This window comes from Mycobacterium sp. RTGN4, assembly GCF_033804635.1.
Taxonomy (GTDB): Bacteria; Actinomycetota; Actinomycetes; order Mycobacteriales; family Mycobacteriaceae; genus Mycobacterium.
Genome location: NZ_JAPZLB010000012.1, coordinates 115,344 through 171,239, shown reverse-complemented (window position 1 = coordinate 171,239; position 55,896 = coordinate 115,344). Strand labels below are relative to the sequence as shown.

Below are 55,896 nucleotides of genomic sequence, written 5' to 3'. Positions count from 1 at the left end.
GTAGCGACGTGTCCGTCATGCGCACGTCCCAGATCGGGTTGAAGAAGATGTCGTCCTGGACGCTCATGCTTGCGCTCCTTCGGATACTGACGCGCGTTCCTTCGCGATCTCCTCGCCGACCTTCGTCGCCGCGGCGGTCATGATGTCGAGATTTCCAGCGTAGGGCGGAAGGTAATCCCCCGCACCCTCCACCTCGACGAAGACCGTCACCAGCGCCTGGCCACCCGAGTGCATCGATGGCGGGTCGAACTGCGGTTCGTTGAGCAACCGGTAGCCCGGCACGTAGGTCTGCACCTCCGCGGCGACCTCCTTGATGGACTTGGAGATCGCGTCCTGGTCGGCGTCCTCGGGGATGGCGCAGAAGATGGTGTCGCGCATGATCATTGGCGGATCCGCCGGATTGAGGATGATGATGGCCTTGCCGCGCTGCGCGCCGCCGATGACCTCGATGCCTGCGCTGGTGGTCTTGGTGAACTCGTCGATGTTGGCCCGCGTCCCTGGCCCGGCAGACGCCGACGACACCGACGCCACGATCTCGGCGTACGGCACGTCGACGACACGAGAAACGGCGTAGACCATCGGGATGGTGGCCTGCCCACCGCAGGTGACCATGTTGACGTTGGGGGCATCCAGGTGCGCGCGCAGGTTGGCCGGCGGAATCACGCCAGGCCCGACCGCCGCCGGGGTCAGGTCGATGGCGCGGATGCCAGCTGCCTCGTACTTCGGCGCGGCGTCGCGGTGCACGTAGGCGCTGGTGGCCTCGAACACCAGGTCCGGCTTTTCGTCGAGCGCGAGCAACCAGTCCACCCCCTCGTGGGAGGTCTCCAGGCCCAGCTTGCGGGCGCGCGCCAAACCCTCGCTCTCAGGATCGATGCCGATCATCCAGCGCGGCTCGAGCCACTCCGACCGCAGCAGTTTGTACAGCAGGTCGGTGCTGATGTTCCCGGATCCGACGATCGCGACTGATGCCTTGTCAGGCATGTGAACTCTCCTTATTCAAAAGACAGATGGACGGAACCTAGCCCGTCGAACGTGGCTACGAAATCGTCGCCTGGACGTGCATCTATCGCACGCGTGCACGACCCGGGCAGGACGATGTCGCCGGCCTTCAACCGCACGCCGAACTGGTCGACCTTGCGGGCCAGCCACGCCACCGCGGTAACCGGATTGCCCAGCACCGCATCGCTTCTGCCCTCGGCGACGACCTCACCGTTGCACGTCAACACCGCGTCGATGTTGCAGATGTCGATGTCCTTGGGCGAGACCCGCTCCTTGCCGAGCACCCAGCCGGCCGACGAGGCGTTGTCGGCGATGGTGTCGCACAGTTTGATCTTCCAGTCGGTGATCCTGGTGTCGATCAATTCGATCGAGGGGGCGTACGCAGCCGTCGCGGCCAGCACGTCGTCCTCGGTGCAGCCTTCGCCGGGGAGGTCGTCGGCGAGGATGAAACCGACCTCGACCTCGACGCGCGGGTAGAGGAACCTGCCTGTCTTGACCGGCTGGTCCTCGAACACCTCCATCTCGTCGAGCAGATGGCCGTAGTCGGGTTCATCGACGTTCATCATCTTCTGCATCGCCTCGGACGAGAGCCCGACCTTGTGACCTATGACGCGAGCGCCCTCGGCAACCCGCTGCCGGATGTTGATCAGCTGAATCTCATAGGCGTCGACGACGTCGATGTCGGTTTCCCTGGTGGTCAGCGGGCTGATGGACACGCGGCTGCGCTCGGCTTGGGCCAAGTCGGCGGCCAACCAGTCGCGCACCTCGACGGAGAGCATTGGTGAAGTCCCCTCGTTTCTTCCACCGGCACAGTTGTGGGTCGGCCGGGCAATTCTATAACGTGTTCTATATGACTGAGCAGGAGTACGACGTCGTCGTGGTCGGCAGTGGCGCCGCCGGCATGGTCGCCGCCCTCACCGCTGCCCGCCAGGGACTCTCGACAGTAGTCGTTGAGAAGGCCCCGCACTACGGAGGTTCCACTGCGCGGTCAGGTGGTGGCGTGTGGATCCCAAACAACGAGATCCTCAAGCGCGACGGTGTCAAAGACAGCCCCGCCGCCGCCGCCGAATACCTGCACAGCATCATCGGCGACGTCGTTCCGGGCGAGAAGATCGACACCTACCTCGAGCGCGGGCCGGAGATGCTGTCGTTCGTGCTCAAGAACTCGCCCCTGAAGCTGTGCTGGGTGCCCGGATACTCCGACTACTACCCCGAGAGCCCGGGCGGTAAGCCGACGGGTCGGTCGGTCGAGCCAAAGCCGTTCAACGCCAAGAAACTTGGCGCCGACGAGAAGGGACTCGAACCGCCGTACGGCAAGGTCCCGCTGAACATGGTGGTGATGCAGCAGGACTACGTCCGGCTGAACCAACTCAAGCGCCACCCGCGTGGGCTGCTGCGCAGCCTCAAGGTGGGCGTGCGCTCGGTGTGGGCCAATGCCACCGGCAAGAACCTGGTCGGCATGGGTCGGGCGCTGATCGCGCCGCTGCGCATCGGGTTGCAAAAGGCTGGCGTCCCGGTGCTGCTCAACACCGCACTGACGGATCTCTACGTCTCCGACGGCACCGTACGCGGAGTCTACGTTCGGGACACGACCGGGCCGGAATCAGCTGAGCCGCAACTGATCAAGGCACGCCGCGGCGTGATCCTCGGCAGCGGCGGGTTCGAGCACAACGAGCAGATGCGGGTGAAGTACCAGCGCGCGCCGATCACCACCGAGTGGACCGTTGGCGCGGCTGCGAACACCGGCGACGGCATCTTGGCGGCCGAAAAGCTCGGCGCCGCTTTGGAGTTGATGGAGGACGCCTGGTGGGGTCCGACGGTGCCGTTGGTGGGCGCTCCGTGGTTCGCGCTGTCTGAGCGCAACTCCCCCGGAGCGATCATCGTCAACATGGCAGGCAAGCGGTTCATGAACGAATCGATGCCCTACGTCGAGGCCGGCCACAATATGTACGGCGGCCAGTACGGGCAAGGCGCGGGGCCCGGCGAGAACATTCCGGCCTGGCTGATCTTCGACCAGCAATACCGGGACCGGTTCATCTTCGCGGGTCTGCAACCGGGCCAACGGATTCCGAAGAAGTGGATGGAGTCCGGCGTGATCGTCAAGGCTGACACGCTCGAGGAGCTGGCCGGATCGACCGGGTTGTCCGCCGACGCGCTGAAGGCCACCGTCGAGCGCTTCAACGGGTTCGCCCGATCCGGTGTCGACGAGGACTTCAAGCGCGGCGAGAGTGCTTACGACCGCTACTACGGCGACCCGACGAACAAGCCCAACCCCAACCTCGGCGAGCTCAGCCACGCGCCGTACTACGCGGCCAAGATGGTGCCGGGCGACCTCGGCACCAAGGGCGGCGTGCGCACCGACGTGCACGGCCGTGCGCTACGCGACGACGACTCGATCATCGCTGGCCTCTACGCGGCGGGCAACGTCAGCTCGCCGGTGATGGGACACACCTACCCGGGGCCAGGCGGCACCATCGGACCCGCGATGACGTTCGGTTACCTCGCTGCCCTTCACCTCGCCGGCAAGGAGTAGCCGTGCCCATCGATGTCGACGTAGCACTGGGTGCGGATCTGCCCGCCGACGAATTCTCTTGGACCAGTAGCGATATCCAGCTTTATCACCTCGGGCTGGGTGCGGGTCGGGATCCGATGGACCCCCGTGAGTTGCGGTACCTCACCGACGACACCCCACAGGTGCTTCCGACGTTCGGCAACGTCGCGCAGACGTTCCATGACACCAAGGCGCCGACGGTGAAGTTCCCCGGCATCGACATCGAGCTCAGCAAGGTGCTGCACGCCAGTGAGGCCGTCATCGTGCCGGGCCCCATCCCACCCTCCGGCACCGGCATCGCGATCACCCGGTTCACCGACATCTGGGACAAGGGCAAAGCCGCCGTCATCTGGTCGGAGACAGAAGTGAAGGCCCCCGACGGCACGCTGCTGTGGACGCAGAAGCGGTCGATCTTCGCCCGCGGCGAGGGCGGATTCGGCGGCGACCGCGGACCGTCGACGTCGTCGGAGCCCCCACAAGGCGAGCCGGACTTCGAAATCGCCATCCCGGTTTCGCCGCAACAGGCGCTGCTGTATCGGATGTGCGGCGACCGCAACCCGTTGCACTCGGATCCCGAATTCGCTGCTGCCGCAGGCTTTCCCAGGCCGATCCTGCACGGGCTGTGCACCTACGGCATGACGGCGAAGGCCATGACCGACCTGCTACTCGACGGCGATGCGTCCCGGATCGGCAGCTACGGCGCCCGGTTCGCTGGCGTGGTGATTCCCGGCGAGACGCTCAAGGTCAGCATTTGGAAGGAAGGTGACGGCTTCCAAGCGATCGTCACCGCGCCCGAGCGTGACGACGCCGTCGCGTTGGCGGGTGTGGAGCTGATCCCGGCCTAGCCGATTCAGTGTTGCCGAGTCTTCATCAGTGGTGATTTCACATTGGTCCAGCATCAGCGCACGGCATCGAACCGACCATTCGATCAGCGTGCACTTTACTTTGCTGGCGCCGCCGATCCAGTTCGCCGCACGCGTCGCTTCGAACGAAACCATGCGCTACCGGTCCCCTCGCCTCGTCGCATCGGCGTTGCGCGCACTCACCTGCGAAGACGTTAATCGCGGCGCCACAACGGATCCGAGGTGCTCAACCTCACAGTGACCTGCTAGTTTCGTTTGAAGTCACCATCCCGTCGGGGGATGTCGTTAGTAGTCACTTTCAGGAGGGCACGACACGTGAAGTTCACCAACGCACTGGCTGCGGCCGCGGCCATCACCGCAGCGGGGTCCATCGGGATCGTCTTCGGCGCGCCGACTGCGGCCGCCGATGCGACCACCCAGACGCTCGGCTCGCAGGGCAAGCTCGTCGACGGCGCGGGCAACGTCGTCCAGGGCTGGACCATCAGCGGTCTCAAGCCGAGCAGCGACGTCATCCCCCATCAGCTGAACGGCACGCTGTGGGAGGCGACGGCCACCGACGAGGCAGTCCAGGGCGGCGCCACCCCGATCGTGTCGAACCTGAATGCGCGGGCCAGCGATGGCGAGACTTACCGCGTGCTGTTTGGCGCCGCCACCCCGCAGGGCATCAACCCGGCGACGCTCGGACAGGGCGAAAAGACCACCGGCAAGGTCTACTTCGACGTGACGGGTGCAGCGCCCGACAGCGTCGTCTACAACACCGGCGGCCAAGACGTCCTCGTGTGGGCGGGCTCGCCGGCGACCAGTCAGGGCGGGACAAGCTCGAAGCCTGCGCAGTCGGGCAGCGGAAGCGGTGCGAGTAGCTCCGCCGCTCCGGCCACGGCCGCGACGCCGGGCGCTGCGACGGGCGCGGTGCCTGCCACGCCTGCGGTCGACGGCACGGTGACGCCTGGCACGGCGGCCACCGGAGGTACTCCCGTGACCCCACTTTCCACCGGTAGCCAGGGCACCCCGCTTCCTGCGGGTAGCACGGGTACTCCAGTCCCCGCGGGCACGTCGGTCCCGGCAGGCACGTCGGCCCCGGCAGGCACGTCGGTCCCGGCAGGTAGCCAAGGCACCCCGCTACCTGCAGGCGAGGGTGCGCCCCAGCCCGCGAGCGTCGGCACGGCGCCGGTCAGCGGCGGCACGCCTGCAAGCGCCGGAACGCCTGCAACTGCTGGCACGCCTGCTGGTGTCGAGGCACCCGCAGCTGCTCCCGCACCCGAAGCAGCGGCGCCCGCAGCAGCACCCGCACCCGCGGGCAGCCAGGGCACGCCCGTCGCGCCGACCTCGACGCCGGTAGTGCCGCCGCCAGCCGGCTGACCGTCAGGAGTGGTTTGACCACCACGCGTACAACTGGTCGAGGGTCGGCCCTTCGGGGCCGGCCCTCACTGCGTTGAGCACCAGTTCGGCATCGTTGGTCCACATCACCTGGGGTTGCTCATGCGACAGCCCGCACACCAGCGTGCCTGCGATCTTCTGCGGGCTGGCGTTGCGCCGCCACGGCCCCGGCGACTGAATGCTGTTGGGGCAGTCGACGAGGTCGGCGTCCACGATGGCCGCACCCACTGCGGCGCTCAAGGCGGCGTCGTCCTTCATCAGTGCGTACGTCGCCGAGGGTGGTCCACCGGCGTCGGCGTTCTTCGTGCAATTGACCGCAGCGACAGCGCCTTTCGGTAGCTCGGCCGGCGCGCAGGCATCCGCCGCATAGCCCGCGGGCAGCAGCGCGCTCAGTCGTTTCTGCGCCACGCCGTCCACCGTCGAGGCCACGGCCGAGCCCGAGTCGCCGGACCGCCACAGCAGCGCACCCACAACCAGGACGAGCGCTGCTCCGGCCACCGCCGCCGCGACGACGACCGGCCGAGGCCCTTGCCGCTTGACCGTTCGCGCATCGAACGCCAACGTCGCGCTCACGCTTCCCGCGGCAATGTGCTCGACCGGTGGGGCCGGCCGGAAACTGTCCGGCCATCGACTTCCGTCGTCGTAGGTTGGCCGCGGATGGACGGACTCGATGATGACGGTCTGCTCGTCGTGCGCGGCGACCGGGTCCCGAGGCGGCCGGGACTCCAAACGTCGCCCAGGCGTCGTCATCCCTCACCCCCCGTATCGCTCACTGTCACTTCAAGACCCGTGGAGTGAGGATAACGGGCCGTCAGGAGTGGCTTGTCCACCACACATAGAGCTCGTCGAGATTCGGGGTGTCCTTGGCGCCCTCGACGGAGCTGAGCACCAGATTGGCGTCGTCGGTCCACACCACTATCGGAACGCTGCCCCGGAAGCCGCAGAACAGCGTGCCGCTGACTAACTGCGGCGTGGCATTTCGTCGCCACGGGCCCGGCGACTGGATGTTGCCGGGGCAGTTGACCATGGTGGAACTGGAGACGATTCCGTCGAACGCGCTCTTGAGCGCCGCCTTGTCACCGGCCAGCGTGTAGGTGGCCGCTGGCGGACCGCCCGCGTCGGAGTTCGCCGTACAACTCACCTTCGCCTGCACACCGTTGGGTGCTTCAGCCGGCTTGCACGACTCGGCGGGGTAGCCCGCGGGAAGCAGTCCCGACAGCCGGTTTTGCGCCGCGGAATCCACTGGCGTCGACGTGCTCGACGCCGTGCTTTCGGCTGACGAATCAGACCCACCGGACGGCCACAAGAGCCATGTCGCCAGCGCGACGATCAGCGCAGCGGCGAGCCCAACGAGAATCGGAAGAGCATGTGACCGTTCGCGCTTGACTTGCATCGCGCGTGGGTCGACCGAAAACGACGCGGTAACCCGATCAGCGATCGACGGTTCGACAGGCGCTGGGTGATACCACGGCGGCGGCGCGATGCCGGCCGGTGCGGTGTCCACCACGTCGGGTGCCACGTAGGGCGGCTGCGCGTGCATCGCGTCAACGCGTTCGGAGAAGGCACGGGCGAAGTCGGAACAGCGGGCGAACCGGTCCTCGGGCCGCTTGGCCAGTGCGACAGCCAGCACGGGGTCGAGGGCGGCGAGTTCCGGTCGCGTCGCCGCCAGCGCAGGAGGCGGGGTGTGCAATTGGTGGTCGATCACCACCTCCGGGTCGGTGTTCGAGAACAGCGGGGTGCCACTCAGCAGGCGGTACGCCGTAGCCGCAAGCGCGTACTGGTCGGCAGGGCCACCTACCTCCTCCCCACGCAGTTGTTCTGGGGCACAGTAGGCGACCGTTCCGACGGTCATGTTCGACGTCGTGGCTTCGCCGTTGTCATTGATGTCGTGGGCTATCCCGAAGTCGGTCAACAAGATTCGCTGATCGCCGTCATCGTCCAGATGTGTCAGCATGATATTGGCCGGCTTGACATCGCGGTGCAATAAGCCCCGTTTGTGGGCGCTGTCGAGTGCGTTGGCGACGGCGGTGACGATGCGGGCCACGTCCTCGGCGGGCATGCCCGCCGGATAGCGCTCGGCGGCCAGTCGTGCGGCGTCGAGTCCGTCGACGTAGTCCATGGAGATCCACAGCTGTCCGTCGTCCTCCCCGCGGTCGTGCACGCCGACGATGTTCGGATGCCACATCGTCGAAGCGAGGTCGGCTTCCCGATTGAAGCGGATCCGATATTCGTCGTCGGATGACCAACCCAACGGAAGCAATTTCAACGCGTCCAGCCGCGGAAGCCTCGGATGCTGCGCAAGGTAGACCTCGCCCATTCCGCCGGAGCCGAGCAATTGAACGATCTTGTAACCGGCGAAGATCTGACCGCTGGTCAGCCCTTCGCCCGGCTGGTACGGCTGTGGTGGCTGGTCATCGGGCGGCGGAGGCGAACTCATGTGCCTACCTCCGTGTCCCTCACGGCCAGCGGAGAATTCCCATGCATCACCTATGAGGGTAATCGGCGACGGCCAGTTGGCGCGCCCGTGTGTCCGATCGGCCGCGCGTCACCTCCTACACCACTACATCCGGCGCGAGAGGTCCTCGTCGCCGTGCCGCGTAGGCGCGGGCGGACCCACCGGTGCCGGGCCCGCATTGTGCTGGCGCTCACCGGGTCCCGCAGCCTCGGCCGGAGGCTGTTCGACGGGCGCCTCGTGCGCCTTGGCTTCGCGTTCGTGCTGCGGGGTCTGATCCTGACGGTTGTCTTGGCCCTCGCGCGACGGCTGTTGCTGCGCCCCTGGAGCCCCGCCGGCAGGACCCTGCCCGCCGCCCTGGCCGCCCGCACCCTGGCTCGCGGCCGGCTGCCCGGCCCCGGGTGATCCGGCTGGCGCCTGGTCCGCGGCTTGTGCATCCGCTCCTTGCGAGCCACCGTCTTTCGAGCCGCCGCTCTGGACGGCCTTCATCGCCTGCTCCATCAGCGACCCGAAGATGCTGGAGCCCCCTTCGCCCCCGCCTGCCTTGCCCGCCTGCTGCGCCATCTGGCCGACCTGGCCGAGCATCTGCCCGATCTGACCGATCCCCTGGTTGCCCTGGTCGTCGGCGTTCTGGTACGCCGACTTCGCGGAATCGACCTTGCCGGAGAACATCGTCTCCTTGGCCTGCAGCGCCGTCACGTTCGCGGCCAGCGGAGCGGACAGCGTCGGCATGACGGCGGCTATGGTCATGCTCAAGCCGTCCTCGCCGGGGGAAATGGTCGGCATCGGCGGCATGTCCACCGACGCGGGATCCCAGGAAGTGCCGTCCTGCATCCCAAGTGGGTCACCCATCAGCGCGAACCTCCTGACTCACCAGTCATCGTCAACCTCGTCGCCCAAGTCGTATTCGAGCGGAGCAGGGGGCGCCAGCGAAGCAGCGGTGCCACCACTCTCCCCGCGCTGACCCATCATGCCCATGCCGCCGCCCATGCCGCCCGACACCGGAGCAACCCCACCGATCGCCGCGGTGCCCGCACCCGCAGGACGCACCGCGACGTCATCCAGGGTGGTGCCAACCAGTTTCGCCATCATCGGGGTCTGCGGGGGCGAACCACCACCTCCTGGCAAGGACGCCGCCTTCACCAATCCGGCGCCACCACCCGCACCGGAGCCCCCGGCTAGCGGGTGGTTGGAGAACGCTGAGAAGGGGCTGATCCCCTTGCCCGCGCCTGCCCCCGAACCGCCCTTGCCGAACATCTGGGTGAGCTGCTGCAGCGGCTGCGTCACCTGCTGCATCATCTGCTGCGGGGCCTGCATGAGTTGTCCGGGCAGTTGGGCGGCCATGCCACCCAACTGACTCATCATCTTCATCATTTCCTGGCCGCCTTGCGCGGTGCCTGGCGGAGCGCCGGCGTTAGGCGTGCTCGGTGGGACCCCCATGCTGTTGGCGACCTCGGCCGACGCTTCGTTGACGTACGCGATGTTCTGCGACAGGCCCATCTTGATGCGGCTCTGGATCAACTCGTCGGTGTTGCTGACCAGGGCGGCGGCGGCCTGAAGCGCCATACATTCCTGCTGGACCTCTTCGGCCGTCGCGTTCGCCAGCCCCTTCGTCTTGACGACGCTGAGTTCCATGGCCTGTAGCTTGAGCGCGATGGCCGCCGCATGCGCGGCATTGGCCTCGTGACCTGCGATGATCGTGGTGGCCTCGCCTGCTGCGGCGACCGAACTGGCCCCGGTCCACTTGGCCGCCAGCGCCGTCAGCTGGCTCTGCTGCAACGGCACGACGGAACCCGTCAGCTTGGCCGCCCACGCCTGGTACTCGGCCGCAGCCGAAGCGAGCTGCTCCTCGTCGACGTTCGGCCAACCAGGACCCGTCACGGTCTGCGACCCATACGGGCTTTGGTCCTGTGGCACCCCCACGACACGGCTCCCCTCACACAGTGCGGCCAGCAATCAGGACTCGGCCAGCAATCAGAACTCAGATTACCGTCGCCGCGGGGGGTCGGGACGCACTAACTGAGGATGAGCCCCGAGGTCGGCACTCCGGTACCTGCCGTGACGAGCACGTGCTCGACGTCTGGCACGGGGTTGACCGACGTGCCACGGAGCTGTCGCACGCCCTCGGCGATGCCGTTCATTCCGTGGATGTAGGCCTCGCCAAGTTGACCGCCATGAGTGTTGATCGGCAACCGTCCACCGAGCTCGATCGCGCCATCGGCGATGTAGTCCTTGGCCTCGCCCCAGCCGCAGAACCCCAACTCCTCCAACTGAATCAGCGTGAACGGCGTGAAGTGGTCGTAGAGGATCGCCGTCTGGATGTCCGTCGGCTTCAGCCCGGACTGCGCCCACAGCTGCTTGCCGACCAGCCCCATCTCGGGAAGCCCGTCCAGTTCGGGTCGGTAGTAGCTCACCATGGAGTACTGATCCGGACTGGAGCCCTGCGCGGCGGCGTCGATGACGGCGGGCCGCTGCTTGAGATCCTTGGCCCGCTCCGCCGAGGTGATCACCAGCGCAACGCCGCCGTCGGTCTCCTGGCAGCAATCCAGCAGCCTCAGCGGTTCGGCGATCCACCGCGAGTTCTGGTGGTCTTCGATGGTGATGGGCTTCTCGTAGAAGTACGCCTTGGGGTTGTTCGCGGCGTGCTTGCGGTCGGCGACGGACACCGCGCCGAAGTCCTTGCTGGTGGCGCCAGAGAGGTGCATGTAGCGCTTGGCGATCATGGCGACCTGCGCGGCCGGAGTCGACAACCCGTGCGGGTAGGAGAACGAATTGTCCACACCCGTCGAGTCGGCGTTCTCCACCAGCCGCATCTGAACCTGACCGAAGCGCTGACCCGAGCGTTCGTTGAACGCGCGGTACGCCACGACGCAATCCGCGACGCCGGTGGCTACCGCGATGGCGGCCTGCTGGACGGTCGCGCACGCCGCGCCGCCTCCGTGGTGAATCTTGGAGAAGAACTTCAGGTCGCCGATGCCCGTGGCGCGCGCAATGGCGACCTCGGTATTGGAGTCCATCGTGAACGTCACCATGCCGTCGACGTCGGCCGGAGTCAGCCCGGCGTCATCGAGCGCGTCGAGCACCGCCTCCGAGGCCAGCCGAAGCTCGCTGCGGCCAGAGTTCTTGGAGAAGTCGGTGGCGCCGATGCCGACGATCGCGGCCTTGCCGGACAGTTCGCCGGGCATCAGGCACCCACCGTCAAGGTGGCGTTGGCGATCACGTGGTCGCCAAGGCTGTTGCTGCCCTTGATCTTCAGCGTGATCAATCCATCCTCCACAGCGGTCACTTCACCGGTGAACGTCACGGTGTCGTAGGCGTACCACGGCACGCCGAGGCGCAGTCCAATCGTCTTGATGACGGCCGACGGCCCCGCCCAGTCGGTGATGAAGCGCTGCACCAGACCGGTATCGGTGAGGATGTTGACGAAGATGTCCTTGGACCCCTTCGCCTGCGCCTTGTCGCGGTCGTGGTGCACGTCCTGGTAGTCGCGCGTCGCGATGGCGGTGGACACGATGAACGTCGGGTCGCCGTAGAGCTTGAGTTCGGGCAGCTTGGTGCCCACCTCTACCACCGGGGCGGTCATGCGTTCGGCTCCCATGCGTAGTTGGTCCAGGCCGGCCCGACGTCGTTGGCCGGAAAGTCGATATAGATTGCGCGGACTGGCATTCCGATCTCCACACTGGCGGGGTCGACGTTGCGGAGCTCACCGAGCATCCGCACGCCTTCTTCGAGTTCGACGAGTGCGATGACGAACGGCAACGTGCGGCCGGGGACCTTCGGGGCGTGGTGCACGACGAAGCTGAACACCGTGCCGTTACCCGATGCGACGACGTAATCGGTCGTCTGTTCCCGCTCCGCCCACAGCGCAGGCACCGGTGGATGCTGCAGGCTGCCGTCGGGTCGCTTCTGGATGCGCAGTTCGTGCGCGTTGACGCCGTCCCAGAAGAATTTGGTGTCCTTCGACGACGCCGGACGCATCGCCGAGTCGGCATCCAGGTCGTCGGGCACCGTGCTCGGAGCGGCCTCTGCTTTGTCGGCCGGGATGAACTTCATGATGCGCCACATCATTTCGGCGACGTCCTCATCGCCGACCGACCACGTGATGGTCTGTGTGATGAAGAAGGCCTCGCCAAGCGCGGTCCGCTTCGGGCCGACGACGTCCGTCAGTTCGGCGGCGACGCTGACCTCCTCGCCAGGACGCAGATAGCGGTGGTAGGTCTGCTCGCAGTTGGTCGCGACGACGCCGATGTACCCTGCCTCGTCGAACAAGTCGAGGATCTTGCTCAGCGGATCGTCGTCAGGGCGAACGCCGCCCAGCCCCATCATCGTCCACACCTGAATCATCGCGGGCGGGGCGACGAGGCCGGGATGGCCCGCCGCCGTCGCCGCGGACTCGTCGACGTAGATGGGATTCTTGTCGCCGATGGCGTCGAGCCAATGCTCGACCATCGGCTGGTTCACCGGGTGGCGACCAACCCGCGGCTTGCTCTTGCCCTCGGCCTTGACCCGCTCGGCCGCAGCCATAATTTCTTCGGACGCGCTCATCTGTGCCCTCTGTCCCCTGCACTTCGTGTGGGGCCCCACTTCGCGCAGGCGCTCATCGCGGAACCCTCGGAACCTTCAGTCCGGCAGCAGCGATCATCTCGCGCATCACCTCGTTCACGCCACCACCGAAGGTGATGACCAGATTTCGCTTGGTCTGGCTGTCGAGCCATTCCAGTAGCTCTGCGGTATCGGGGTCGGCCGGGTTTCCGTGCGCGCCGACGATCTCTTCGGCCAGCCGCCCGGCGTACTGAATGCGTTCGGTGCCAAACACTTTGGTGGCCGCGGCGTCCGCTACGTCGATGGTCTCGCCGCCGGCCGCCACCTGCCAGTTGAGCAACTCGTTGATGCGCCACAGCGCCTTGAGCTCGCCGAGCGAGCGCTTGACGTCGTCGTGGTCGAGCGGGATGTCGCCGTTGCTGCCGGGTTTGGACGCCCAGGCGTGCACTCGGTCGTACAGCGCAGCGACCCGGCCCGCCGGACCGAGCATCACCCGCTCGTTGTTGAGCTGCGTGGTGATCAGTCGCCAGCCGGCGTTCTCCTCACCGACGAGCATGTCGACGGGCACCCTGACATCGTTGTAATACGTGGCGTTGGTGTGGTGCGCGCCGTCGGACAGGATCATCGGCGTCCATGAGTAGCCGGGGTCGGTCGTGTCGACGATCAGGATCGAAATGCCTTTGTGTTTCACGGCTTCCGGGTCGGTACGGACGGCCAGCCAGATGTAGTCGGCATCGTGCCCACCGGTGGTGAACACCTTCTGGCCGTTCACGATGTACTCGTCGCCCTGCCGTACCGCGGTGGTGCGCAGCGAGGCCAGATCGGTACCTGCCTCCGGCTCGGTGTAGCCGATCGCGAAATGCACGTCGCCTGCGAGGATGCCCGGCAGGAACTTCTTCTTTTGGAGCTCGCTGCCGTACTGCTGCAGCGTCGGCCCGACGGTCTGCAGCGTCACTGCGGGCAGTGGCACGTCGGCCCGCTGCGCCTCGTTGACGAAGATGGACTGTTCGATGGGGCCAAAACCCAAGCCGCCGAACTCCTTCGGCCAGCCGACCCCAAGCTTGTTGTCGGAGCCCATCCGCTTGATGATGGCCCGATACGTGTCGTTGTGCCGGTTGGCCTCCATCGCCTTGGCCTCCTCTGGCGAGATCAGCGTCGAGAAGTACTGCCGGAGTTCGGCTTGCAGCTGACGCTGCTCGGGAGTCAGTTCGATGTACATAGCGCTCCCACCAGGTCGAGGCGATGCGACGGCCCGCCGAGAAGTCGGGTCAGGTCCTTGATCGTCGAGTAGTAGCGGTCCATCGGATAGGCGATGTCCATGCCCATGCCGCCGTGCAGGTGATGACACAGCTGCATGACTGGCGGCGCCTGCGACGTCAGCCAGTAGCCGAGCACGTCGAGGTCTTCGGCGGCGTCGCGCCCCTCAGAGAGCCGCCACACCACCGACGTCGACGCCAAGGTGATCGTGCGTGACGCGATGTAGATCTCGGCGAGTTGTGCGGCCACCGTCTGGAATGTCGACAGCGGCTTGCCGAACTGCTCGCGGTTCGCGACGTAGTCGGCGGTGAGTCGCAACGCGCCCGCCACCAGCCCGGCCGCGTAGGCGCCCGTCGCTGCGAGCACCAGCTGGTTGACCCGACTGACCGCATCCGCTCCGCCGAGTACATCAGCGTCTGTGACCGCGACGTCTGCGAAGGTCACGACGTACTCGTCGGAGTGATTGGCGGTCGACGTCTTCGTCAGCGTGACGCCGTCCGCCTTCGACGACACCACGACGACGCCACCATCGGTGGTGACGACGATCCAATCCGCTTGGCCCGCATGGGGAACACCAATCTTGGTGCCCGACAACTTGCCGCCGGCGAAACTGGTCACGGGCCGCTCCGGCAGCGCGTGTCCCGGCTCGTTGAGCGCCGCGGTGAGCACGCCGCCCTTAGCCGCGCCCGAGAGGAAGCGGTCCTGCTGGTCGTCGGAGGCAAGGTCGAGCAGCGGGATCAGCCCGAGGCCGAGTGTCGCGAAGGCAGCGGTGGTGTTGCCGTGCCTACCGATCTCGGTGAGCGCGGACGCGACCTCGGCAAGCCCGAGCCCGTCACCGCCAAGCCGCTCCGGCACGCCGAAGGCGATCACACCGCCGTCGACGAGCGCCTGCCAGCTGTTGTCCCGGCCGAGCGCGGAAGTTACCACGTCGGCGACCGCCTGCTGCCCTTCGTCTGGGCTGAAGTCCACCCGAATCCTCCTTGATTCCTGGGATTTTGAGCGCTAGCCGGACCTAGGCGCCGGTGCCGCTGTAGTCCACCTGCCAGTGCTTGATCCCGTTGAGCCATCCCGACCGTAACCGCTCGGGCTCGCCGATAGGCTTGAGGTCGGGCATGTGATCGGCCACCGCGTTGAAGATGAGGTTGATCGTCATCCTGGCGAGGTTGGCCCCGATGCAGAAATGGGCCCCCGTACCCCCGAACCCGACGTGCGGGTTCGGGTCGCGAAGGATATTGAAAGTCTGAGGTGCGTCGAAGACCTCTTCGTCGAAGTTGGCCGAGCGGTAGGAAATCACCACGCGCTGGCCCTTCTTGATCTGCACACCCGACAGCTCGGTGTCCTCGAGCGCGGTGCGCTGGAAGGCCGACACGGGAGTGGCCCACCGGACGATCTCGTCGGCGGCCGTCGACGGGCGTTCCTTCTTGTAGAGCTCCCACTGGTCCGGGTTGTTCGCCAGCGCGATCATGCCGTGGGTGATCGAGTTACGAGTGGTCTCATTGCCAGCCACTGCGAGCATCACCACGAAGAAACCGAACTCGTCGTCGGACAGCTTCTCGCCGTCGATATCGGCCTCGACCAGCCGTGTGACGATGTCGTCGGTGGGGTTCTTGACGCGTTCTTCGGCCATCTTCATCGCGTAGGTGATGAGCTCGAACGACGACATCGCCGGATCGACGTCGGCGTACTCCGGGTCCTCGCCTGCAGTCATCTCGTTGGACCAGCGGAACAGCTTGTCGCGGTCGTCCTGCGGCACGCCCAACAGGCCTGCAATGGCCTGCAGCGGCAGCTCGCACGACACCTGCTCGACGAAGTCACCACTGCCCTCGGCCGCGGCGGACTTGACGATGTTCTGGGCGCGCTGGCTGAGCTCCTCCTCGAGCCGCCCCACCACCCGCGGCGTGAACCCGCGCGAGATGATCTTGCGCAGCCTGGTGTGCTGCGGCGCATCCATGTTGAGCAGCACGGCCTTCTGCAGATCGATCGCCGAGCGTTCCATCCCCTGCGGCCAGGTCGGGATCGCGCCGTCCGGCGAGCTACCGAAGACGTCGTTGCGCTTCGACACTTCCTTGACATCGGCGTGCTTGGTGACCAGCCAGTAGCCCTTGTCCCCGAATCCGCCGGTGCCACCGGGTACGTCGACCCAGTGAATGGGTTCGGACTTGCGCAGTTCGGCAAGTTCCTCGACCGGCAGGCGCTCGAGGTTCAGCGCCGAGTCCAGGAAGTCGAAGTCAGCTGGAATGTTGAGGGGGGCCATAAAGGGTGCGCTCCTAATTGCAACGTGTTCTAGTGCCAGTAAAACACGGCTCCACCGCAGATCAAAGACGTGGCAGCATCGCAGCTTGTCAGACTAATGAAACGTGTTCTAGCCTGGCGGGATGGGTAACCCTGTCATCGTTGAAGCCACGCGCAGCCCCATCGGCAAGCGCAACGGATGGTTGTCTGGCCTGCACGCCACCGAGCTGCTGGGCGCCACGCAACGAGCACTGGTCGAGAAGGCCGGCATCGATGCCGGCCTCGTCGAGCAGGTCATCGGCGGCTGCGTCACACAGTATGGCGAGCAGTCGAACAACATCACCCGGGTGAGCTGGCTTGTGGCGGGGCTGCCCGACCACGTGGGCGCCATGACCGTGGACTGCCAGTGTGGCAGCAGCCAGCAGGCCAACGGATTGATCGCCGGCCTCATCGCCGCAGGCGCGATCGACGTCGGCATCGCCTGCGGTATCGAGGCGATGAGCCGCGTCGGCCTTGGCGCCAACGCGGGCCCCGACCGCAACATCCTGAGGCCCGAGTCATGGGACATCGACCTGCCCGACCAGTTCACCGCGGCCGAACGAATTGCCAAGCGCCGCGGCATCACCCGTGAGGACATCGACCAGTTCGGCTTCGACTCTCAGCGCAAGGCCAAGCAGGCGTGGGCCGAGGGCCGGTTCGATCGCGAGATCTCGGCCATCGTCGCTCCGGTGCTCGACGAGAACAAGCAGCCGACCTCGGAGCGCGCTCCGGTGACGCGCGATCAGGGCCTGCGCGACACCACGCTGGAAGGTCTGGCGCAGCTGAAGCCCGTCATCGAGGGCGCAATTCACACCGCGGGCACGTCATCGCAGATCTCCGACGGTGCCGCTGCGGTGCTGTGGATGGACGAGGACAAGGCGAAGGCCCTCGGCCTCAAGCCCCGCGCCCGCATCATCAGCCAGGCGCTCGTCGGTGCCGAGCCGTACTACCACCTCGACGGGCCAGTGCAGTCGACGGCCAAGGTGCTCGAAAAGGCCGGCATGAAGATGGGTGACATCGACATCACCGAGATCAACGAGGCCTTCGCGTCGGTCGTGTTGTCCTGGGCTCGGGTTCACGAGCCCGACATGGACACCGTCAACGTCAACGGTGGCGCGATCGCGCTTGGCCATCCGGTCGGCAGCACCGGCAGCCGACTGATCACCACCGCGCTGCACGAGTTGGAGCGCACCGACAAGAGCACGGCGCTCATCACGATGTGTGCGGGTGGCGCTTTGTCGACGGGCACCATCATCGAGCGCATCTGAGATGTCCGATACGGCAACCCGGGTCTTCACCGAAGCCGAACGCATCGCCGCCGCGCAGGCCTACATCGACGCGCTGGTGAGCCACGATGCGAGCGGGGTTCCGTTCGCCCCGGAGTGCACACGCGTCGAAGTGGGGTTGAAGACCGGTTTCTCGGGAAATCACCTGCGCCGCAGCCTGAATCGTGGTCCGCAGTATCTGGTGATTCGGTCGACGACGCAGCCCGAGTTCACGGTCGAGCGTGATCACGTCAGGGCCCGGTTCGACCTGGTGACCAAGCCGTCGGTCGCGGGGCGGCGGGTCGGTGCTCACATCGACGAGACCTTCCTGATCCCCGCCGGGGACGGGCTCATCCACCACATTCGGGCTGGTATCCGTCCGTTCGTCACGCGATAGAGTCACGTCATGGCCAATCCATCCCGCCCGCTGAAGCCCAAGCAGATCGAGGGCCTGAACTCGGCGAAGGTCGGCACCGCGATCAAGTGGATGTCGAAAGCCCAGACCTGGATCTTCAAGAAGTCAGGCGGGAAACTCGGCAACAAGTTCCTGAAGGGCACCGAGGTCGGAATCCTGACTACGGTCGGCCGCAAGTCGGGTGAGCCAAGGGACAGCCCGCTGCTGTTCCTACCGGAGGGCCAGCGCATCGTGCTCGTCGCCTCGCAGGGCGGCCGTGCCACCAACCCGATGTGGTACCTCAACCTGGTGGCCAACCCGCGCGTGACCTTCCGGACCAAGAGCGGCCTGCACGAGCTCACCGCCCGCGATGCCACCGACCCCGAGCGCGACGAGTACTGGCCCAAGCTCGACGCCATGTACCCCGACTTCGTCAACTACCGCTCCTACACCGACCGCAAGATCCCGATCGTCATCTGCGACCCGGCGTAGCCAGCATGCCGCCGGCGGCCACCATCGTCCTGGCGGTCGTGACGGTCGTTGCGGCGGCCTGCTCGTCGGAACCGAGTACCGCCCGCGAGGCCACCACGAGCCAGCCGTCCGGAGCGGCGGCCCTTCACGGCGTCTATCGGGCGGACTACGCAGGCGACGAGCAAGTCTGGAACGGCAAGCCCCGTCCTGACGAGATGTCGGCGCGGCAGTACACGATCCGGTCGGAGTGCACGGGCGACACGTGCGTGGCCACCGGCGTTCGACTTCGTGACGACGACGCCACCCACGTCTTCACCGAGGACGACGGCAAGGACGTCGAGCCGCTGACGATCGACCTCGTCGGCGACCAATGGCGGTGGGCCGAACGGTACGAGTACAGGTGCGACGCGGACGGCAGCACCGGTCACGAATTCGTCGCCTGGTCGGTCACCCCTCAGTCCGACGGAAAGCTCACTGGGACACGGGTCGACGCGCGGTTCGCTAGCCCCGCCTGTACCGGCGTCTTCGAAGTGCCGATCACGTTGTCACGCGTCAAGGACTCCGATGCCGAAGTATCGCTGCCCGACCCCGCCGCCCAGCCTGCGTGGACACACACCGCCCCGGCCGCCTTGACCGGAAACTACAACATCACCAACACGCCGCGCCAGCCCGGCGACCAATCTCCCACGCTCCCTGCGAAATTCACGTCGTTCTGCGTACGCAACACCGATACCTGCATCGCGCTCGAACGCTTCACCGGGTCGTCGGGCACCGAGTCTGTCAACGCGCTCGAATTCGCCGACGGCCGTTGGACCATGACGTACCTGGGCGGAGAGGTGACGTGCCCACTCGGCGGGAAGGCCGCCAGGACGACATACCTGGAGTTCGTCCTGCCCAACCCCGTCACCATTCCGATCGATGCCATGACCGGCTTGCAGCGCTCCACCTTCGGCGGCGACTGCACCGACGTCAACGAGTGGGACCTCGTCGCCAAACGCGTTCGCGACTGAGGCTCGACCGAGGTGATCAGGCGCCGAATACCGGGAGTGGCGTTCGAGATTCGGCCAGCAGTCCGGTAACGACGGGTCCAAGTTCGGCCGGATCCCAGCGGGCACCCTTGTCGGCCTCGGCGCCGCGCGCCCAGCCTTCGGCGACGCGGATAATGCCGCCCTCGACCTCGAAGACACGGCCGGTGACGTCGCGCGACTCCACACTGCCCAGCCACACCACCAGCGGCGAAACGTTCTCTGGCGCCATAGCGTCGAAGGCGGAGTCCTGGGTCGACATCATGTCGGCGAACACCGTCTCGGTCATCCGGGTGCGCGCCGAAGGCGCGATCGCGTTGACGCTCACGCCATAGCGGCCCATCTCGGCGGCGGCGACCAACGTCAGCGCGGCGATGCCAGCCTTGGAGGCGCTGTAGTTGGCCTGCCCGACGCTACCTTGAAGGCCCGCACCGGAACTGGTGTTGATGATGCGCGCATCAACGGGTTGGCCCGCCTTCGACTGGGCGCGCCAGTACGCCGCGGCGTGCTTCATGGTGGCGAAGTGCCCCTTCAGGTGTACGGCGGTGACGGCGTCGAACTCTTCCTCGCTGGTGTTGGCGAACATCCGGTCGCGGACGATGCCCGCGTTGTTGACCAGGACATCCAGCCCGCCGAACTTCTCGACCGCCGTCTGGACGAGGCCCTCGGCCTGCGCCCAGTCGGCAACGTTGGCGCCGCTGGTGACGGCTTCCCCTCCGGCGGCGATGATCTCGTCGACCACACCCTGGGCCGCACTTCCACCGCCAGCGGGAGATCCGTCGAGGCCGACGCCGATGTCGTTGACCACGACGCGCGCCCCCTCGGCGGCGAAGGCCACGGCATGTGCGCGGCCGATGCCGCCACCTGCACCCGTCACGATGACCACGCGGCCGTCGAGCAGTCCCATATGCTTTGTCTCCCTTTACTTGATGTCTGCGGTGGTGGTCGCAAGGTAATGGGGCGGCTCGCCGCCGCCGTGCACTTCGAGCGACGCGCCACTGATGTAGGCGGCCGCATCCGATGCGAGAAACGCTGTGGCCCAACCGACGTCGGAGGGCTTGGCGAGCCTGCCGAGCGGAACGTTCTTCGAGATGGCCGCAATGGATTCGGCGTCGCCGTAGAAGAGTTCGGACTGCTCGGTCTCGACCATGCCGACGACTACGCTGTTCACCCTGACCTTGGGTGCCCATTCGACCGCCAGCGTGCTGGTGATGCTCTCCATCCCGGCCTTTGCCGCACCGTAGGCGACGGTGCCGGGGGTCGGTCGACGACCGCTGACGCTGGCGATGTTGATGATCGATCCGCCTTGCGGTTGGTTCTGCATCACGGCGTTCGCGTGTGTCGATACCGAGAGCGGGCCAAGGAGATTGAGCTCGATGATCTTGGTGCTGAACTTCGCCGACGAATCCGCGGCGAGCACGTAGGGCGAGCCACCGGCGTTGTTGACTACGACGTCGAGTCGTCCGTGCTTGGCGACGACGGCCTCGATGAGCGCCTTGACCGAATCGTCGTCGCGCACGTCGCAGGAGTGGAAGTCGTACGGCTGGCCCTCGACGGGGCGGCGCGCGCAGGTGACGACGGTAGCGCCTTGAGCGGCGAAGACGGCACTGATGCCTGCGCCGACTCCACGTACCCCGCCGGTCACCAGAACGACTCGGCCGCGAAGGTCGAGATTGATGCCAACACTGTCAGCCCCGTCAGTCACTGTGCTAGCGTACCAAGCAAGTGCTTGCTTAGGTAGCCACCCCCAGGAGTAGCTGAGGTATCCGCATGTCGATCACCACGAAAACCATCGAACCGGGCATCGTCTCGGTCACCGTCGATTACCCACCCGTGAACGCCATCCCGTCGAAGGGCTGGTTCGAACTCGGCGACGCCATTACGGCCGCGGGCCGCGATCACAGCACCCACGTGGTGATCCTGCGCGCCGAGGGACGCGGCTTCAACGCGGGTGTCGACATCAAGGAGATGCAGAACACCGAGGGCTTCACTGCGCTCATTGACGCCAACCGCGGCTGCTTCCACGCGTTCCGCGCGGTGTACGAATGCGAGGTGCCCGTCGTCACGGCGGTCAACGGCTTCTGCGTCGGCGGCGGCATCGGGCTGGTCGGCAACTCCGACGTCATCGTCGCCTCCGACGACGCGAAGTTCGGCCTACCCGAGGTCGAACGCGGGGCGCTCGGCGCGGCCACCCACCTGTCCCGACTGGTGCCGCAGCACTTGATGCGCCGACTGTTCTTCACCGCCGCCACCGTCGACGCGGAGACGCTGCACCATTTCGGTTCCGTCCACGAGGTGGTTCCGCGGGCCGAGCTGGACGAGTCAGCGCTGCGCGTCGCCCGCGACATCGCATCCAAGGACACCCGGGTTATCCGGGCGGCCAAGGAAGCGCTGAACTTCATCGACATTCAGCCGGTCAACGCCAGATACCGTATGGAACAGGGCTTTACGTTCGAGCTCAACCTGGCCGGCGTGTCCGACGAGCACCGTGATGCGTTCGCGGGAACCTCGAAGAAGGAGGCCAAATGAGCGACAAGACAACGACTTTGGACGAGGCCGTGGCCTCGATCGAGAGCGGCATGACCATCGGCATCGGCGGCTGGGGGTCGCGGCGCAAGCCGATGGCCTTCGTCCGCGCGCTGCTACGCACCGACGTCACCGACCTCACCGTCGTCACCTACGGCGGGCCGGATCTCGGGCTGCTCTGCTCGGCAGGCAAGGTCAAGCGCGTGTACTACGGCTTCGTGTCGCTGGACTCGCCGCCCTTCTACGATCCGTGGTTCGCCAAGGCCCGCACGACCGGCGCCATCGAGGCCCGCGAGATGGACGAAGGCATGGTGCGATGCGGGCTGCAGGCAGCGGCTCAGCGGCTGCCGTTCCTGCCGATCCGGGCCGGTCTCGGCAGCGACGTGCGCGCCTTCTGGGGCGACGAACTCAAGACGGTCACCTCGCCGTATTCGACGCCATCCATCCCCGGGTCGCTTCGCTCCAGCCCGCCGGAAGGTGGGTTCGAGGAACTCATCGCGATGCCCGCACTGAACCTCGACGCCGCCTTCGTGCACCTCAATCTCGGTGACGCACAGGGCAACGCGGCCTACACCGGCATCGACCCGTACTTCGACGACCTCTTCCTGATGGCGGCGCAGCGACGCCTGCTTTCCGTCGAGCGCGTGGTGCCCACCGAAGAGTTGATCAAGGCGGTGCCGCCGCAGGCCCTGCTGATCAACCGGATGATGGTCGATGCCGTCGTCGAGGCTCCGAACGGTGCCCACTTCACCACGGCAGAACCCGATTACAAGCGCGACGAGAAGTTCCAGCGCCACTATGCCGAGGCCGCAGGCTCCGACGAGACGTGGGCCGAATTCGTCAAGACCTACCTCTCCGGTAGCGAAGCCGACTACCAGGAAGCGGTCCGCAAATTCCAGGAGGGACAAGCATGAGCTCTGCCACCCGAGCCGAGGTGTGCGCCGTCGCGTGCGCCGAATTGTTCCGCGACGCAGGCGAAATCATGGTCAGCCCGATGGCCAACATGGTGGCCGTCGGCGCTCGACTGGCGCGGCTCACCTTCTCCCCCGACATCCTATTGACCGACGGTGAGGCGCGCCTACTGGCCGACACCCCGCCGATGGGCGCCACCGGCGCGATCGAGGGCTGGATGCCGTTCGGGCGCGTCTTCGAGACCCTGGCCTGGGGTCGTCGCCACGTGGTGATGGGCGCCAACCAGATCGACCGGTACGGCAACCAGAACCTGTCGGCATTCGGGCCGATCCAACACCCCAAGCGTCAGATGTTCGGCGTACGCGGCGCCCCGGGCAACACCATCAACCATGCCACCAGCTACTGGGTCGGCAACCATTCCACGCGGGTGTTCGGCGAATCGGTGGACATCGTGTCCGGAATAGGCTGGGACAAGATGGATCCCGCCAACCCGGCCTTCCGGTTCGCAAACGTGTACCAAGTGGTGACCAACCTCGGCGTCTTCGACTTCAACGGACCCGAGCATCAGATGCGGGCGGTGTCACTGCATCCGGGTGTCGACGCCGCAGAGGTCGCAGAGAATACGTCCTTCGAGGTGCACGGCGTCGACACCGCGGGCGTCACCCGGCTGCCGACTGATGACGAGCTTCGGCTCATACGGGAGACGATCGATCCCAAGAGCGTGCGGGACAAAGAGATCCGATCGTGAGTACGTTCCAGGGGGCAGGAGCGCAGCGACTCGGGGGACAGACACTGCGCACGCCACTCACCGAGCTGGTCGGTATCGAGCATCCCGTCGTGCAGACCGGCATGGGCTGGGTAGCAGGCGCACGGCTTGTCTCGGCGACGTCCAACGCGGGCGGCCTCGGCATCCTCGCGTCCGCGACCATGACGCTCGACGAGTTGGCGACCGCGGTGGCCAAGGTCAAGGCGGCCACCGACAAGCCGTTCGGCATCAACATCCGCGCCGACGCGGCCGACGCGAACGACCGCTGCGACCTGTTGATCCGCGAGGGCGTGAAGGTCGCCTCGTTTGCGCTGGCTCCGAAGCCGGACCTGATCGCCAAGCTGAAAGAGGCTGGCGTGGTGGTCATTCCATCGGTCGGCGCGGCCAAGCACGCCAAGAAGGTGGCGGGGTGGGGCGCCGACGCGGTGATCGTGCAAGGCGGTGAAGGCGGCGGTCACACCGGCCCGGTCGCGACGACACTGCTGTTGCCCTCGGTGCTCGACGCCGTCGCGGACACCGGCATGCCGGTCATCGCCGCGGGCGGATTCTTCGACGGACGCGGCCTGGCCGCAGCCCTGTCGTACGGTGCCGCGGGCGTCGCAATGGGCACCCGATTCCTGTTGACGTCCGACTCGACCGTGCCCGACGCGGTCAAGCAGCGCTATCTGGGGGCCGCGCTGGACGGCACGGTGGTATCGACGCGCGTCGACGGCATGCCGCACCGAGTGTTGCGCACGGGGCTGGTCGAGAAGTTGGAAAGCGGTTCTCCGGTCCGCGGTTTCAGCGCCGCCATCGTCAATGCCCAGAAGTTCAAGAAGATGTCGGGCATGACGTGGCGCTCGATGGTCAAGGACGGGCTGGCCATGCGCCACGGCAAGGAGCTCACCTGGTCGCAGGTCGTCATGGCCGCGAACACCCCGATGTTGTTGAAGGCGGGCCTCGTCGAGGGCAATACCGACGCAGGCGTGTTGGCTTCGGGTCAGGTCGCAGGCATCATCGACGACCTGCCGTCGTGTGCGGAACTCATCGAGACGATCGTGGCCGAGGCCATCACCCACTTGCGGAGCGCGGTGGCCTACGTCGACTAGGTCGCCGTGAAGTCGGTAGCTCGTATTCCGCGCGCGGGTTGAGCAGTTGTATTTACACTGACGTCAGCCGAATTTCGGGGGGCGCCATGAAGATGAACGCTGCCGTGCTCTGGGGCATCGACGAAGACTGGTGTATCGAGGAGGTCGAACTCGACCCGCCCCAAGACGGCGAAGTCCTGGTGTCCTTCGAGGCGACCGGCCTGTGCCATTCGGACCACCACGCGCGGACCGACGACATCGCCAGTCCGCTGCCGATGATCGGTGGCCACGAGGGCGCAGGCGTGGTGCAGGAGGTCGGACCCGGCGTACGCGATCTTCGGCCGGGCGACCACGTGGTGGCTTCGTTCCTGCCTGCGTGCGGACGCTGTCGCTGGTGCGCGCGCGGGCGTCAGAATCTCTGCGATCTCGGTGCGATGTGCAACATCGGCACCCAATTGGACGGCACCTACCGGCGGCACGTCGGAGACCGTGACATCAACGCGATGCTGCTGCTCGGCACGTTCGCTCCCTACGGAACGGTGTCGGACGCCAGCCTGGTCAAGATCGACGACGATCTACCCTTGTCGCGCGCCTGCCTCATCGGCTGCGGCATCACGACGGGATGGGGTTCGGCGGTGAACACCGCAAACGTCAGACCGGGCGACACAGTCGTGGTGATCGGATGCGGCGGCGTCGGCAGTGGTGCGATTCAGGGTGCACGGCTAGCCGGTGCCGAGAAGATCATCGCAGTCGACGTCGTTGAATCCAAGCGCGACAAGGTCTTCCAGTTCGGCGCGACCCATTTCGCCGCCTCGATCGAAGAAGCAGGAGAACTCGTCGGCGAACTGACCCGGGGCGTGATGGCCGATTCCGCGATTCTCACCGTCGGACTCGTCGAGGGAGCCATGATCGGCGAGGCCCTCGAACTCGTCAGCAAGGGCGGCGCGGTGGTGCTGACGGCGCTCGCCCCAACGTCCGACGTGACGCCGACGCTGCCGATGACGACCTTCACGCTCTACCAGAAGCGACTGCTGGGCAGTCTGTTCGGGGAAGCCAACCCGCGCAACGACATCCCGCGGCTGCTGAGCCTCTACCGCGAGGGCAAGCTGCTGCTCGACGAGGCGGTCACGACCGAGTACAAGCTCGCCGACATCAACGTGGCCTACGACGACATGTTCGCGGGCCGCAATATCCGTGGCGTGGTCATCCACGACCACTGAGCTCCGTGGTGCCGACGCCGCCGGGTAACGTCCGGGTGCAATGAACCACGCGTCGGGAGTTTGCTGATCCATGACCGAAGGCACCGGCCCACCGGACGTGCGCCAGCGGCTACAGGACCGCTATCGACGGTTGGCCGAGGCCAGGCGACTGCGGCCCGTCGCGGCAATCGTGGGGCGCTTCAACGAGATCGACGGCGGCACGCTTGGCGTCATGGTGTCGGTGCAGCTTTTCATCACCGTCATCCCACTGATGATCATGGGCTTTTCCTACATGCGGGGATTCGCCGACAACGCCAGCCCCGGAACACTCGTCATCCGCGAACTCGGGCTGGTTCACCCGGCGGCCGACCACGTGCGTTCGGCGTTCGGTCATTCGTCGGCGCTGAGGTCCAGCTGGACGTTCCTCGGCGTCGCCGGCTTCCTCATCTGGGGCATCCCGATGGGCATCATGATCGCGGGGATATTCGCAAAGGCCTGGCGCCGTGAGCAATTCGGGCTGCTCGGCAGGCTGTGGCGAGGCGTGGTGTGGTTCGCCCTGTACCTGACGATGATCGGCCTGCGCGATCGAATCGCGTTCGGCGGTGACCACCACACCGGGATGCGAATGGTGCGATTCGCGGTCTCGCTATTACCGGTCTGGATCTTCTGGTCGCTCACCCCGGCGCTGCTTGTCCGCGACGGCGGCCGCGGCCGCAACTACCTGATGCTCGCCGGACTCGCCGGTGTGGTGATCGACGGGATCGTGCTGCCGCTCGGTTCCCGCTGGCTGTTCCCACCCGTGCTGGACGGTTGGGAGGAGCTCGGACCGATCGGTGTCGCGATGGCACTGCTGACGTGGTGCGGCGCGGTCGGGACGGGGTGGGTGGTCACGACGTGCGTCGGCGCGGTGCTGTGGGAGCGCTATGCCCCGTCCAAGACGGTCGTGGAGTCGCAGCTCGACCAGGCAGACAGCTAGCCGAGCAAAACGCGCAGAACTGGCAGATCGCCGTTTACGCGGGTTGCGCGCGCAAGCGTGACCGATCATATGGTGCGGAAATAGCTTGAGCCGCATGACCACAATTGCCACGCCGCCGGCCACCGGCAGCATTTCGATGAAGCGCGTCGCCCTCGCCAGCTACGTGGGCTCGGCGATCGAGTACTACGACTTCTACATCTACGGCACCGCGGCGGCATTGGTGTTCCCCAAGGTGTTCTTCCCTCACCTCGGTGCGACGATGGCCGCGGTCGCCTCGATGGCCACTTTCGCAGCCGCATTCCTGTCCCGCCCCGCGGGCGCGGCCTTCTTCGGCCACTTCGGTGATCGACTGGGCCGCAAGGCAACACTGACCACCACGCTGCTGATCATGGGGCTGTCGACCGTTGCCGTCGGGCTGGTTCCCGGTGCCGTCACCATCGGCGTCGCGGCGCCGGTGATCCTGCTGGCGCTTCGGCTCGCGCAGGGCTTCGCCGTCGGCGGCGAGTGGGCCGGTTCGGCACTGCTTGCCACCGAACACGCGCCCGCGGGTGCCCGTGGCCGCTACGGCATGTTCACGTCGTTGGGCGCGGGCAGCGGCTTGGTGCTGAGCAGCCTGGTGTTCCTCCTCGTCAACTCCACCATCGGCGAGGTGAGCCAGGCGTTCCTGGACTGGGCGTGGCGCCTGCCGTTCCTGTTCAGCATCGTGCTGATCGCGATCGCCCTGTACGTGCGGCTGCACGTGGCCGAGACACCAGTGTTCGCCCGCCAGCGTTCGCGCGGCGCCACCGTCAGGACGCCCGTTGCCGACCTGTTCGCCCGGCAGCGTCGCGAGGTTCTGCTCGGCGCGGGCAGCATGGTCGGCTTCTTCGCCTTTGGTTACACCGCGAACACGTTCATGGCCGGCTACGCCCGCACGCAGGTCGGCTTCTCCCCCGACTCGATTCTCTTCGTGAACGTCCTTGGCGGAATCACGGCGCTGGTGTTCTGCGCGTTGTCGGCGGTGGCGTGCGACGCGTTTGGGCGCCGCCGCGTCATCATGGTCGCGCTCGCGGCGGGCGTGCCCTGGGCGTTCGTGCTGATCCCGTTGGTGGACACAGGAAATCTGACGTGGTTCGCGGTGGCGATCGTCGGCACGTATGCGATCGCCGGGACGTCCTACGGCCCGATGGGAGCCTTCATCCCGGAGATCTTCGCAACGCGGTACCGCTACAGCGGTGCGGGGCTGGCACTCAACGTCGCCGGTCTGGTCGGCGGCGCGGTGCCGCCGCTGATCGCTGCCCCTCTGGTGGCCACCTGGGGTGGTGTCGCGGTCGGCGTGATGCTGGCGTGCTTCGCCACCGTCGGCCTGGTGAGCACGTTCCTGCTGCCGGAGACGATGGGCGCCGCAATGGGCGAGGACGAGCGGCTCGAGCAATTGGCCAACTGCTAGAGGCGCTCGATGATCGTGACGTTGGCGGTGCCGCCGCCCTCGCACATCGTCTGCAGTCCGTATCGACCGCCGGTGCGCTCCAACGTGTTCAGCATCGTCGCGAAGAGCTTCGCGCCCGTCGCTCCGAGCGGGTGACCGAGGGCGATCGCGCCGCCACTCGGGTTCACCTTCGCCGGATCGGCCCCGGTCTCCTTGAGCCACGCCATCACGACCGGCGCGAAGGCCTCGTTGATCTCGACGGTGTCGATGTCCTCGATCGACAGGCCGGTCTTCTCCAGCGCGTAGTGGGTGGCCGGGATCGGACCCGTCAACATGTACACCGGGTCGGCACCACGCGCACTGATGTGGTGGATGCGGGCGCGCGGCTTGAGCCCGTGGTCCTTGACCGCCTGCTCTGAAGCGAGCAGCACCGCGCTTGCGCCGTCGGAGATTTGGCTGGCCATTGCTGCCGTCAACCGGCCACCCTCGACCAGCGTCTTGAGCCCGGCCATCTTCTCCAGTGAGGTATCGCGCGGGCCCTCATCGGTGACGAAGCCGTCCACCGCAATGATTTCGTTCTCGAAGTACCCGGAGCGGATCGCCTCCTGAGCCCGCTGGTGGCTGGTGAGCGCGAACTGCTCCATTTCCTCGCGGGAGAGGTTCCACTTCTCGGCGATCATCTCGGAGCCGCGGAATTGCGAGATCTCCTGGTCGCCGTAGCGGTGCAGCCAACTCTTCGATTCGTTGGTGGGCGAGGTGAATCCGAACTGCTCGCCGACGATCATCGCCGAACTGATCGGAATCTGGCTCATGTTCTGCATGCCACCCGCGACGATGATGTCCGCGGTGCCCGACATGATCGCCTGTGCGCCAAAGGAAATCGCCTGCTGACTCGATCCGCACTGCCGGTCGACGGTGACACCGGGCACCTCCTCCGGGAAGCCGGCCGCCAGCCACGACAGACGCGCGATGTTGCCCGCCTGGCCACCGATGGCGTCGACGCAGCCGGCGATGACGTCGGTGACGGTGCCGGGGTCGACGTCGTTGCGCTCGAACAGGCCACGCCACGCGGCCGCACCGAGATCGACGGGGTGAACCCCGGCCAACCCTCCGTTGCGCTTTCCGACTGCGGTGCGCACAGCGTCGATGACATACGCGTCAGCCATGTTTCGTCTCCTTGCGTTATGCGTCGCCGACGGTGATTCCGCCGAGCACGATGTCGAGATACTGCCTGCCGACCTGTTCCGCCGTTAGCGGCCCGCCGGGCTGATACCACTGGACCGAGACCCACGTGGTGTCGCGGATGAAGCGGTACACAAGGTCGACGTCGAGGTCGGGCCGGAAGCAGCCCTCCGCGACGCCCTGCTTGAGCAAGTCGAGCCACATCGTCCGTTGTTCCCTGTTGCGGGTGTCGAGGAACTCGAACTGCGGCAGCCCCGACAGCCTTTTGGCCTCGTCCTGGTAGATGACGACCTGGGCGTGGCGGTGCTCGATGGCCTCGAAGGACGCCATGAACAGTCCACTCACGCACTCGAGCGGATCGGTCGAACCGTCGACGATCTGCTGGTACCGGGCGAACAGCCAATCGAGAAAGTCGCGGAGGACCTCTTCGACCATCTGCTCCTTGGACTTGAAGTGGTGGTAGAGACTGCCCGAGAGGATGCCTGCTGAGTCGGCGATGTCGCGCACGGTCGTCGCACGCAGGCCACGCTCAGCGAACATCTCCGCGGCGAGGTCGAGAAGCTCGTCGCGGCGGCTCGGAAGCGCCTTGTCCACCCGATCAGCATAGCTACCAAGCGCTTGCTTGGCCACCCGGGGCTACGGTCGCGAGTAGTCGTCGTCCCAGCAGTCCGCGCACGCATCCGCCGGCAGGGCTTCACCGTGGGGTGCGCGGGCGCGGGACACGTTGAATTCGTACCAGGCGTCGGGGTCCTCAAGCCGGTAGAGCGCACACCGCGCAATCGCGTCGGGCAGACGCCGAAGCGCCGGTTCCACGTCGGTCGACAGGCGCAAGAGGTAGTCGGTATCCAGCAGCCCGGTCTGCTGGTAGCGGTCGATGTTGCGGTCGGCGATCAACCGTTCGGGGTTGAGCGCCGCCACACCGAGCAGCGCCACCGCTCCAGCGACTAGCACCGCATGAGGGAGCCAGCGCGCCGTCATCTTCAGGCCCGCCACGGCGATCAGCACGAACACCGCGCCGAGCCAGAGCTCGATGACGATCACCATCAGCCGTTGGACGCTGAACCCGTAGGCCTGCTGATACAGCCACATCCGGTGGATCGCCGAGATCACCACCACCACCGAGGTCACGCACGTGGTTCCGACGAGTACCCGCAGCAGCCTGCGGTCGGCGACGGTGACCCGCCCGGCCACCCGGATGACGACGCTGAGCACCAACAAGGTCAGCGCGGACACCCAGAGCAGTTGCCAGAAGCCCTGGCGGGCGTACTCGGCGTAGGTCAGGCCCTCGGTTTCCAGCACGTGGCTGTGGCCGCCGAACAGGACCGTCGCCTGCACGGCCACGAAGGCAATGAACAAGGCATCGAGCACGCCAAGCGGCAGCGCCCATTCCCACTGCGGTACCGGTCGCGTCGGAGCGGGTGCCATCGCGTCCAGCCGTGGCGCGAACCGCAGCAGGTAGGCACCCCCTAGTGCGAACGCCAGCACCATGCCGAAAACAACTACCCGCGCGACGATGTCGCCGACGTCCAGCGCGGGTACGAAATTGCCAGCCAGATGCGCGAACGCCGGATCCGCTGCGGCGAACAACCCGCCGAACACCAGCACCAGCACCACCGTGATCGCGACGACGGCGGCCGCCCGGCCCGCCTTCGGCACGCCCGCCCGATGCGGCACCAAATCAGGCCCCGCGCGTCGCACCCAGCCGGAGACCCGGGCCGGGAGCGCCCACGGCACAAACGGCGCTGCGAAGACGGCGGTCCACGTGCGACCGCCTGCGAGCGTGGCCCAGCCCACGATCCACGCGGCCATGATGCACAGCACGCCCAGCCACTGCGCCGCCAGCAGGGCAGGCACCGCGAGCAGGGCCAGGGTCAACGCCATCCCGCCCCATTCCCGACGAGTCGGACGACGGTCAGCCTTCCCGTAGACCAGGCCGAACACCATTACCCCAACGACCAGGTAGCCGACGCTGAGTACCGTTGGCCGCCACAGCGCGGTGCCAAGCACGCCGACCAGGACGGCCGACGTGACGAGCCGACGCGGCGCCCGAGCCGTGGGATCGAGCGGCCACACCCGGCGCGGCCAGACCGTCCAGCCCGGCTCGCCGTAGCGCGGCAGCCACGGACCCAGCACGGGCGGCGGCTGCGGTGGGGGCGCCGTGTGCCACCCCGGTGCCATCATCGTCATACGAGCTCCTCCGTCGTAGGCAGGCGTGGGATCGTGACTGCGATTCGGCAGCCCGACCTGACTTCCATGACTTCGATTGCGCCGCCGTGTAATTCGACGGCCCAGCGGGCGATGGCCAAGCCGAGGCCGGTGCCGCCTGCCGAGGTGGCGCCGCGATTGAAGCGTTGGAAGACGCGTTCGCGTTCGTCGGCAGGGATGCCCGGCCCTTCGTCGCAGACGTCCAGTCGCAGTCCCGACGACTCGGCGGCGTGCGCCCGCACCGAAACCCGGCCGGCGGCCGGACTGTGCCGAATTGCGTTGTCCACCAGGTTGACCACCACCTGCCGCAGTCGCGCGGGATCTGCGACGGCGAGGAGGTCGGGTGGCGAGGCGGACACCACGACGTCGACACCATGGGGTGACACGGCGACGTGCCCGACGGCCTCGAGCAGGAACTCCTCGACACGGAACTGGGTGACCTGCAGGGGAACCACCCCACCTTCGAGGCGGGAGAGGTCGAGCAGGTTGGTCACAAGCTCACCCAACCGTTCGGTCTGCGACAACGCCATCCGCATGGTTTCGGTGTCGGGTTCTGCGACACCGTCGACGACGTTCTCGAGCACCGCGCGTAGGGCCGTGATGGGGGTGCGCAACTCGTGTGAGACGTTGGCGATGAGCCCGCGCCGATACTCGTCAGCGGCCCCAAGGTCGGCCGCCATCTGATTGAAGGCCGTTGCCAATTGCCCGATTTCGTCGCGCGAGGTCGCACGCACCCGGAGGCTGTAATCGCCGCGGGCCATCGCCCGGGCCGCGGCCGTCATCTGCCGCAGCGGCGAGGTCATCCCGTGCGCGACGAACTGAGTGAACAACAGCGACGTAGCGAGCGCAGCCAGCAGGGCGTAGCGGAACTTCCAACTCGCGCCAAACCAGAACGTCAGCGCGGCCAAGGTGATCGCACCCGCGACCAGCAGTCCAGTCTTGACCTTGAATGATCCGAACGGATCCAACGGGCGCGGCAGCCGGTCCCAGACCCTGCCCAGCCAGCTCACCGTGGTATCTCCAACGCATAGCCGACGCCGTGCACCGTGCGGATCAGTTCGGCACCAAGCTTGCGCCGCAACGCCTTTACGTGGCTGTCCACCGTACGGCTCTCCACGTCGGATGGAGGTCCCCAAATGTGTTCGAGCAGTGCGGCGCGCGACACCGCGGCGCGGGGGCGGCCCGCGAGGAAGGCCAGCAGGTCGAATTCGATTCGGGTGAGGTGGATCTCCTCATCTGCGCGGTGGACCCGGCGGGCCTGCAGGTCGATTCGATAGAGGCCGAACGAAAGTGGCGCCGCGTCGCCCACGCGATCCATCCGACGCAGCAGCACGCGGACACGGGCGACGAGTTCGCGCATGCTGAACGGCTTCGTCAGGTAGTCATCGGCGCCGATGCCCAGCCCGACAAGCATGTCCGTCTCGTCGCTTCGGGCCGTCAACATCAGCACCGGTGTCGCCCGCACCGCCTGAATCCGTCGACACACCTCCAGGCCATCGAATCCAGGCAGCATCACGTCGAGCACCACCAGGTCGGGATCGGTGGCCGCGGCCGCCGCCACCGCCGACGGCCCGTCCACGGCGGTCTCCACGAGAAATTCCTCGGCACGGAGCCGGGTGGCCACTGCGGCCAGGATGGTCGGCTCGTCGTCGACCACCAGAATTCGCTTCACACCCCGACTGTAGGTGCAGGCTGTGGTGTTTCTGCGTGGCGTTTGTGAAGATACCGTGGAGATTTTCTAGCTGAGTTTCCCAGCCGTCAGGCCAGCTCGCCGATCTTGGCGGCCTGCTTGTCGGCAGGCTGACACAGCCCGATCAGCGTGATCCGTTTGTTCTCGACATCCTGGGTCGACCCGTTGCGGCCGTTGCGCTCCTTCAGCATGCGGGCCGCCGTCGCGTCCTTGTCGTTGTTGCTCATGGCGAGGAAGTCCTTGCAGGTGGTGTCGCCGCCACTGTTGCTTGCGCCTCCGCAGCCGCCCAACACCAGCCCGCCGATGACGGCTGCTGCGACGACAGCTGTTCTATTCATGCCGCCCAGCGTATCGGGGGCGCCGCCGAGCTCAGGCGCGCTGACTCGATACGGAGATGACTTCACCCGTCAGGTAACTGGAGTAGTCACTTGCGAGGAAGGCGATGGTGGCCGCGATCTCCCACGGCTCGGCCGCCCGCCCGAACGCCTCGTCGGACGACAGCCGGTCGAGCAACTCCGAGCTACTCGTCTTCTCGAGGAACTTGTGCCTGGCGATGCTGGGCGACACGGCGTTGATACGTACCCCGAACTCGACGGCTTCGATTGCGCTGCAACGCGTCAACGCCATGACGCCGGCCTTTGCGGCGGCGTAGTGAGCTTGCGAGTGCTGGGCGCGCCAACCCAGCACGCTGGCGTTGTTGACGATGACGCCGCCGTGGGGGACCTCGCGGAAGTAGCGCAAGGCCGCCCTGGTGGCCCGCATGACGGACGTCAGGGTCACGTTCAGCACGCGGTCCCACTCCTCGTCGGTCATGTCGACGACCGGCGTCTGGCCGCCGAGCCCGGCATTGTTGACCAGTACGTCAAGCCTGCCCATCTGCTCGACGGTCCTCGCGATCAGCGCGTCGACGGCCTCGGTCGACGTCACGTCGCACACCACCGCCTCAACCCGGCCGAGCCCGAGTCCGGCGAGCTCGTCGCGGGTCTCGCCCAGCCGGCGCTCGTGGTAGTCGGAGACGACGACGTCGGCACCTTCGGCCAGCGCCCTACGGGCCGTTGACGATCCGATACCGGTGCCCGCGGCGGCCGTGACGAGCACGACCTTGCCTGCGAGCAGTCCGTGTCCGTCTATCTCTTTCGGCGCTTCCGCGAGGCTCATCCTTTTACTTCCCTAGGTAATCCGAGCACCCGCTCGGCAATGATGTTGCGCTGGATCTCGTTGGACCCGCCATAGATGGTGTCCGAGCGGGAAAACAGGTACGTCCGTTGCCATTCGTCGAATTCGTCGTCGGCGAGCACAAGTCCGGCCTTGCCCTGGACGTCCATGGCGAGCTCGCCGAGCGCGCGATGCCAGTTGGCCCACAACAACTTCGACACGTTGTCTTGGCCCGGTTGTTCCACGTCCATGGTCGCCAGCGCGTACGACCGCATGGTCTGCAGACCCGCCCACGACCGGGTGAGCCGTTCGCGGATCAGCGGATCGTCGATGGCGCCGGTCCGCTTGGCCAGTTCCGCCACCCCGGAAAGCTCACGCGCATAACGGATCTGCTGACCGAGCGTCGACACCCCGCGCTCGAAGGTCAGCGTTCCCATGGCGACGCGCCAACCGTCGCCCGGCGTACCGACGACGAGGTCGGCGTCGGTACGCGCGTCGTCGAAGAAGACTTCGTTGAACTCCGAGTCGCCCGTGAGTTGGACGATCGGGCGGACTTCCACGCCCGGCTGATCCAACGGCACCAGCAGGTAGGACAACCCCGCGTGCCGCTTGGAACCCTTCTCGGTGCGCGCCACGACGAAGCACCACTGGGCCCAGTGCGCCAGCGACGTCCACACCTTCTGCCCGTTGATCACCCACGCGTCACCGTCGAGCTCGGCTGCGGTCGACACGTTCGCGAGGTCGCTGCCCGCGCCAGGTTCGGAGTAGCCCTGGCACCACAGTTCGGTGACGTCGAGGATCTTCGGAAGGAATCGCTTCTGCTGCTCCTCCGTACCGAATGCGATGAGGGTGGGGCCCAGCAGTTCTTCGCCGAAGTGGTTGACCTTGTCGGGGGCGTCGGCCTTGGCGTATTCCTCGTAGAACGCCACCCGGTGCGCGACGGACAGGCCGCGTCCACCGTGCTCCTCCGGCCACCCGAGACAGGTGAGGCCGGCCGCCGCGAGCTTGCGGTTCCACACCAGTCGTTCTTCGAATGCCTCGTTGTCGCGACCCGGCCCGCCAAGCCCCTTGAGCGCGACGAATTCGCCGACCAGATTGTCTGCTAGCCACTCCCGGACCTCGGCCCGGAACGTCTGGACCTCTATCACCCCTGTAGGCTAACCTACCAAGCACTTGCTTTGTTAGAGGAGCCTCAATGCCGACGCCCGATGGGCTGGAGCCGTCCACCATCCCGGCGGTGTTGGACCGAATCAGCGCCGAGTTCTCCGACCGGGAAGCGCTGATCACCGACGACCGACAGCTGACGTTCGCCGAGCTCCGCGCGGAAGCCAGACAGGCCGCCGCCGCGCTGATCGCCCACGGTGTCGCCGCGGGCGACCGCGTCGCGATCTGGTCACCGAACACCTGGCACTGGGTGGTCGGGTGCCTGGCCACGCACTGCGCGGGTGCCGTGGTCGTGCCGCTCAACACCCGCTATACGGCACGCGAGGCCGCCGACATCCTGAGCCGCACCGCCGCACCGCTGCTGTTCGTTTCGGGTGAGTTCCTCGGTGCCGACAAGGCGGCCGACCTCGACCGCGATGCGCTGCCCGCGCTGCGTCACGTCGTCCGCATTCCCATCGACTCCGACGACGGGACGTGGGACGAGTTCGTCGCCAGCGGAACCGACCTCGCGGCCGTGGACGCGCGCTCGGCGGCGCTGACCCCCGACGACGTCTCCGACATCCTCTTCACGTCCGGTACCACCGGCCGCAGCAAGGGCGTGCTCTGCGCACACCGCCAATCGCTCGCGGCGCCTGCGGCCTGGGCGGCGTGCGGCGAACTCACCAGCGCCGACCGCTACCTGTGCATCAACCCGTTCTTCCACAACTTCGGCTACAAGGCCGGCATCCTGACCTGTCTTCAGATGGGCGCAACGCTGATTCCGCAGCTGACCTTCGACCCCGAGCAGGCCATGCGGGCTGTGCAGGACCACCGCATCACGGTGTTGCCCGGTCCGCCGACGATCTACCAGACCCTGCTCGACCACCCAAGGCGCTCCGCGTACGACCTGACGTCGCTGCGGTTCGCCGTCACCGGCGCGGCCACCATTCCCGTGGTGTTGATCGAGCGGATGCAGACCGAACTGGACATCGACATCGTGCTCACGGCCTACGGGCTCACGGAGGCAAGCGGTTTCGGGACGATGTGCAGACCAGACGACGACGCCGTGACGGTCGCGACCACCAGCGGGCGGCCGATCGCCGACTTCGAGTTGCGGATCGCCGAGGACTCCGGCGAGGTCCTGCTGCGCGGACCCAACGTGATGCTGGGTTACCTCGATGACGCCGACGCCACCGCCGCCGCCATCGACGCCGACGGCTGGCTGCACACCGGCGACATCGGAGCGCTCGACGACCGCGGCAATCTCCGCATCACCGACCGGCTCAAGGACATGTACATCTGCGGCGGCTTCAACGTCTACCCCGCCGAGATCGAACAGGTGCTGGCCCGACTTGACGGCGTCGCGGACAGTGCGGTGATCGGCGTGCCCGACGAACGGCTCGGCGAGGTCGGGAAGGCGTTCATCGTCGTCAAGCCCGGCGCCGCGCTGGACGAACAGTCCGTGATCGCCTACACGCGTGAGCATCTGGCGAATTTCAAGGCGCCACGCTCGGTGACCTTCCTGGAGGCGCTGCCGCGCAACCCCGGCGGCAAAGTGGTCAAACCCCAACTGCGAGAGCTGATCTGATGGACTTGCACTTCGACGACGACACCGAGGAGTTCCGGGCCGAGGTCAGGGACTTCCTGGCCGCCAACAAGGCCCAATTCCCGACGGAGTCCTACGACACCGCAGCAGGATTCGAGCAGCATCGACATTGGGACAAGGTGCTGTTCGACGCCGGACTGTCGGTGATCGCGTGGCCCAAGAAATACGGCGGCCGCGACGCCACGCTGTTGCAGTGGATCGTGTACGAAGAGGAGTACTTCCGCGCTGGGGCGCCCGGTCGCGCGAGCGCAAACGGTACGTCGATGCTCGCCCCGACGTTGTTCGCGCACGGCACAGAAGAGCAGCTGGACCGCGTGCTACCGAAGATGGCCAGCGGCGAACAGATCTGGGCGCAGGCGTGGTCGGAGCCGGAGTCGGGCAGTGACCTCGCGTCGCTGCGCTCGACGGCCACCAAGGTCGACGGCGGTTGGAAGCTCAACGGTCAGAAGATCTGGAGTTCGCGGGCGCCGTTTGGAGACAGGGGATTCGGACTCTTCCGGTCCGATCCCGCGGCTCAGCGGCACAAGGGTCTGACCTACTTCATGTTCGATCTCGACGCCGAAGGAATCACCGTCCGCCCCATCGCCCAACTGGGCGGTGATACCGGCTTCGGCGAGATCTTCCTCGATGACGTGTTCGTTCCGGACTCCGACGTCATCGGAGGAGTGCACGACGGCTGGCGCGCGGCGATGAGCACGTCGAGCAACGAGCGTGGCATGTCGCTGCGCAGCCCGGCCCGGTTCCTCGCTCCTGCCGAAAGGCTGGTGGCTACCTGGGCACAGGACCGCGACCCCGCCTACGCCGACCGCGTCGCCGACGCTTGGATCAAGGCGCAGGCCTACCGGCTGCACACGTTCGGCACCGTCACCCGGCTGGCCGCAGGCGGCGAACTCGGCGCGGAGTCGTCCATCACCAAGGTGTTCTGGTCGGACCTCGACGTCGCCATCCACCAGACCGCACTGGACCTACGCGGGCCGGACGCCGAGTTGGTCGACTCATGGACGGACGGACTGCTCTTCGCGCTGGGCGGCCCGATCTACGCGGGTACCAACGAGATTCAGCGCAACATCATCGCCGAGCGGCTGCTGGGCCTGCCCCGGGAGCCAAAGTGAAATTTGATCTTGACGACCAGCAGCGTGACTTCGCCGCGAGTATCGACGGCGCACTGAGGGCCGCGGACGTACCCGCCGCCGTGCACGCATGGGCCGCAGGCGACACCGGACCCGGGCGCAAGGTGTGGTCGACGCTGGCCGAGCTCGGCGTGACGGCGCTGGTGGTGCCGGAGCGCTATGACGGCATCGAGGCCCACCCCGTCGATCTGGTGGTAGCGCTGGAGCGGCTCGGTTACTTCGGCGTGCCGGGCCCGGTCACCGAATCGGTTGCCGTGGCACCGATCCTGCTTGCCAACGACGAGCGCGCGGCCGCCTTGGCATCGGGCGAACTCATCGTCACCGTCGCGATGCCACCACACGTGCCGCGGGCCGTCGACGCCGACACCGCGGGGCTGATCCTGGTGGCAGCCGACGGTGAGGTGCGTGACGGCACCGCGGGCGCCGAGCACGCGTCCGTCGACCCCGCGCGTAGGTTGTTCGAGGTGTCGGGTTCCGGCGACGCACTGCCTGCCGACACGGCGCTTGCCTTCGAGTTTGGCGCCTTGGCCACCGCCGCACAGTTGGTCGGTGCTGGCCAGGCCATGCTCGACGGTTCGGTCGAATACGCCAAGCAGCGCAGCCAGTTTGGTCGCGTGATCGGGTCCTACCAGGCCATCAAACACAAGCTGGCCGACGTCTACATCGCGGTCGAGTTGGCCCGGCCGCTCGTCTACGGCGCTGCGCTGTCTCTTGCCGAGGGCTCACCCGACGCGGCGCGTGACGTCAGCGCTGCAGCCGCCGCCGCGGCCGACGCCGCACTGCTGTCGGCGCGGTCGTCATTGCAGGCCCACGGTGCCATCGGCTTCACTCAGGAGCACGATCTTTCGCTTCTGCTGTTGCGGGTGCAGGCCCTGCGCTCGTCGTGGGGTGATGCGACGTGGCACCGCCGCCGAGTTCTGGAGGAGCTAATCCGATGAGTGAAGAACGCGAACTACTGCGCGATACCGTCGCGTCCCTCGTCGAGAAGCACGCAGGTCCGGAAGCCGTGCGGCGCGCCTTCGAAACCGACCTCGGCTACGACGAGAAGTTGTGGAAGTTGTTGTGCGAGCAGGTCGGGGCCGCGGCGCTCGTCGTCCCAGAGGAGTTGGGTGGTGCGGGTGGGGCGCTGGCCGATGCCGCCGTGGTCATCGCGGAGCTCGGCAAGGGCCTGGTGCCGACTCCGCTGCTCGGAACGACGTTGACCGAGCTCGCACTGCTCGCGTCGGACGAGCCGGACGGGGACACCCTGGAGAAGCTCGCCGAGGGCCACTCGATCGGCGCGGTCGTCTTCGACCCCGATTACGTGGTCAACGGCGACGTCGCAGACGTCGTCATCGCGGCCGAAGGGGGAAGGCTTGTCCGGTGGACCGAGTTCACCGCACACCCGGCGACGGCGATGGATCCCACCCGGCGGCTGGCCCGGCTCGAACCGAAGACCACGTCAGACCTCGGGGCCGATCCAGGCTTGGCGGACACAGCCGCAATCCTGTTGGCCGTAGAGCAGATTGGTGCCGCGACCCGCTGCCTCGACCTCACCGTGGCATACACCAAGGACCGTGTGCAGTTCGGCAGGCCGATCGGCAGCTTCCAGGCACTCAAGCACCGGATGGCCGACCTCTACGTACTCGTCCAGTCGGCGCGCGCAGTGGTGAACGACGCCGTCGCCGATCCGACTCCGACCGCGGCGGCGCTTGCCAGGGTCTTGGCGAGTGAGGCGTTCAGCGCCGTCGCGGCCGAGGCCATCCAGATGCACGGCGGCATCGCGATCACCTGGGAGCACGACATCCAGCTGTACTTCAAGCGCGCGCACGGCAGTGCGCAGCTGCTCGGATCGCCACGCGAGCATCTGCGCCGGCTCGAGTCCGAAGTGCTCTGAGCACTTGTCGTAGATGCGGTGTACAGTCGAACGTATGTTCGATGAATTGGCGGTTCTCGACCCTACCGCCGACGAAGCAGCGCTAATCGCCCGGATCACCGCGCTGGAGATCGCGAAGTCCGCTGCTGCGGCCGGACAGGCCAGGGCGACAGCAGCACTGGATGCTGCACGCCGCAGCGCGCAGAAAACACTGGGGATGCCGGCGGCGAAACGGGGCAAGGGCCTCGCCAGTGAGATAGCGCTCGCCCGTCACGATTCCCCCAACCGCGGCAACCAGCATCTTGGGTTCGCCAACGCCCTGGTTCACGACATGCCCCATACGTTGGCGGCATTGTCGGTGGGGGTGCTCTCGGAGTGGCGGGCCGCGCTGGTCGTGCGGGAGTCGGCCTGCCTGAGCGTCGAGGATCGGCGCAGCTTGGATGCCGAGTTGTGCGCCGACCAGAACGGGTTGGCAGGCCTGGGTAACAAGCGGATCGAAGCGGCCGCCAAGTCGATTGCCTATCGGCTCGATCCGCAGGCGGTCACCGACCGCGCGGCGCGCGCGCCCAGTGAGCGGGGGGTCGCGCTCCGCCCCGCCCCGGACGCGATGTCGTATCTGACCGCGCTGCTGCCGATGTCGCAGGGCATGGCGGTGCACGCCGCGTTGAAGGAGGCCGCTGACACTTGCGGGGATGGGCGGGCACGCGGTCACGTCATGGCCGACACCCTGGTGCAACGGATCACCGGACGCCCCGCCGAGGTCCCAGTGCCGGTCGCGGTGAACCTGGTAATCACCGACGAGAGCCTGCTCGTCGGTAACACCACCCCCGCCCGAGTCCCCGGCTACGGGCCGATCCCCGCCGCGATCGCCCGACGCCTCATCGGCGGCGCCGTCTGGGACGACCAGTCCAAGGCCACGCTGCGCCGGCTCTACAAACACCCCACGTCCGGGGCGCTCGTCGCGATGGAGTCCAAGGCACGGTGCTTCCCGAAGGGCCTTGCGGCATTGATCGCCATCCGCGACGACACCTGCCGCACCCCCTACTGCGACGCCCCGATCCGGCACACCGATCACGCCGAGCCCCACATCCGCGGCGGCCCCACCAACGCGGTCAACGGCAACGGCACCTGCGCAGCCTGCAACTACACCAAAGAGGCCCCCGGCTGGCGAGTGCACGCCTGGACCCAGGATGACGGTACCCACGTCGTCGAATTCACCACCCCCACCGGGAGCCGCCACCGATCGACGGCGCCGCCGCTACCCGGCGACGTCGAGGGCGGCCTCGCCAACCACCTCGCCCACCACCGCGCCGCTTAGGGGCCCCGGCTAGCCTGGCGACGTGACAAACCGCGTCGCGCTTCGCGCGGGGATCCCGCCGTTCTACGTCATGGACGTGTGGCTCGCCGCCGCCGAACGCCAGCGCACCCATGGCGACCTGGTGAACTTGTCGGCCGGCCAGCCTGGCGCGCAGGCGCCCGCCCCGATCCGTGCCGCCGCTGCCGCCGCACTGGCCGACGACAAGCTGGGATACACCGTCGCGCTTGGTATTCCGGAACTGCGCGAGGCCGTCGCCGCGTCATATGCGGACCGATATGCCATTCCCGTCGATGCGGCCGATGTCGTCATCACGACCGGCTCGACCGGTGGCTTCATCTTGGCCTTCCTCACCTGCTTCGACGTGGGTGATCGCGTCGCGGTGAGCTCGCCCGGATATCCCTGCTACCGCAACATCCTTTCCGCCCTTGGCTGCGAGGTCGTCGAGGTGCCATGCGGGCCCGAAACCCGGTTCCAGCCGACCGTCGAGATGCTGGCCGCGCTCGACCCCCCGGTAAAGGGGCTGGTGATCGCCAGCCCGGCCAATCCGACCGGAACCGTCCTTCCGCCCGAACAGTTGGCTGCCATCGCCACGTGGTGTGAGCAGTCCGGCGTCCAGTTGGTCAGTGACGAGATCTACCACGGGCTGGTGTATCCGGGTGCTCCGGCCACCAGCTGTGCTTGGGAGACCTCTCGCGAAGCCATTGTGGTGAACAGCTTTTCGAAGTACTTCGCGATGACGGGCTGGCGGCTCGGCTGGCTGCTGGTGCCGCCCCCGCTACAGCGGGCCGTCGACTGCCTGACGGGCAATTTTTCGATATGTCCGCCGACACTGCCGCAATTGGCGGCCGTTGCGGCGTTCACCCCCGAGTCCATCGCCGAGGCCGACGGACTGGTCGAGCAGTACACCGTTAACCGCGAGATGCTGTTGCGCGGCCTCCCGGACATCGGCCTCGCTCGGCTGGCCCCCGCGGACGGGGCGTTCTACGTCTACGCCGACGTCTCCGAGTACTCCACCGACTCACTGGCGTTCTGCGCGAAGTTGTTGGCTGACACGGGCGTAGCCATCGCACCCGGCGTCGACTTCGACACGGTTCACGGCGGCGCCTACGTGCGACTGTCCTTCGCCGGGCCGCGGTCGGACATGGTGGAGGCGTTGCGGCGGATGGGGCCGTGGCTCGCGGCGCAACGCGGTCGCTAGCGGTCAGTCATCCGACCGCGGCCTGACGCTCCGCGGCGACGTCCTCCGCGTCCGCGTCGTCCAGGGACTTGAGGTCGATGCCCTTGGTCTCCCGGCTGACGACCACAGCGACGAGAGTCACGGTGCACGCCGCGGCCAGATACACCGCGATAGGCACCGACGAGTCGTAGATCTCGAGCAGTTTGACGGCGATGATCGGCGCCAGTGAGCCCGCGACGATCGCCGTGACCTGGTAGCCGAGGGACACCCCGGAATACCGCATCCTCGTCGGGAACATCTCGGCCATCAGGGCAGGCTGCGGCGCGTACATGATCGCGTGGAACACCAGTCCGATGGTGACCGCCGCCGTGATGACGACATAGTTGCCGCTGTTCATCATCGGGAAGGCAAAGAATCCCCAGCTGCCGCACGCGACGGCCCCGACGAAGTACACGGGGCGCCTGCCGTAACGGTCCGCAAGCCGCCCGACCAGTGGAATAGCCACGAAGTGCACCACGTGCGCGACCAACAGATAGGCCAGGATCGAGGTGGTGTTCGCGTGCACTTGTGTCTTGAGATAGGTGATGGAGAACGTGACCACCAGGTAGTACATGATGTTCTCGCCGAATCGCAGCCCCATCGCCGTGAAAACACCACGCGGGTAACGCTTTAGCACCTCCAGCACGCTGAACGAGGCCGCCTTGATGCGCTCCGCGTCCCGTTGGGCCGCCACGAAGATGGGTGCGTCGGTGACCTTGGTCCGGATGTAGTAGCCGATCAGCACCACCACTGCGGACAACCAGAACGCCACCCGCCACCCCCAGGACAGGAAGGCGGTTTCCGTCAGCGCATTCGTCAGCACCAGCAGCACGATCGTGGCGAGTAGATTCCCCGCGGGCACGCCGGCCTGCGGCCAACTGGCCCAGAATCCGCGGTCACGGTTGGGACTGTGCTCGGCCACCAGCAGGATGGCGCCGCCCCACTCGCCGCCGACGGCGAAGCCCTGGAGGAACCGCAACACCACCAAAAGCGCAGGCGCCCAATAGCCGATCTGTCCGAACGTGGGTAGACAGCCCATCAAGAACGTCGACGCACCGACGAGCAGAATGCTGAACTGCAGCAGCTTCTTTCGCCCGTACTTGTCGCCGAAGTGGCCGAACACCACCCCGCCGAGCGGCCGTGCGGCGAAACCGACTGCGTAGGTGACGAAAGCCGCGAGGATCGCGTCGAGTTCACTGGTGCTCGCAGAGAAGAAGACCTTGTTGAAGACGAGGGTGGCGGCCGTGCCGTAGAGGAAGAATTCGTACCACTCGACCACCGTGCCCGCCATCGACGCGGCGACCACCCTGCGCAAACCCTTTGGGATCGGCTCACTCATCCGACTGCTCCTTTGTGATGCGGCACACACACGCCCATCAGTATTCACGCAGCCATCCGTCAGTGGGTCGGGACGTCTTGCTCGGCGTGGCATAGCGTCGCAGCCATGCCATTCCTAGAAACCGACGACGGCCGCGCCTACTACCGCCACTGGGCGGCCGAGGATCCCCGCGCCGCCGTGATCTTCCTGCACGGGTTCGGTGAGCACACCGGCCTCTACCACCGCTACGGCTTCGCGCTGAATGCGGCGGGCCTGGACCTGTGGGCCGTCGACCAGTTCGGGCACGGGTTGACGCCCGGCGAGCGCGGTGACTTCCGTTCGCTCGAGGCGAGTTCGGCGCTCGGGGAGCGGCTGGCCGAGTTGGCGTCGGCCGAGCGTCCCGGCATTCCGCTTGTCGCACAAGGTCATTCGTTTGGTTCGGTGGTGACGTTGTTCCGGCTGCTCGGCGCACCCGACCGCTACCGTGCCGGGGTGATCTCGGGCGCGCCGTTGATACCGGTGCCCGCGCTGGTCGACACCGACTCCACGTTCGAGCTCGCACCGAGCCAGCTGTCCGCCGACCCGTTCTACCTCGACGCGCTGGAAAACGATCCGCTGGCCTTCGTCGACGCCGACGGTGGACCGCTCGCGCGGGAACTGGATAGGGGTTGGGACCGGTTCGGCGCCGAGCTACCCGCGTTGGCAGTGCCGACGTTCGCCGTGCACGGAAGCAATGACCCGATCGCGCCCATCGGGGCGCTGCGGGCTTACGCCGAGCAGGTCGGGCCGCTGTCGCTGTTCGAGATCCCAGGTGGCGGCCACGACATCCTCAACGACGTCACACACCGCGAGGTCGCGGCAGCGATCATCGACTTCGTCGACGGTCAGCTCGGCTGATTCCACAGAGGTTGTCCACACTGTGGATGAATTACACGCGTGTCATTCGCGTCTACAACCAGGTGTCGGCCGTCGTCGTGGTGAGGAACGCGTCGAGATCGTCGCGCCACTGGGCGGGCGTGTTCTTGTCCGGTTCGATACCGGTGTACTCGCCGCGATAGAACAGCAGCGGGCGCGGCTTTCGCTTCGGCACCTCCGACAGCGAATGCACCGCGCCGAACACCACGAAGTGATCGCCGCCATCGTGAACCGAATGCACCGTGCAGTCGATGTGCGCCAGCGTTTCCTCGATCACCGGCGACCCGAGCGCCGAAGGGCTCCAATCGATTCCCGCAAACTTGTCCGGCTCCTTGGAGCCGAAGCGCGCTGACACGTGCTGCTGCTTCTCATGGAGCACGTTGACGCAGAACTTTCCGCTGGCCTCGATCGCCTGCCACGACCGCGACATCTTGGTGGGGCAGAAGAGCACCAGTGGCGGGTCGAGTGACAACGCCGCGAACGACTGACATGCAAAGCCGACGGGCTCGTCGTCGTGGACGGTGGTGATGATCGTGATACCCGTACAGAACTGGCCGAGCACGTGCCGGAAGGCACGCGGATCGATGGGCGCTTTACTCATGACTACTTGTTGAAGCCGACGCTGAAGTCGTGGCCCCACAGGCTGATCGCGGTACTCTCGCGCGCCACCCAGCCGTCATCTTCGACTTCGAGTCCCTCACAACCGAATTCGACGTCAAAGCCACCGGGAGTCTTCATGTAGAACGACAGCATCTTGTCGTTGACGTGGCGACCGAGCGTGGCCGACATCGGCACCTTGCGGCGCAGCGCACGATCCAGGCACAACCCGACGTCGTCGCTGTTGCCCACTTCCATCATGAGATGGACGATGCCGCTTGGCGTTTCGCCTGGCATGAAGGCGAGGCTGTGGTGGCGCGGATTGACACCGAAGAACCGAAGCCAGGCCGGCGGCCCGTCGGCGGGCCTTCCGACCAGTTGCGGTGGCAGTCGCATGGAGTCGCGCAGCTTGAATCCGAGCACGTCCCGATAGAAGTGCAACGACTCGACGTCGTCGCGGGTGGTCAGCACGACGTGACCAAGGCCCTGCTCCTCGGTGATGAACTTGTGGCCGTAGGGGCTGACCACGCGCCGGTGCTCGAGCGCCACGCCGTGGAAGACCTCAAGGGTGTTGCCGGAGGGGTCGTCGAAGACGATCATCTCGTCAACGCGGCGGTCGGCGAGTTCGGCGGCGGTGGCCTCCTTGTACGGCGTGCCCTCCACGTCGAGCGCATGGCGAATCTCTTGCAGCGCTGCGGCGTTCGCTGTCTCCCAGCCGGACTGGAGCAGCCGGTCGTGCTCACCGGGCACGATGACCAGCCGCGCCGGAAACTCATCCATCCGCAGGTACAGCGCACCGTCGGTGTGCCCGGATCCCTCGACCATGCCGAGCACCTTCAGCGCGTACTCGCGCCACGCCGACACATCGGTGGCTTCCAGCCGCAGATACCCCAACGACTTGATGCTCATGGCCTAACCCCCAAGGAAATCTACGGTGAGCTTGTTGAACTCGTCGAACTTCTCCAGCTGCGCCCAGTGCCCGCACTGACCGAATACGTGTAGTTGCACCCGAGGAATCTGCTTGAGCGCCACCAGTGCCCCGTCCAGCGGGTTGACCCGGTCCTCGCGCCCCCAGATCAGCAGCACGGGCTGACGCAGCTTGTAGACCTCGCGCCACATCATGCCGAGCTCGAAATCAGCTCCCGCGAAGGACTTCCCCATGGCCTTTGTGGCTGCAATCGACTCGGGTTGGCTGGCGATCGCGAAGCGCTCGTCGATCAGTTCTTCCGTGACGAGCTTCTGGTCGAAGACCATGATGCGCAGGAACTTCTCCAGGTTCTCGCGCGTCGGATCGACGGTGAACTTGCCAAGGAGCTTGACGCCCTCGGTGGGGTCGGGCGCAAAGAGGTTCACCGAAAGCCCGCCGGGGCCCATCAGCACCAGCCGACCCGCGCGCTTCGGGTTGTCGAGCGCGAACCGTACCGCGGTGCCACCGCCCAGCGAATTACCCACCAACGCAGCACGTTCGATGCCGAGCTGGTCGAAGAGCCCCAGCAGCGCCAACGAGCTGTACCGGTTGTACTGCTCGTGCTCGGTGTGCTTGTCGGACTGGCCATAGCCCGGCTGGTCGACTGCGAGCACGTGAAAGCGCTCGGCGAGCACCGCAATGTTCTTGCTGAAGTTCGACCAACTCGACGCACCGGGCCCGCCGCCGTGCAGCAGCACCACAGTGCCAGCGGTCTCCCGATTGCCTTCGCCCGCTTCGTGATAGTGCAGGCGCATGTCGTCGCGCACCTGCGCGAAGCGAGAGGTCGCCTCGAACGTGATGTCTTGAACCGCTTGAGACATCAGACCATCGTGTCCGCAGGCGGGAGCCCGAACGCGTCGTTTCCGAAGATCAGGTAGGCGCGCTCAGGCTCGTTGGCGGCGTGCACCCGGCCCGCATGCGCGTCGCGCCAGAACCGTTGCACGGGCTGGTCGACGTTGAGCGCGGTGGCACCCGAAGCTTCGAACAGCAGGTCGACCGAGGCGATGGCACGGGCGGTGGCCCGGACCTGGTCGCGCCGGGCCCTTGCCCGCAGTTCGAACGGAATCTCCTTGTCCGCCTTGAGCAGTTCATACTCATCGCGCACGTTGCCGATCAGCTGACGCCACCCGGCGTCGATGTCACTGGCCGCTTCGGCGATGCGGATCTTGGCGAACGGGTCGTCCTTGGACTTCTCGCCGGCGAACGCGGCGCGCACGCGCTTGCCCTGGTGCTCGACATGGGCATCGTAGGCGCCGTAGGCCATGCCCATGATCGGCGCGGTGATGGTGGTGGGATGCATTGTCCCCCACGGCATCTTGTACACCGGTGCGGTGTTGCGCTCGTAACCACCCGCGGTGAGGTCGTTCATCTTCTTGTAGGACAGGAAGCGATGCCGCGGCACGAACACGTCCTTGACGACGATCGTGTTGCTGCCGGTGCCCTTCAGGCCCACCACGTTCCACACGTCGTCGATGCGGTATTCGGTGCGCGGAATCAGGAAGCTGCCGAAGTCGACGGGCTTGCCGTCCTTGATCACCGGGCCGCCGAGGAACGCCCACGTGGCGTGTTCCGATCCCGACGACCAGTTCCATGAGCCACTGACCAGGTAGCCGCCGTCGACCACGACGCCCGCACCCATCGGGGCGTACGACGACGAGATCCGTACGGCCGGGTCGTCACCCCAGACGTCCTCCTGCGCCTGCTGATCGAACAGCGCCAGGTGCCAGTTATGCACGCCGATGATGGAGCTGACCCACCCGGTCGAACCGCATGCGCTGCCGAGCCTGCGGACGGCCTCGTAGAAGACCGTCGGGTCGCATTCGAACCCGCCCCACTGCGACGGCTGCAGCAACTTGAAGAATCCGACCTCGACGAGCTCGGCGATGGTGTCGTCCGGAATCTGCCGGAGATCCTCGGTGGCTTGGGCGCGCTTGGCGACCAGCGGCAACAAATCATCGATGCCGTCTAGGACGGACTGCGCGTCACGTTGTTCAATGGACGTCACGGGACTGCCTCCAGGGCGCTGCGGGGCCAAGTAATGAAAAGTTTACGAACTAGACAGAGATTAGAACACGTTACGATTTGTGTCGAGTAAGGCATTCCTACGGTGGCTAGACCTGCGGAAGCGCATTTTTGTAACATGTTCTAGTTCTGGTCGCTTATCGATACCAATGAGGGAGACGCCGCGTGACGGACGAGCCGCTCGGCAAGCACGTGCTCGAGCTGCAGTTGGCAGACGTCGTCGACGAAACCGCCGACGCGCGCTCGCTGGTGTTCAAGGTGCCCGACGGGGCCGATCTGCCGGCCGACCGGCTGCGCTACGCGCCTGGCCAGTTCCTCACGTTGCGCGTGCCCAGCGACCGCACCGGATCGGTGGCTCGCTGCTACTCCCTGTGCAGTTCACCGTTCACCGGGGACCCGCTGACCGTCACCGTCAAGCGCACCGACGGCGGCTACGCGTCGAACTGGTTGTGCGACAACGCCCATCCCGGCATGCGCCTCCACGTGCTTGCGCCGTCGGGCACGTTCGTACCCAAAACGCTCGACGCCGACTTCCTACTGTTGGCGGCGGGCAGCGGGATCACCCCGATGCTGGCCATCCTGAAGTCCGCACTTTCCGAGGGGGCAGGCCAGGTCAAGCTGGTCTATGCCAACCGCGACGAGAAGTCGGTCATCTTCGCCTCCGCACTCCGCGAATTGGCCGCGAAGTACCCCGACCGGCTGACTGTCGTGCACTGGCTCGAGTCGGTCCAGGGCCTGCCCAACGCGGTGGCGCTCGCGGCGTTGGTGAAGCCCTACGCCGCTCGCGAAGCCTTCATCTGCGGGCCGGGTCCGTTCATGGCGGCCGCCGAGGAAGCGCTCAAGACCGCAGGCGCAGCGCCCGAACGCATCCACATCGAGGTGTTCAAGTCGCTCGAGTCGGACCCGTTCGCAGCCATCGTGATCGCGGAAGACGACAGCGGCGAAGGCCCCGCAACCGCCGTGGTGACCCTCGACGGGAGCACCCAAGAGGTGCGATGGCCGCGCAACGCCAAACTGCTCGACGTGTTGCTGGACAAGGGCCTCGACGCGCCGTTCTCCTGCCGCGAGGGGCACTGCGGCGCATGTGCGGTGCTCATGAAGAGCGGTGACGTCGACATGCACGTCAACGACGTGCTCGAACAATCCGATCTGGACGAGGGCCTGATCCTGGCCTGCCAGGCGCACCCGAAGTCCGATTCCGTTGAAGTCACCTATGACGAGTAGCGACCGAGCTAACGTCTACGCAGCAAGACAGAGGGGATCCACATGAAACGGTTGGCCGGCATCGCCGCGCTCGCCTCGACGACGTTGCTGACTCTCGCACTCGTCACGTCGACCATCGCCTCGGCGGCCGAAAACTCGGCGACGGCATCCATCCCCATCGACGACGGCACCACCCTCGAGGTCCACGCCACGGCCAACTGCGTGAAGGCCGACGGCCAGTGCTACTTCACCACGTCGGCGAACCTGCTCACCCCTGACGGCCCGACGGGCTTCCCTCCGCAGTTCTATGCCCGTCAGAACACCACCGTGCGGTCGCCGGATCGCATGGTGTACCTCGACTCGGACTTCAACGCACCGAATACCCGGATGTTCAAATCGATTGGGTCCGTTGAGTTCAGCACCGTCTACTTCGACGGAGGCCCACCCGAGAAGTTCACCCTTCAGGGGAACACGCGCACCACGGATTGGTCGACCGGGCGGCCGAAGCTCGACGCCAACTTCATCGCCTGCACGTACATCCAGGTGGTCTACGCCAACATCAACCTCACGTCACCGAGCGCCTGCGCGACGACGACGTATTAACCCGCGTTGGGTACCAGCACCGGCTGGTCGCGGTACTCGCTCGGGAACAACTCCTTGAGCGCGTCCACCTTCGGCATGTCGTTGATCGCGATGTACGAGGAGGTGGGGTTCGAGTTCAGGTAGTTCTGGTGGTAGCCCTCGGCCGGAAAGAATCCGGTGTTCGGCTCGACCTTGGTGACGATCGGGCCTGCAAAGGCCTTGGCCTGGTTCAGCTGGACGATGTACGCCTGCGCGACCCGCTGCTGCGTCGCATCCTGCGCGAAGATCGCCGAGCGGTACTGGGTGCCGGTGTCCGGACCCTGGCGGTTGAGTTGGGTCGGGTCGGTCACAACCGAGAAGTAGATGCGCAGGAGTTGTCCGAACGTCACCTGTGTCGGGTCGTAGGTGATGCGCACTGACTCGGCGTGGCCGGTGGTGCCGGTGCTGACCGTCTCGTAGTCCGCGGTGTCCTTGCTGCCGCCCGCATAGCCGGACTCCGCCTCCGTCACTCCCTTGACGTGCTGGAAGACGCCTTGAACACCCCAGAAGCAACCGCCCGCGAGGACCGCCGTCGCGCCGGCCGTGGGTTCGTCGACCGTCGGCGCGGGCACCACGACGGAGTCCGTCGCACCGCTTGTGGCCTGAATGACCTGGGGCAACCCGACGAACACCGCTCCGGCGAGGCCCAGCACGCCGAAACAGGTTCCGATGGTCAGTCGCACCCGGGATGTCATTGCACGCATCCCTCCAGTGTCCCAGTGGGCGTGCCTAATCGGTGCGCACGGTTGTTACCGGCTGCTGACGAATCCGCTCCGCAAACGCGTGGAGGGTTACCGTCGAGGCATGACCGCTTCGACCGAATCGCACCTCACTCGACGGCGCCTTCTGCTCGGCACCGCGATAGTCGGCGTACTCGCGGGATGCAGCTCGCTGCGCAACAAGGCCGAGGCCGCGCCGCCCAGCGGGAACTTCGAAGTCACCCATACTGACCAGGAGTGGCACAAGCTGCTCAACTCACAGCAGTACGACGTGCTCCGCAACGCCGGTACTGAGACGCCCTACAGCAGCCCGCTCAACGACGAACACCGAGCAGGCACCTTCACTTGTGCCGGTTGCGCACTGGACCTGTTTTCGTCGACCACCAAGTTCGACAGCGGCACCGGCTGGCCGAGCTTCTGGAAACCCTTGCCAAACGCCGTGATCGAGCACAACGACAACACACTCGGCATGTCCCGCACCGAGGTGCTCTGCCGCCGCTGCGGCGGTCATCTCGGCCACGTCTTCGACGACGGTCCCCAGCCGACCGGACTGCGCTACTGCATGAACGGCGACGCGATGAACTTCCGCGCGGCGTGAGTTTTCGACGCAGGCGCTACCGCGGCAGACCCAGCAGCCGTTCCCCTGCCACGGTCAGCAGGATCTGCTCGGTGCCACCCGCGATCGACAGGCAACGGGTGTTGAGGAAGTACCGCACGTCAGGCGAGTCCACCAGGCCCGCGCCTGCGTAGGAATCCATGATGGTCTCGGCGAGGTTCTGTCGGTAGCGCACGCCGATCAACTTGCGCACGCTCGACGGTGCACCGGGGTCGTGACCACCGACGGCCAGTTGCGCGATCAGCTGGTCCAGCAGCGCACCGACCTGAGCCGCGACGATGAGCGTCCCGAGCCGGTCAGCCTCGGCCGGATCCACGTCGGCGTCGCCGATCACCTCGAGCAGGTGCTCCATGCCCTTGTCGAGCGCGCCGCCCGCCGCGATGGCGATGCGTTCGTTGGCCAATGTGGTGCGAGCCAGTGGCCAGCCACCGTCGACCGTCCCGACGACCATGTCGTCGGGCACGAACAGGTCGTCGAAGAAGACCTCGTTGAAAAGGGCTTCCCCGGTGATCTCGCGCAACGGGCGGATGTCGATGCCAGGCGAGCGCATGTCGACGAGGAAGTAGGTGATGCCCTTATGTTTTGGCGCATCGGGATTGGTTCTGGCCAGACAGATGCCCCAGTCTGCGCGATGTGCGTTGGAGGTCCAGACCTTCTGGCCCGTCAACTTCCAGCCGCCGTCGGCACGAACGGCCTTGGTGCGCAACGCCGCAAGGTCTGAACCGGCCCCGGGCTCGCTGAACAACTGGCACCAGTACACGTCACCGGTGAGCGTGCCAGGAATGAACTTTTCGATCTGCGCTGCGCTGCCGTGCGCAAGAATCGTGGGCGCGGCCCACCAGCCGATCGAGATGTCGGGCCGCTTCACGCCCGCCGCCTCGAGTTCCTGATCGATGACCAACTGCTCGGCAGGCGACGCCGCGCGGCCGTACGGCTTGGGCCAGTGCGGCGCCAACAGTCCGCTCTCGGCCAGTGCGCGCTGACGTTTCTCTTCCGGCAGCGCGGCGATGTCGGCCACCGCTGAAGTGATTTCGGCTCTGATGGCCTCGCCGTCGGTGACGTCGACGTCGAGTTGCCGCCGCACGCCCGCACGGGTGAGCTCCGCGCAACGCCGTAGCCAGAAAGACTTTCCTCCGAGGAACTGCGCGATGGAGTACGCGCGCCGCAGGTACAGGTGCGCGTCGTGCTCCCAGGTGATGCCGATGCCGCCGAGCACCTGGATGCAGTCGCGCGCATTGAGTTTCGCCGCCTCGATGCCGATGGCGGCGGCGACGGCCACGGCGATGGACAGCTGCGCCTCGTCGTCATGAGCGACCGCGCCTGCGGCGTCCGCCGACGCGACCGCGATCTGCTGGGCGCGCAACAACATCTCGGCGCACATGTGCTTGACCGCCTGGAAGCTTCCGATCGGCTTGCCGAACTGTTCGCGCACCTTCGCATAGTCAGTCGCGGTGTCGAGCATCCAGCGGGCCAGCCCGGCGGCCTCGGCCGCGAGCACCGTCGCGGTCAGGTCGACCATCCGCTGGTGGGACAACGGCAGCACAGTCGCAGGCGCGGATGCGAGCTCCACCCTGGCCAAGGGCCGGGAGAAGTCGGTGGCCTCGAGCGCCTCGACGGTGACTCCGTCGGCGGTGGCGTCGACCAATACCCACTGCCCTCCGGCCGGGAGCACCAGCAGCCCGTCAGCCAGCCCACCCAACACGAACTCGGCGGCGCCCGTCGCGGTGCCATCGGAGAAGGTGATGTCCGAGCCCAGCGCGATACCCGCGGTGCGCTCGCCGGACGCCAGTGCTTCGAGCAGCGTCTCGTCGGTGACCACGAGGGTCGCGAGGGCGGTCGTCGCGACCGGGCCGGGAATCAACGCCGCGGCAGCCTCGTCGACCATGGCGCACAGGTCCTCGACGCTGCCGCCCGCACCCCCGAGTTCCTCGGGGATCGCCACTCCGAATATCCCCAGTTGGGCCAACCGCTCGTAGGGCGCTCGCCAGGCGTTCGCACCGCCCTGTTCGACGGCACGTATGGCCGCGATGGCCCCGGAACCCGAGGCCCAGCTCCTGACCAACTCGCGCGCAGCAAACTGTTCGTCGGTGATGGTGGAAGACACCACGTACATCTCCGGCCTCCTAGGCTTGGGCAAGAAGACGATGCTTCTTACTAGAACGTGTTCTAATGGTGACAGCGATCGAACGTCAAGTCGACCGCCATTAGAGCAGGACACGTAGGTGTCCCGGGGGCGCGGAGGTGCGAAATTAAGCGGCGCCGTGCGTATCGTTTTCACACAGTGACGAACGTGAAGGAGCTGCTCGCCGCATGTCTGGGTCTTCTCCGCCAGCAGTTACCAACTCGGGCTCGGGGTCAGATTCGACCACCGGCCCCCGTCGGGTGACGACCGTGTCCGTGCTAGCCGAGTCCGAGCTCGGATCCGAAGCTCAACGGGAACGCCGCAAGCGCATCCTGGACGCCACCCTCGCGATCGCCTCCAAGGGCGGTTACGAGGCCGTTCAGATGCGGGCCGTGGCCGAACGCGCTGACGTCGCGGTCGGCACGCTCTACCGCTACTTCCCATCGAAGGTGCACCTCTTGGTGTCCGCGCTCGGTCGCGAGTTCGAGCGCATCGACGCCAAGACCGATCGGGCGTCGCTCACCGGTGGCACCCCGTATCAGCGGCTCAACATGATGGTCGGCAGGCTCAACCGAGCGATGCAGCGAAACCCACTGCTCACCGAGGCCATGACGCGCGCATTCGTGTTCGCCGATGCCTCGGCCGCCGGTGAAGTTGATCACGTCGGCAAGCTGATGGACTCGATGTTCGCGCGCGCGATGAGTGACGGCGAGCCCACCGAGGACCAATTCCACATCGCCAGGGTGATTTCCGACGTGTGGCTGTCGAACCTGCTGGCCTGGCTGACCAGGCGCGCCTCGGCCACAGACGTGAGCAAACGTCTCGACCTGGCGATGCGGCTGCTCATCGGAGACGGCGAGCAACCGAAGATCTGAGGGTGAACCTTCCCGACGAGCTCGTCGTCGCGCTCGGCGCGGCCGCGTCAACGGACCGCCTACTAGTGGCCTCCGACTTCGACGGCACCCTCGCGCCCATCGTCAACGACCCCGCATCCGCACGCGCACTGCCCCGCGCCGCCGATGCCCTTGTCGCGCTGGCCGACCTACCGCGAACGTCGGTCGTGCTGGTGTCCGGTCGGGCACTGGCGACCCTGCGTGAACTCTCGGCGATGCCGTCGACGGTGCATCTGGTGGGCAGCCACGGGGCCGAGTTCGATACCGGCTTTGCCAACCCGATCGACACCGAACTACTTCAGCGCATCACCACGGAGTTGACCGCGATCGCGTCCGGACGGCCCGGTGTGACGGTCGAGCCCAAGCCCGCGAGCGTTGCGCTGCACGTGCGCAACGCCAACGCCGATGATGGCGCGGCCGCGCTGGCTGCGGCGCGCACCGCCTCGGAGTCGTGGGCGGCCGAAGTCACGTCGGGCAAGGCGGTGCTCGAGTTCGCCGTCATCACCACCGACAAGGGCGAGGCGGTCGACGCGCTTCGGGTGCAGACCGGTGCGACGGCGGTGGTGTTCTTCGGCGACGACGTCACCGACGAGAAGGCCTTTCGACGGATGCTCGACGCTGACGTCGGGGTCAAGGTCGGGCCCGGAGACACGTTGGCGCGCTATCGCATCGACGACCCCGAAGACGTCGCCACGGCATTGAACTACCTTGTGGAGGCTCGGCGGGAGTACCGCTAGCCCAGCAGCCAGTCGTTCGGGCTGAACAGCTCGCAATGCACTTGGTCGGCAGGGACACCAATGTCGGTCAACTGCGCCCGGACCGCCTGGACGAAACCGTTACTGCCACACAGGTAGACCTCGGCATCGGCGGGGATGGACACATCCGCAAGCAGCATCCTTCCGGCGTGCACGCCGTCCCGCTGACCCGTCAGCCCGTCCTCGTACCAGACGTCGAGGCTGCCGTTGGGCAACTGGGCGACCAGTTCGTGCTGCCGTTCTCGCAGCGGATGCTGCTTGTCGCCCCGGTCGGCGTGCAGCACGCGCACATGGCGATCGGGTGTCTGCGCGGCGAAGTACTCGAGC

57 protein-coding genes (2 of these 57 running past the window's edge) are annotated in these 55,896 nt (G+C 66.6%); 26 read left to right on the top strand and 31 right to left on the bottom strand.

The features are described from left to right. The 3 genes in view from dmpG to SLQ30_RS24185 are tightly spaced (at most 11 nt apart) and all read right to left on the bottom strand, a layout consistent with a single transcriptional unit that may run on beyond the window. Positions 1-67, bottom strand: partial view of a 4-hydroxy-2-oxovalerate aldolase gene (gene dmpG, locus SLQ30_RS24195; RefSeq protein WP_319449318.1) — the beginning only. 989 nt of this gene lie to the left of the window's left edge; 67 of the gene's 1,056 nt are visible here — the first part of the coding sequence; the start codon lies at positions 65-67; its stop codon lies beyond the left edge, outside the window. Continuing rightward, a complete protein-coding gene (locus SLQ30_RS24190; RefSeq protein WP_319449317.1) occupies positions 64-981 on the bottom strand; it encodes an acetaldehyde dehydrogenase (acetylating) in 918 nt (305 codons plus the stop codon). Before SLQ30_RS24190 ends, dmpG begins: the two co-directional genes overlap by 4 nt. Positions 982-992: 11 nt before the next feature. After that, positions 993-1,778: a 2-keto-4-pentenoate hydratase gene (locus tag SLQ30_RS24185; RefSeq protein WP_319449316.1), complete on the bottom strand. Its 786-nt coding sequence runs from the start codon at positions 1,776-1,778 to the stop codon at positions 993-995. 71 nt (positions 1,779-1,849) lie between these two features. Between SLQ30_RS24185 and kstD the strand changes: the two genes are divergently transcribed. From kstD to SLQ30_RS24170, 3 genes are all read left to right on the top strand, one after another. Beyond that, positions 1,850-3,532 carry a 3-oxosteroid 1-dehydrogenase gene (kstD, locus tag SLQ30_RS24180; RefSeq protein WP_319449315.1) on the top strand — a complete coding sequence of 561 codons (1,683 nt, stop codon included), beginning with the start codon at positions 1,850-1,852 and terminating at the stop codon, positions 3,530-3,532. A 2-nt stretch (positions 3,533-3,534) separates the two neighbouring features. Then, positions 3,535-4,395: a MaoC/PaaZ C-terminal domain-containing protein gene (locus tag SLQ30_RS24175; protein WP_319449314.1), complete on the top strand. Its 861-nt coding sequence runs from the start codon at positions 3,535-3,537 to the stop codon at positions 4,393-4,395. Positions 4,396-4,728: 333 nt separating this feature from the next. After that, complete coding sequence (locus SLQ30_RS24170) at positions 4,729-5,772, top strand: MPT63 family protein (RefSeq protein WP_319449313.1); 1,044 nt, start codon at positions 4,729-4,731, stop codon at positions 5,770-5,772. A gap of 3 nt (positions 5,773-5,775) precedes the next feature. Here the strand turns inward: SLQ30_RS24170 and SLQ30_RS24165 are convergent, their stop codons facing one another. The 10 genes from SLQ30_RS24165 to SLQ30_RS24120 all read right to left on the bottom strand — a co-directional run bounded on the left by SLQ30_RS24165 (position 5,776) and on the right by SLQ30_RS24120 (position 16,295). Beyond that, positions 5,776-6,540, bottom strand: coding sequence for a hypothetical protein (locus tag SLQ30_RS24165; protein WP_319449312.1), 765 nt, complete (start codon positions 6,538-6,540; stop codon positions 5,776-5,778). A gap of 61 nt (positions 6,541-6,601) precedes the next feature. Beyond that, the gene (locus tag SLQ30_RS24160; protein WP_319449311.1) at positions 6,602-8,227 is read right to left on the bottom strand and encodes a serine/threonine-protein kinase; all 1,626 of its coding nucleotides are present in this window, start codon (positions 8,225-8,227) and stop codon (positions 6,602-6,604) included. 123 nt (positions 8,228-8,350) lie between these two features. After that, on the bottom strand, positions 8,351-9,094 hold the full coding sequence (locus SLQ30_RS24155; protein WP_319449310.1) for a hypothetical protein: 744 nt from the start codon (positions 9,092-9,094) through the stop codon (positions 8,351-8,353). Between the two features lie 18 nt (positions 9,095-9,112). Then, positions 9,113-10,165 carry a hypothetical protein gene (locus tag SLQ30_RS24150; protein ID WP_319449309.1) on the bottom strand — a complete coding sequence of 351 codons (1,053 nt, stop codon included), beginning with the start codon at positions 10,163-10,165 and terminating at the stop codon, positions 9,113-9,115. 92 nt (positions 10,166-10,257) lie between these two features. Further along, on the bottom strand, positions 10,258-11,427 hold the full coding sequence (locus tag SLQ30_RS24145; RefSeq protein ID WP_319449308.1) for a lipid-transfer protein: 1,170 nt from the start codon (positions 11,425-11,427) through the stop codon (positions 10,258-10,260). Beyond that, positions 11,427-11,825: a MaoC family dehydratase gene (locus SLQ30_RS24140; protein WP_319449307.1), complete on the bottom strand. Its 399-nt coding sequence runs from the start codon at positions 11,823-11,825 to the stop codon at positions 11,427-11,429. The genes SLQ30_RS24145 and SLQ30_RS24140 overlap by 1 nt, the downstream gene beginning before the upstream one ends. Further along, positions 11,822-12,787 (bottom strand): bifunctional MaoC family dehydratase N-terminal/OB-fold nucleic acid binding domain-containing protein, encoded by a 966-nt coding sequence (locus SLQ30_RS24135; RefSeq protein WP_319449306.1) that lies wholly within the window; start codon positions 12,785-12,787, stop codon positions 11,822-11,824. The genes SLQ30_RS24140 and SLQ30_RS24135 overlap by 4 nt, the downstream gene beginning before the upstream one ends. 52 nt (positions 12,788-12,839) lie before the next feature. Then, the gene (gene fadE29, locus SLQ30_RS24130) at positions 12,840-14,003 is read right to left on the bottom strand and encodes an acyl-CoA dehydrogenase FadE29 (RefSeq protein ID WP_319449305.1); all 1,164 of its coding nucleotides are present in this window, start codon (positions 14,001-14,003) and stop codon (positions 12,840-12,842) included. After that, positions 13,988-15,010 carry an acyl-CoA dehydrogenase family protein gene (locus tag SLQ30_RS24125; protein WP_319449304.1) on the bottom strand — a complete coding sequence of 341 codons (1,023 nt, stop codon included), beginning with the start codon at positions 15,008-15,010 and terminating at the stop codon, positions 13,988-13,990. The genes fadE29 and SLQ30_RS24125 overlap by 16 nt, the downstream gene beginning before the upstream one ends. 43 nt (positions 15,011-15,053) lie before the next feature. Further along, complete coding sequence (locus SLQ30_RS24120; RefSeq protein WP_319449303.1) at positions 15,054-16,295, bottom strand: cytochrome P450; 1,242 nt, start codon at positions 16,293-16,295, stop codon at positions 15,054-15,056. Between the two features lie 121 nt (positions 16,296-16,416). Between SLQ30_RS24120 and SLQ30_RS24115 the strand changes: the two genes are divergently transcribed. From SLQ30_RS24115 to SLQ30_RS24100, 4 genes are read left to right on the top strand one after another with little or no spacing between them, the layout of a single operon-like run. Further along, entirely contained in the window at positions 16,417-17,580 is a 1,164-nt protein-coding gene (locus tag SLQ30_RS24115; protein WP_319449302.1) for a steroid 3-ketoacyl-CoA thiolase, read from the top strand. A 1-nt stretch (position 17,581) separates the two neighbouring features. Continuing rightward, positions 17,582-17,974, top strand: a complete 393-nt coding sequence (locus SLQ30_RS24110; protein ID WP_319449301.1) for a hypothetical protein — start codon at positions 17,582-17,584, stop codon at positions 17,972-17,974. Between the two features lie 9 nt (positions 17,975-17,983). After that, positions 17,984-18,463 (top strand): nitroreductase family deazaflavin-dependent oxidoreductase, encoded by a 480-nt coding sequence (locus tag SLQ30_RS24105; RefSeq protein ID WP_319449300.1) that lies wholly within the window; start codon positions 17,984-17,986, stop codon positions 18,461-18,463. A gap of 5 nt (positions 18,464-18,468) precedes the next feature. Further along, positions 18,469-19,452 (top strand): hypothetical protein, encoded by a 984-nt coding sequence (locus SLQ30_RS24100; protein ID WP_319449299.1) that lies wholly within the window; start codon positions 18,469-18,471, stop codon positions 19,450-19,452. A 16-nt stretch (positions 19,453-19,468) separates the two neighbouring features. On the opposite strand, the gene SLQ30_RS24095 is transcribed toward SLQ30_RS24100, so the two are convergent. Continuing rightward, a complete protein-coding gene (locus tag SLQ30_RS24095) occupies positions 19,469-20,374 on the bottom strand; it encodes an SDR family oxidoreductase (RefSeq protein ID WP_319449298.1) in 906 nt (301 codons plus the stop codon). Between the two features lie 15 nt (positions 20,375-20,389). Then, the gene (locus tag SLQ30_RS24090; RefSeq protein WP_319449297.1) at positions 20,390-21,172 is read right to left on the bottom strand and encodes an SDR family oxidoreductase; all 783 of its coding nucleotides are present in this window, start codon (positions 21,170-21,172) and stop codon (positions 20,390-20,392) included. 65 nt (positions 21,173-21,237) lie between these two features. Between SLQ30_RS24090 and echA20 the strand changes: the two genes are divergently transcribed. The 7 genes from echA20 to SLQ30_RS24055 all read left to right on the top strand — a co-directional run bounded on the left by echA20 (position 21,238) and on the right by SLQ30_RS24055 (position 28,342). Then, positions 21,238-21,996, top strand: coding sequence for a (7aS)-7a-methyl-1,5-dioxo-2,3,5,6,7,7a-hexahydro-1H-indene-carboxyl-CoA hydrolase (gene echA20 / locus SLQ30_RS24085; RefSeq protein WP_319449296.1), 759 nt, complete (start codon positions 21,238-21,240; stop codon positions 21,994-21,996). Further along, the gene (gene ipdA, locus SLQ30_RS24080) at positions 21,993-22,907 is read left to right on the top strand and encodes a cholesterol ring-cleaving hydrolase subunit IpdA (protein ID WP_319449295.1); all 915 of its coding nucleotides are present in this window, start codon (positions 21,993-21,995) and stop codon (positions 22,905-22,907) included. Before echA20 ends, ipdA begins: the two co-directional genes overlap by 4 nt. After that, positions 22,904-23,653 (top strand): cholesterol ring-cleaving hydrolase subunit IpdB, encoded by a 750-nt coding sequence (gene ipdB / locus SLQ30_RS24075; protein ID WP_319449294.1) that lies wholly within the window; start codon positions 22,904-22,906, stop codon positions 23,651-23,653. The genes ipdA and ipdB overlap by 4 nt, the downstream gene beginning before the upstream one ends. Positions 23,654-23,697: 44 nt before the next feature. Beyond that, positions 23,698-24,759, top strand: coding sequence for a (3aS,4S,5R,7aS)-5-hydroxy-7a-methyl-1-oxo-octahydro-1H-indene-4-carboxyl-CoA dehydrogenase (gene ipdC / locus SLQ30_RS24070; protein WP_319449339.1), 1,062 nt, complete (start codon positions 23,698-23,700; stop codon positions 24,757-24,759). Positions 24,760-24,845: 86 nt separating this feature from the next. Beyond that, positions 24,846-25,958 (top strand): NDMA-dependent alcohol dehydrogenase, encoded by a 1,113-nt coding sequence (locus SLQ30_RS24065; protein ID WP_319449293.1) that lies wholly within the window; start codon positions 24,846-24,848, stop codon positions 25,956-25,958. Positions 25,959-26,028: 70 nt separating this feature from the next. Next, positions 26,029-26,913 carry a hypothetical protein gene (locus tag SLQ30_RS24060; RefSeq protein ID WP_319449292.1) on the top strand — a complete coding sequence of 295 codons (885 nt, stop codon included), beginning with the start codon at positions 26,029-26,031 and terminating at the stop codon, positions 26,911-26,913. Positions 26,914-27,007: 94 nt separating this feature from the next. Further along, on the top strand, positions 27,008-28,342 hold the full coding sequence (locus SLQ30_RS24055) for an MFS transporter (RefSeq protein ID WP_413468168.1): 1,335 nt from the start codon (positions 27,008-27,010) through the stop codon (positions 28,340-28,342). On the opposite strand, the gene fadA6 is transcribed toward SLQ30_RS24055, so the two are convergent. From fadA6 to ipdE1, 8 genes are all read right to left on the bottom strand, one after another. Next, positions 28,339-29,487, bottom strand: a complete 1,149-nt coding sequence (fadA6, locus tag SLQ30_RS24050; protein ID WP_319449291.1) for a steroid 3-ketoacyl-CoA thiolase FadA6 — start codon at positions 29,485-29,487, stop codon at positions 28,339-28,341. The genes SLQ30_RS24055 and fadA6 overlap by 4 nt on opposite strands. 16 nt (positions 29,488-29,503) lie before the next feature. Further along, the gene (gene kstR2, locus SLQ30_RS24045; protein ID WP_319449290.1) at positions 29,504-30,097 is read right to left on the bottom strand and encodes a TetR family transcriptional regulator KstR2; all 594 of its coding nucleotides are present in this window, start codon (positions 30,095-30,097) and stop codon (positions 29,504-29,506) included. A gap of 42 nt (positions 30,098-30,139) precedes the next feature. After that, complete coding sequence (locus SLQ30_RS24040) at positions 30,140-31,690, bottom strand: DUF4173 domain-containing protein (protein ID WP_319449289.1); 1,551 nt, start codon at positions 31,688-31,690, stop codon at positions 30,140-30,142. Beyond that, positions 31,687-32,709, bottom strand: coding sequence for a HAMP domain-containing sensor histidine kinase (locus SLQ30_RS24035; protein WP_319449337.1), 1,023 nt, complete (start codon positions 32,707-32,709; stop codon positions 31,687-31,689). The genes SLQ30_RS24040 and SLQ30_RS24035 overlap by 4 nt, the downstream gene beginning before the upstream one ends. Before the next feature lie 5 nt (positions 32,710-32,714). Next, complete coding sequence (locus SLQ30_RS24030) at positions 32,715-33,380, bottom strand: response regulator transcription factor (protein ID WP_319449288.1); 666 nt, start codon at positions 33,378-33,380, stop codon at positions 32,715-32,717. An 86-nt stretch (positions 33,381-33,466) separates the two neighbouring features. Then, on the bottom strand, positions 33,467-33,736 hold the full coding sequence (locus tag SLQ30_RS24025) for a hypothetical protein (RefSeq protein ID WP_319449287.1): 270 nt from the start codon (positions 33,734-33,736) through the stop codon (positions 33,467-33,469). A 31-nt stretch (positions 33,737-33,767) separates the two neighbouring features. Continuing rightward, positions 33,768-34,556, bottom strand: coding sequence for a (5R,7aS)-5-hydroxy-7a-methyl-1-oxo-2,3,5,6,7,7a-hexahydro-1H-indene-carboxyl-CoA reductase (ipdF, locus tag SLQ30_RS24020; RefSeq protein WP_319449286.1), 789 nt, complete (start codon positions 34,554-34,556; stop codon positions 33,768-33,770). Beyond that, positions 34,553-35,701 carry an acyl-CoA dehydrogenase IpdE1 gene (gene ipdE1, locus SLQ30_RS24015; protein ID WP_319449285.1) on the bottom strand — a complete coding sequence of 383 codons (1,149 nt, stop codon included), beginning with the start codon at positions 35,699-35,701 and terminating at the stop codon, positions 34,553-34,555. The genes ipdF and ipdE1 overlap by 4 nt, the downstream gene beginning before the upstream one ends. 47 nt (positions 35,702-35,748) lie before the next feature. Here ipdE1 and fadD3 point away from each other — a divergent pair, with 47 nt between their 5' ends. From fadD3 to SLQ30_RS23985, 6 genes are read left to right on the top strand one after another with little or no spacing between them, the layout of a single operon-like run. Continuing rightward, entirely contained in the window at positions 35,749-37,284 is a 1,536-nt protein-coding gene (fadD3, locus tag SLQ30_RS24010; RefSeq protein WP_319449284.1) for a 3-((3aS,4S,7aS)-7a-methyl-1,5-dioxo-octahydro-1H-inden-4-yl)propanoate--CoA ligase FadD3, read from the top strand. Continuing rightward, entirely contained in the window at positions 37,284-38,414 is a 1,131-nt protein-coding gene (locus SLQ30_RS24005; RefSeq protein WP_319449283.1) for an acyl-CoA dehydrogenase family protein, read from the top strand. Before fadD3 ends, SLQ30_RS24005 begins: the two co-directional genes overlap by 1 nt. After that, on the top strand, positions 38,411-39,370 hold the full coding sequence (locus SLQ30_RS24000) for an acyl-CoA dehydrogenase family protein (RefSeq protein ID WP_319449282.1): 960 nt from the start codon (positions 38,411-38,413) through the stop codon (positions 39,368-39,370). Before SLQ30_RS24005 ends, SLQ30_RS24000 begins: the two co-directional genes overlap by 4 nt. Further along, positions 39,367-40,308 carry an acyl-CoA dehydrogenase family protein gene (locus SLQ30_RS23995; protein ID WP_319449281.1) on the top strand — a complete coding sequence of 314 codons (942 nt, stop codon included), beginning with the start codon at positions 39,367-39,369 and terminating at the stop codon, positions 40,306-40,308. Before SLQ30_RS24000 ends, SLQ30_RS23995 begins: the two co-directional genes overlap by 4 nt. A gap of 34 nt (positions 40,309-40,342) precedes the next feature. Beyond that, a complete protein-coding gene (locus SLQ30_RS23990; protein ID WP_319449280.1) occupies positions 40,343-41,605 on the top strand; it encodes a DUF222 domain-containing protein in 1,263 nt (420 codons plus the stop codon). 22 nt (positions 41,606-41,627) lie between these two features. Next, positions 41,628-42,803 carry a pyridoxal phosphate-dependent aminotransferase gene (locus SLQ30_RS23985; protein WP_319449279.1) on the top strand — a complete coding sequence of 392 codons (1,176 nt, stop codon included), beginning with the start codon at positions 41,628-41,630 and terminating at the stop codon, positions 42,801-42,803. A 7-nt stretch (positions 42,804-42,810) separates the two neighbouring features. Here SLQ30_RS23985 and SLQ30_RS23980 read toward each other — a convergent pair whose 3' ends face one another. Further along, entirely contained in the window at positions 42,811-44,160 is a 1,350-nt protein-coding gene (locus SLQ30_RS23980; RefSeq protein WP_319449278.1) for an MFS transporter, read from the bottom strand. Positions 44,161-44,265: 105 nt separating this feature from the next. Between SLQ30_RS23980 and SLQ30_RS23975 the strand changes: the two genes are divergently transcribed. Next, positions 44,266-45,036, top strand: coding sequence for an alpha/beta hydrolase (locus SLQ30_RS23975; RefSeq protein WP_319449277.1), 771 nt, complete (start codon positions 44,266-44,268; stop codon positions 45,034-45,036). 52 nt (positions 45,037-45,088) lie between these two features. On the opposite strand, the gene hsaB is transcribed toward SLQ30_RS23975, so the two are convergent. Genes hsaB through hsaA form a run of 4 tightly spaced genes read right to left on the bottom strand, consistent with a single transcriptional unit; the run spans position 45,089 to position 48,623 of the window. Next, positions 45,089-45,655, bottom strand: coding sequence for a 3-hydroxy-9,10-secoandrosta-1,3,5(10)-triene-9,17-dione monooxygenase reductase subunit (gene hsaB / locus SLQ30_RS23970; RefSeq protein ID WP_319449276.1), 567 nt, complete (start codon positions 45,653-45,655; stop codon positions 45,089-45,091). Between the two features lie 2 nt (positions 45,656-45,657). Further along, positions 45,658-46,560: an iron-dependent extradiol dioxygenase HsaC gene (gene hsaC / locus SLQ30_RS23965; RefSeq protein ID WP_319449275.1), complete on the bottom strand. Its 903-nt coding sequence runs from the start codon at positions 46,558-46,560 to the stop codon at positions 45,658-45,660. A 3-nt stretch (positions 46,561-46,563) separates the two neighbouring features. After that, positions 46,564-47,439, bottom strand: a complete 876-nt coding sequence (gene hsaD, locus SLQ30_RS23960) for a 4,5:9,10-diseco-3-hydroxy-5,9,17-trioxoandrosta-1(10),2-diene-4-oate hydrolase (RefSeq protein ID WP_319449274.1) — start codon at positions 47,437-47,439, stop codon at positions 46,564-46,566. After that, on the bottom strand, positions 47,439-48,623 hold the full coding sequence (gene hsaA, locus SLQ30_RS23955; protein WP_319449273.1) for a 3-hydroxy-9,10-secoandrosta-1,3,5(10)-triene-9,17-dione monooxygenase oxygenase subunit: 1,185 nt from the start codon (positions 48,621-48,623) through the stop codon (positions 47,439-47,441). Before hsaA ends, hsaD begins: the two co-directional genes overlap by 1 nt. A gap of 182 nt (positions 48,624-48,805) precedes the next feature. Between hsaA and SLQ30_RS23950 the strand changes: the two genes are divergently transcribed. Both SLQ30_RS23950 and SLQ30_RS23945 read left to right on the top strand, forming a co-directional pair. Further along, on the top strand, positions 48,806-49,864 hold the full coding sequence (locus SLQ30_RS23950) for a ferredoxin--NADP reductase (protein WP_319449272.1): 1,059 nt from the start codon (positions 48,806-48,808) through the stop codon (positions 49,862-49,864). A gap of 42 nt (positions 49,865-49,906) precedes the next feature. Further along, positions 49,907-50,446: a hypothetical protein gene (locus SLQ30_RS23945; RefSeq protein WP_319449271.1), complete on the top strand. Its 540-nt coding sequence runs from the start codon at positions 49,907-49,909 to the stop codon at positions 50,444-50,446. On the opposite strand, the gene msrA is transcribed toward SLQ30_RS23945, so the two are convergent. After that, the gene (msrA, locus tag SLQ30_RS23940) at positions 50,443-51,159 is read right to left on the bottom strand and encodes a peptide-methionine (S)-S-oxide reductase MsrA (RefSeq protein ID WP_319449270.1); all 717 of its coding nucleotides are present in this window, start codon (positions 51,157-51,159) and stop codon (positions 50,443-50,445) included. The two genes, SLQ30_RS23945 and msrA, sit on opposite strands and share 4 nt — an antisense overlap. Positions 51,160-51,268: 109 nt before the next feature. Here msrA and msrB point away from each other — a divergent pair, with 109 nt between their 5' ends. Next, positions 51,269-51,781 carry a peptide-methionine (R)-S-oxide reductase MsrB gene (gene msrB / locus SLQ30_RS23935; RefSeq protein ID WP_319449269.1) on the top strand — a complete coding sequence of 171 codons (513 nt, stop codon included), beginning with the start codon at positions 51,269-51,271 and terminating at the stop codon, positions 51,779-51,781. A gap of 16 nt (positions 51,782-51,797) precedes the next feature. On the opposite strand, the gene SLQ30_RS23930 is transcribed toward msrB, so the two are convergent. Continuing rightward, a complete protein-coding gene (locus SLQ30_RS23930; RefSeq protein ID WP_319449268.1) occupies positions 51,798-53,912 on the bottom strand; it encodes an acyl-CoA dehydrogenase in 2,115 nt (704 codons plus the stop codon). Between the two features lie 278 nt (positions 53,913-54,190). Here SLQ30_RS23930 and kstR point away from each other — a divergent pair, with 278 nt between their 5' ends. Next, on the top strand, positions 54,191-54,796 hold the full coding sequence (gene kstR / locus SLQ30_RS23925; RefSeq protein ID WP_319449336.1) for a cholesterol catabolism transcriptional regulator KstR: 606 nt from the start codon (positions 54,191-54,193) through the stop codon (positions 54,794-54,796). Next, positions 54,793-55,551, top strand: a complete 759-nt coding sequence (otsB, locus tag SLQ30_RS23920; protein WP_319449335.1) for a trehalose-phosphatase — start codon at positions 54,793-54,795, stop codon at positions 55,549-55,551. The genes kstR and otsB overlap by 4 nt, the downstream gene beginning before the upstream one ends. On the opposite strand, the gene SLQ30_RS23915 is transcribed toward otsB, so the two are convergent. Continuing rightward, positions 55,548-55,896 carry the end of a protoglobin domain-containing protein gene (locus SLQ30_RS23915; RefSeq protein ID WP_319449267.1) on the bottom strand. The gene runs 893 nt beyond the window's last position, so only the last 349 of its 1,242 coding nucleotides appear in the window; its start codon lies off the right edge, out of view — the gene reads right to left on this strand; its stop codon occupies positions 55,548-55,550. The two genes, otsB and SLQ30_RS23915, sit on opposite strands and share 4 nt — an antisense overlap.

What these genes read in the sequence shown, in the direction of transcription:
- SLQ30_RS24165 (WP_319449312.1), bottom strand. Translation starts at nt 6,540, where the DNA reads ATGACGACGCCTGGGCGACGTTTGGAGTCCCGGCCGCCTCGGGACCCG.
- SLQ30_RS24140 (WP_319449307.1), bottom strand. Translation starts at nt 11,825, where the DNA reads ATGACCGCCCCGGTGGTAGAGGTGGGCACCAAGCTGCCCGAACTCAAG.
- hsaD (WP_319449274.1), bottom strand. Translation starts at nt 47,439, where the DNA reads ATGTCTCAAGCGGTTCAAGACATCACGTTCGAGGCGACCTCTCGCTTC.
- hsaC (WP_319449275.1), bottom strand. Translation starts at nt 46,560, where the DNA reads ATGAGCATCAAGTCGTTGGGGTATCTGCGGCTGGAAGCCACCGATGTG.
- SLQ30_RS24120 (WP_319449303.1), bottom strand. Translation starts at nt 16,295, where the DNA reads ATGGCCCCCCTCAACATTCCAGCTGACTTCGACTTCCTGGACTCGGCG.
- fadA6 (WP_319449291.1), bottom strand. Translation starts at nt 29,487, where the DNA reads ATGGCTGACGCGTATGTCATCGACGCTGTGCGCACCGCAGTCGGAAAG.
- echA20 (WP_319449296.1), top strand. Translation starts at nt 21,238, where the DNA reads ATGTCGATCACCACGAAAACCATCGAACCGGGCATCGTCTCGGTCACC.
- SLQ30_RS24135 (WP_319449306.1), bottom strand. Translation starts at nt 12,787, where the DNA reads ATGAGCGCGTCCGAAGAAATTATGGCTGCGGCCGAGCGGGTCAAGGCC.
- SLQ30_RS24110 (WP_319449301.1), top strand. Translation starts at nt 17,582, where the DNA reads ATGTCCGATACGGCAACCCGGGTCTTCACCGAAGCCGAACGCATCGCC.
- SLQ30_RS24040 (WP_319449289.1), bottom strand. Translation starts at nt 31,690, where the DNA reads ATGACGATGATGGCACCGGGGTGGCACACGGCGCCCCCACCGCAGCCG.
- fadE29 (WP_319449305.1), bottom strand. Translation starts at nt 14,003, where the DNA reads ATGTACATCGAACTGACTCCCGAGCAGCGTCAGCTGCAAGCCGAACTC.
- ipdA (WP_319449295.1), top strand. Translation starts at nt 21,993, where the DNA reads ATGAGCGACAAGACAACGACTTTGGACGAGGCCGTGGCCTCGATCGAG.
- SLQ30_RS24160 (WP_319449311.1), bottom strand. Translation starts at nt 8,227, where the DNA reads ATGAGTTCGCCTCCGCCGCCCGATGACCAGCCACCACAGCCGTACCAG.
- SLQ30_RS24155 (WP_319449310.1), bottom strand. Translation starts at nt 9,094, where the DNA reads ATGGGTGACCCACTTGGGATGCAGGACGGCACTTCCTGGGATCCCGCG.
- SLQ30_RS24060 (WP_319449292.1), top strand. Translation starts at nt 26,029, where the DNA reads ATGACCGAAGGCACCGGCCCACCGGACGTGCGCCAGCGGCTACAGGAC.
- SLQ30_RS24025 (WP_319449287.1), bottom strand. Translation starts at nt 33,736, where the DNA reads ATGAATAGAACAGCTGTCGTCGCAGCAGCCGTCATCGGCGGGCTGGTG.
- SLQ30_RS24095 (WP_319449298.1), bottom strand. Translation starts at nt 20,374, where the DNA reads ATGGGACTGCTCGACGGCCGCGTGGTCATCGTGACGGGTGCAGGTGGC.
- ipdB (WP_319449294.1), top strand. Translation starts at nt 22,904, where the DNA reads ATGAGCTCTGCCACCCGAGCCGAGGTGTGCGCCGTCGCGTGCGCCGAA.
- SLQ30_RS23975 (WP_319449277.1), top strand. Translation starts at nt 44,266, where the DNA reads ATGCCATTCCTAGAAACCGACGACGGCCGCGCCTACTACCGCCACTGG.
- SLQ30_RS24055 (WP_413468168.1), top strand. Translation starts at nt 27,008, where the DNA reads ATGACCACAATTGCCACGCCGCCGGCCACCGGCAGCATTTCGATGAAG.
- SLQ30_RS23990 (WP_319449280.1), top strand. Translation starts at nt 40,343, where the DNA reads ATGTTCGATGAATTGGCGGTTCTCGACCCTACCGCCGACGAAGCAGCG.
- SLQ30_RS24100 (WP_319449299.1), top strand. Translation starts at nt 18,469, where the DNA reads ATGCCGCCGGCGGCCACCATCGTCCTGGCGGTCGTGACGGTCGTTGCG.
- SLQ30_RS24005 (WP_319449283.1), top strand. Translation starts at nt 37,284, where the DNA reads ATGGACTTGCACTTCGACGACGACACCGAGGAGTTCCGGGCCGAGGTC.
- msrA (WP_319449270.1), bottom strand. Translation starts at nt 51,159, where the DNA reads ATGACATCCCGGGTGCGACTGACCATCGGAACCTGTTTCGGCGTGCTG.
- SLQ30_RS24065 (WP_319449293.1), top strand. Translation starts at nt 24,846, where the DNA reads ATGAAGATGAACGCTGCCGTGCTCTGGGGCATCGACGAAGACTGGTGT.
- ipdF (WP_319449286.1), bottom strand. Translation starts at nt 34,556, where the DNA reads ATGAGCCTCGCGGAAGCGCCGAAAGAGATAGACGGACACGGACTGCTC.
- kstD (WP_319449315.1), top strand. Translation starts at nt 1,850, where the DNA reads ATGACTGAGCAGGAGTACGACGTCGTCGTGGTCGGCAGTGGCGCCGCC.
- SLQ30_RS24105 (WP_319449300.1), top strand. Translation starts at nt 17,984, where the DNA reads ATGGCCAATCCATCCCGCCCGCTGAAGCCCAAGCAGATCGAGGGCCTG.
- SLQ30_RS23945 (WP_319449271.1), top strand. Translation starts at nt 49,907, where the DNA reads ATGAAACGGTTGGCCGGCATCGCCGCGCTCGCCTCGACGACGTTGCTG.
- hsaB (WP_319449276.1), bottom strand. Translation starts at nt 45,655, where the DNA reads ATGAGTAAAGCGCCCATCGATCCGCGTGCCTTCCGGCACGTGCTCGGC.
- SLQ30_RS23980 (WP_319449278.1), bottom strand. Translation starts at nt 44,160, where the DNA reads ATGAGTGAGCCGATCCCAAAGGGTTTGCGCAGGGTGGTCGCCGCGTCG.
- SLQ30_RS24145 (WP_319449308.1), bottom strand. Translation starts at nt 11,427, where the DNA reads ATGCCCGGCGAACTGTCCGGCAAGGCCGCGATCGTCGGCATCGGCGCC.
- fadD3 (WP_319449284.1), top strand. Translation starts at nt 35,749, where the DNA reads ATGCCGACGCCCGATGGGCTGGAGCCGTCCACCATCCCGGCGGTGTTG.
- SLQ30_RS23995 (WP_319449281.1), top strand. Translation starts at nt 39,367, where the DNA reads ATGAGTGAAGAACGCGAACTACTGCGCGATACCGTCGCGTCCCTCGTC.
- SLQ30_RS24185 (WP_319449316.1), bottom strand. Translation starts at nt 1,778, where the DNA reads ATGCTCTCCGTCGAGGTGCGCGACTGGTTGGCCGCCGACTTGGCCCAA.
- SLQ30_RS23930 (WP_319449268.1), bottom strand. Translation starts at nt 53,912, where the DNA reads ATGTACGTGGTGTCTTCCACCATCACCGACGAACAGTTTGCTGCGCGC.
- msrB (WP_319449269.1), top strand. Translation starts at nt 51,269, where the DNA reads ATGACCGCTTCGACCGAATCGCACCTCACTCGACGGCGCCTTCTGCTC.
- SLQ30_RS24115 (WP_319449302.1), top strand. Translation starts at nt 16,417, where the DNA reads ATGGGTAACCCTGTCATCGTTGAAGCCACGCGCAGCCCCATCGGCAAG.
- SLQ30_RS24190 (WP_319449317.1), bottom strand. Translation starts at nt 981, where the DNA reads ATGCCTGACAAGGCATCAGTCGCGATCGTCGGATCCGGGAACATCAGC.